Origin of the sequence: Pseudoalteromonas simplex (genome assembly GCF_015278155.1) — a bacterium.
GTDB classification, from domain to species: Bacteria; Pseudomonadota; Gammaproteobacteria; order Enterobacterales; family Alteromonadaceae; genus Pseudoalteromonas; species Pseudoalteromonas simplex.
The window spans coordinates 230686-288356 of the sequence record NZ_JADILN010000002.1; the positions used below are offsets into that span (position 1 = coordinate 230686).

Below are 57671 nucleotides of genomic sequence, written 5' to 3' on the forward strand. Positions count from 1 at the left end.
GTGTTATAGATATCTGTTTCACCTTCACCAACAATAATACCGTTATCATTAATATCGTTTGCAACTGAGCTAGAGCTAGAGAAATAATCGGATGGGAAAACTACACTATCGCTTTTTTTATCATAATAAAAAAACTTAGTGCGTGTTGCTGTGTCAATTCTTTTAGCAGCATAACCAACAATAATATCATTATTATTTACAGCTAAAGCTTGTCCCGAAGTCCAATCATCGTCTTGGTCTATAAACTGTTTTACTTCACCATTTTCAAAGATAACTGGCATTGTAATTCTAGTATCGGTGTCTTTGTAACGAACATCTGATGTACCCACAATTAAACCTGAGTCGTTCAGAGTTATTGCGTTGCTACGAAAAGCGAAATCTTCATCATCTTCTGGTGTTAAACCTAAACCATACAATTCTGTATTAGTGATGTTTAAAGAGCTATCTAACGTCCACTTAACAGCACGCTTGTTAAAAATACCCGCCGTATAGCTTCGATTGTATGTTTCGACACAGTCTGAGACTGGTTCATCTTCACCATCACAGTTATCAGTAATATCATCGAGAGGATCAACTGCGATATCAATTGAAACACTACCTACAACCTCATAGCCGTTAGTTGTTTTGATAATATCATTTGCTGTACTAATACCGCCGTACTCGTCGAACTCTGGTGCAAGTTCAACTTTTACACCGTCTTCTGTAATTACAATAGCACGACTAATAAAATCTCTTAAGAAATGTGTTTCCTCTTCATCTTCATCAGTTTGTGTAAACGATGTTTTTTCATATGGGGCACTCCCCCAACCAACCATAACACCATCATCACTAACTGCATTTAGGATGTTCGTAGTTGAACGCGTTAAGCCATCATAATCTAGTGATTGCTCATCGAATAATACCTGTTCAGAAACACCCTCGGAGCCGTATATCGTCGCAGCTACACTTGATAGTTTCTGATACTCTGAATTAGTTAAACGGTTAGATTGCGTGTCTGTAATAAAATCAATCATAAACTGATGGGCATCAGCATTGGTATTCACTGCATCATTATTTTCAATATCATCTAATGTAAAAGTAATCTCTTTGTCTATTGATTCAAAATATGATTCACGAGCATCATAGGCATTTTTGATAGCAGAGTCTGTAAAATCAATATATGAGATATCAATTGGTAACCTATAAAGAGAATTGGCTATACCTATAATATGACCATTCTCACTGACATCTGTTACGTAATTATGTTTTGCTCCGTCTAGCCCACCTAATTCTTCTAATTTATAGGTTGCGCTCATCGCTGAGGTACTTAGGGTGGCTAAAATACTGGCAGCGAGTAATTTGTATTTCATTTTAATCCTTACTACTGATTCTTTAAATCTTCGAGTTCTTCCCAGCGCTCAAAAGCGACTTCAAGCTCAGACTCTAACTCGGCTAAATGGTTCAATGCTTCTGTTGTAATTGCAGCATCTTGCTTAAAAAAGTCAGGGTCATTAACCACAACTTGCTGAGCGTCTAACGCTTTTTCAAGTTGTTCCACTTTACTGGGTAATTCTTCTAATTCAAGTTTTAATTTGTAAGAGAGTTTATTACTTTTCTTTGGTGTTTTATCTTGGCTAACAACGGCCGGCTTTTCTTGCTTAATTTGTTGCTGTTGTTGTTTTTCTTGCTCAGCTAAATGAGCGGCATACGCTTCATAGTCGCTATAACCACCAACAATGTCGGTTATCTTGCCGTTACCTTCAAATGCCCATACAGAATTACAGGTATTATCAATAAATTCACGGTCATGGCTTACAATCAGCACGGTGCCCTGATATTGGTTGATGATCTCTTCTAAGAGCTCTAAAGTTTCAATATCAAGATCATTGGTTGGCTCATCGAGAACAATAATGTTAGATGGCTTTAAAAATAACTTTGCTAATAATAAGCGGTTTTTCTCACCACCTGATAGCGCTTTTACTGGCGTACGCGCTCTTGCCGGTGGAAATAAGAAGTCTTGTAAGTAACCAAGCACATGACGTGAGCGCCCGCCCATCATCACTTCTTGCTTACCTTCAGCTACGTTATCTTGTACTGTGGCTTCTTCATCAAGCTTTTGACGATACTGATCAAAATAAGCAAACTCTAAATTAACACCTTGCTTAACACTGCCGCTATCTGGTGTTAAGTCACCAAATAAAATTTTAAGCAGTGTTGTTTTGCCAATACCATTGGGTCCGACAAGGCCAACACGATCGCCACGCATAACAAGGGTCGAGAAATCCTTCGCGATCACTTTATCTTTAAATGCATGACAGATGTTTTTCGCTTCGAATACTAATTTACCTGAACGATCCGCTGTTTCAATATTGAAATCGGTTTTACCGACCTGATCAACACGCTGCTTACGCTCTTTACGTAACTCTTTTAAAGCGCGCACACGGCCTTCATTACGCGTTCTACGTGCTTTAATACCTTGGCGGATCCACGCTTCTTCTTCTGCTAAGCGTTTATCAAATAGTGCGTTTTGTGTTTCTTCTACTTTTAAATCATGCGCTTTTTGCTCAAGGTACGTCGCGTAATCGCCAGGGTACGAAACCAGCTTACCACGGTCTAAGTCAAGAATACGGGTTGCAACTGCTCGAATGAATGCACGGTCGTGAGAAATAAAAACGATACCGCCTTTAAACTCTTTTAAAAACTGCTCAAGCCAAATAACACTACTCATATCTAAGTGGTTGGTAGGCTCATCAAGTAGCAGTAAATCGGGTTCACTAACCAAGGCTCGTGCAAGGGCAACTTTACGTAGCCAACCACCTGATAATGATTCAAGCTTGGCTTCTGGATCTAGCTCTAAGCGAGATAAAACGAGCTGAATACGGGTATCAAAACGCCAGCCATCAACAGATTCTAATTGATTAGATAAACGCTCTAATTTGTTAAGCAATTTATCGTTATAGTCAGTTTGCATTTGATTACTAACTTGGTGATATTCTATTAGTAAGTTAGCGATGTCAGGCATACCCTGCGCTACATAATCAAATACTGAGCCTGCCGCCCCTTTTGGTGGATCTTGCTCTAAACGTGAAATGCGAATACCGCCTAATTGGTTGATTTCGCCATCATCCAATGTCACTTGGCCATCAAGCACTTTTAGTAGTGTTGATTTACCTGCACCGTTTCGACCAACGATACAAACACGCTCACCTGACTCAATAACGGCATCAGCATCATCTAGTAGCGGATGCGTACCATAAGCGAGTTGAGCTTTGGCTATTCTGATTAAATCCATCGTGATTACTACTCTTATTCTTTATTATCAGCAATAAATTGCGCTAATTGCTCAGCATCAAAAGGCCAAAATAATTTCTCGCCTTGATGAGATTCCACAACCGGAATACTGGTTTGGTAAAGTTCAATCAGCTGTTCACTGTCCATAATGTCTTTTGCTACAAACGAAGCGTTTGCAGCAATTAATAATTCATCGGCCATTTCACACAGATGACAGCCATCAGTGTGGTACAGGGTAAAATTAGCCATGAGTAATAAGCCAGCTATTATGAATTTGCTTATTACGTTTAAAATCTGGTGATAAAGTCTTGTCAGAAATGTTTTCTGCTTTTAAACCCAGACCCATTAGCCCTACTTCATCCATGTTAAAGCCACGCTTATTGTTTGAGAATATAAGCGTACCGTTCGGGCTTAAAATCTTCTTAACCCAGGTAAGAAGTTTGATGTGGTCGCGCTGAACATCAAACGCATCTTTCATACGTTTTGAGTTTGAGAACGTCGGTGGATCTAAGAAAATTAAATCATATTGGCCTTGTGCATACTCAAGCCACTTCAAGCAATCTGCTTGCTCAAAACGATAGCGTGTATTACTGATATCATTCAGGGCAAAGTTTTCTTGCGCCCACTTTAAGTAGGTTTTTGACATATCAACGGTGGTAATGGCTTTAGCACCACCCACAGCAGCATGCACAGATGCACTGCCCGTATAAGCAAACAAGTTTAAGAAACGTTTACCTTGTGCGTTTTGTTGGATATAACGACGAGCTAAACGGTGATCTAAGAACAAACCAGTGTCTAGATAATCAAATAGATTTACTTTGAATTTAGCGCCAAACTCTTCAACGACTTGCGTACGATTTTGTTTTGCTACCTTGGTATATTGTTCTTCACCTTTTTGTTTTTTACGAACTTTAACTGCGATATTTTCTGGTGCGATATTTAACTGCTCTGCAGTCAGGCTGATCACATCTTGCAAACGTTTTTGAGCCGTATTATCGTCGATTTCTTTCGGTGCAGCATATTCAAAAATAACCGCTGAATCATCGTATACATCAACAGCTACGTTATATTCTGGAATATCCGCATCATAAACACGGTAGCAGCTCACTTCATTTTGCTTTAACCAGTTCTTTAAATTTTGCTTATTTTTCTTTAAACGGTTTGCAAAGGCGGTTGAACCTTCAAAGTTAAGAGCTGGCTTATCTTCTTTGCTAAGTTCTACTTGTTTATCGTCTAGTTGGTAAAGATTTAATACAACATCTAACGGGCCATTTTTAAACTTATAGCGTTTTAACTTAACTAACTTTAATAACTTAAATAAGCTTTCGTCAGTGCCAAGTAAAGCAAGTTTCCAATGATTAAAGTGCTTTTTGAAGCCAACACCTAAGCTACGGTGTAAGTTAACCAGCTCAGCCATTGAGCCTAAACGTTCACCATAAGGTAAGTTTGAAATCACCACACCAGGTAGTTTCGCAACGGAGGTTAACTTAGTGGCATCGCTTTGTTTAAACTTAATCACATTAGCAAGGTCTGCACGCTCTGCGTTTTCTTGCGCTTTTGCAATCACACTTCCGTCAATATCATGGCCAATAAGCCAAAGTTTAGGATCTGTAATTTGTGCAGTTAGTTCTGCTTTTAATTCTTTGTACTTTTGAATACGGAAACTAGGCAGGCGCTCAAAGGCAAAACCTTCACGGAATAAGCCCGGTGCTTCATTGCGAGCCATGCTTGCGGCTTCAATTAAAATGGTACCCGAACCACAACATGGATCGAATAAAGGTTGTTGCACGTTTTCAAGCCAACCACTTCTTTTTACAAGAGCAGCAGCTAAATGCTCCTTAATCGGCGCTTTACCTTGATCTTGACGATAACCACGCTCAGATAAACGCGGGCCAGAATAATCGATATAAAGCGCAACACCTTGACGGTTCAATCTTGCTACAACTCGAACGTTGGCATTGTATTTATCAACATCTGGACGTTGTTCGAACAAATCAGCGAAGTAATCAACAATCGCATCTTTTACAACTAGACCTGAAAATTGCGTATTTTTTAAGTCGTTATTTGTACCACTAAAATCAACAGCAAAGGTTTGTTTAGGGCCAAACCACTCCTGCCAAGGCTGCAAGCGTGCGAATTGATAAAGGCTGTCTTTGTCTTTTACGCCTTCTTTTTCTTCTATCAGCATCATGATACGAGTCGCAAAACGGCTCGATAAACAAATCTTTTGTGCTAACAAGCTATCTGCTTCAAAACGTACAGAGCCCACGGTTTGTTTTGAGACTTCGGCACCGAGTGCTGTAAGCTCATCAACAAGTAAATTTTCTATTCCGATAGAAGTAAGTGCGATAAATTGCAAAGTAAAAACCCTTAAATGCTAATTGCGCAGGATTATAGCATAGCTTGGCGAACAAAAACGCCAACATTTGCAGGGATATTAGCTGGATTTTTACTTAGCCCACTAGGTTACAAATCTCGCGCCGCGATTAAATCGCCCCTAGAGTGAACAAATTTTAATTCACAAAGGTCAACACGCCCTAGGCTGATTTGAACTGTTTTTGTTGAATATAAACAGGATGGATACGGTTATTTAAAACCTTAATAGCTTCAAACTGTTCAAGAGAAAGGTTTTCGTCTAATTGAAAGTGTTGGCTTAGGTTAATACACACTGAGGCTTCGCTCGAGTGGTCAACAATTAAAAACTCACCTTCTTGTGCCTGCGAGCACAATTTAACCACTGCTTCAACACTTGGCTGGCTGCCATGATACTCATGAAAGAACCAACTTTTTGCAAGTACAGGCTTTAAATGAAATTTGACCGCAGTGGCATTTAGCGCGATTTGGCAAAGCTGTGCAGGGTTCCACAGTGAGAATGTTTCGAGGTATTGATAAACTTGCTGATAAAATGCAGCATCTTCAAGGCTAAAGTTTGGCTCTTGTAAAACAGCATCAGTAAGTTGGCGAAGTTTGTAAGGCGTGCACAGTTGCATATCTTGGTCAAGGTCAACCAAAAGACGATTATTTTTCGCACAAGCAAGCCATTTCCATTGCTTAGATGCTTGTAACATGTCTCCTCCCTAACGAATAAATACTGTGCGCTTAATCATAAATTATAACTAAAGCAGACCATTAATAAAATGATTTCTTAGAACATTTTATTAATGATCAATTGCTTAGATAACTGATCCTTATAAGCTATTTAGGATCGTTTTTACCAATTCTGGGCCTTTATAAATGAATCCAGTGTAAACTTGTACAAGGTCTGCACCAGCTGCAAATTTCTCTTTTGCAGAATCTGCATCATCAATACCACCCACACCAATGATAGGTAGTTTACCTTCGGTTAAACGCTTAAGCTCACTAACCACGTGGGTTGAACGCTGACGAACTGGTTGGCCAGATAAACCGCCCGCTTCGTTTGCGTATTGTTGACCTTGTACCATCGCGCGCTCAAGCGTGGTATTTGTAGCAATAACACCATCGATCTTATTGTTGATCAATGACTCACTAACTTGGCCAATTTGAACTTCATCAAGATCAGGGGCGATCTTAACTAGCATAGGCACTTGTTTGTTATGTTTAGCAGCTAGATCAAGTTGTTCATTCTTTAAGCTTCGCAATAAGTCATCAAGCGCTTCACCATATTGTAAGTCACGAAGACCTGGGGTATTCGGTGAAGAAATATTTACTGTGATATACGATGCATGCTCAAATACTTTACGCATACAGTGAATGTAATCATCTTTACCCTGCTCGTTTGGTGTATCTTTATTTTTACCAATATTAATACCTAGAATACCGTCATATTTCGCCGCTTTAACATTGTTAACTAGGTTATCAACGCCCTTATTGTTAAAGCCCATGCGGTTAATAATCGCATTTGATTCAGGCAAACGGAAAATTCGCGGTTTATCGTTACCCGCTTGCGGACGTGGTGTAACAGTACCTACTTCTACAAAACCAAAACCCATTTGCGAAAAAGCATCAATACACTCAGCATTTTTATCTAAGCCTGCCGCTAAACCGACTGGGTTTTTAAACTCTAAACCTAGAAAATTAACGGGTTTATTAGGGACAGATTGAGACCACGCAGCACTCAATGGCGTATGAGCAAATCGGCGTAAATTATTAAGTGCAAATTCATGAGCCCACTCCGCATCACGGGTAAACATAAAACGGCGAGCTAGATCATAAAACATGGTTTGTTCCTTAGGTAAAAATAAACAAGGTAGCCGTTTATAAACGGACCATTGCAAATTAAGGGCAAAAAAATACCCCAGCGAGCTGGGGTATGTATTTTAACGACTTTTCACTTATTTGGAAGTGTCACAGTTGTGGCTTAACAACATTAGTTCACGAAGTGCCACTGAGAATTTCGCAAAATCATGGCTTTGCGATGTTTTGAACTCAGATAGCATCTGCTTCCAACGTTGTAATAGTAGATCTTGGTTATCCATCCACTCATCAATTTGTGCATCAATGTCTTTGCTGTCTGCAGCAAAGCTATTAAGTACCACAGCTGATAATGTGCGTTGTTGCCAATCCAACTCTTCACGGTATGAAGCACGAGCAAGTGCTTGCCAGTGGTTTGCAACTGGTTGGTTGGTGATTTGGTCAAGGAACCAATGTAAGCCCATGCGCGCACCAAGCTTAAAGTAGGTATTAGAAACCATATCAATGCTACGCTCTGAATTATCTGCGATTTCAGCTAAGTCCATTACAGAGAATAGGCTTGATAGTGACACAATACGTGTTGCAAGTGCTTTTGGTACATTGCTGTCAATTAGCTTCTCAGCCGCTTTAACTAGGCGATCGCTTTCTTTTTCAACCATGTAGCTGTTTAAGTTTTCACTTAAATCAGCAAATGTTGGTGCAAAGAATTCAATTGCTTGCTCAATCGTTTGAGCTTTATTGCGATGACGTAAGAACCAACGTGTTGCACGACGAACCGTACGACGTAATTGATATAGCATTTCTGTTTGTACAGCTGCTGGGATCTTATTATCAAGTGCAACAATTGATGACCATGTTTCTGGCATCTGGAACACTTCTTTTGCAATTGAGTAGCAAAGTGCGATTTCAGCTTCGTTAGCACCTGTTTCTTCGTGCATACGAATCATGAAGTTAAGACCCATATCGTTAACGATGTTATTTGCAAGTTTCGTTGCGATAATCTCTTTACGAAGTGGGTGGTTATCCATTGCATCGTTGAACTTCTCACGAAGTGGCACTGGGAACGACTTAACTAATAACTGACGGTAGTAAGGGTTTTCAGTGATTTCATCAACCACTAGAGACTCTTTTAATACCATCTTCGCGTAAGAAACAAGTACAGAAAGCTCTGGACGAGTTAAATCTTTACCCGCTGCTGCGCGCTCTGCAAGTTCTTCATCCGTTGGGATGAACTCGATTGCACGGTTAAGCTTGCCATCTTTTTCAAGGGCATGGATGAAACGTACTTTTTCTTTAAGCGTTGACGTACCTTTTGATTGAGTAATCGATAAGGTATGCGTTTGACGATAACAGTCTTTTAATACTAACTCAGACACTTCATCAGTCATTGAATAAAGTAACTCATCACGCTGTTTACGTGTTAAGTCACCTTCAGCAACTAGGCCATTAAGTAAGATTTTGATGTTTACTTCGTTATCTGAACACGCAACACCACCAACGTTATCGATGAAGTCAGTGTTAACACGACCGCCTTTAGCAGCAAATTCGATACGACCTAATTGAGTCGCACCTAAGTTACCGCCCTCACCTAAGATCTTCGCACCAAGCTCAGAACCGTTAATACGTAGTGCATCATTCGCGCGGTCACCCACATCAGCATCAGTCTCTTTAGAGTTCTTGATGTAAGTACCGATACCACCATTCCAAAGTAAATCAAACTCCATCATTAGAGCCGCTTTGATTAACTCGTTAGGTGTCATGCTCGCTTTCTTAGTGCCAAGCATTTTCTTCATTTCTGGGCTTAAGCTAATTGATTTAGCCGCACGAGAGAAAATGCCACCACCTTGTGAAATAAGGTCTTTGTTGTAATCTTCCCAAGAAGAACGCGGTAAATTAAATAAACGCTCACGCTCTGGGTAAGATGTCGCTGCATCTGGGTTTGGATCAACAAAGATATGCATGTGGTTAAACGCTACTTGTAAGCGAATGTGCTTAGAAAGCAACATACCATTACCAAATACGTCACCCGCCATATCGCCGATTGCTACAACAGTGAAATCAGTTGTTTGACAGTCAATATCCATTTCACGGAAATGACGTTTAACAGATTCCCACGCACCTTTAGCAGTGATACCCATTTTCTTGTGGTCGTAACCTACTGAGCCACCTGATGCGAATGCATCACCTAGCCAGAAGTTATATTCATTTGCGATGCCGTTTGCGATATCAGAGAAAGTCGCAGTACCCTTATCGGCAGCAACAACTAAGTACGGGTCATCTTCATCATGACGAACAACATCAACTGGTGGCACAATCTCACCACGTTCAATGTTATCTGTGATATCTAATAAACCACGGATGAAAATCTTGTAGCACTCTTGGCCTTCTTTGAAGAATGCTTCACGGTCTGTCGGTAGCTGTTTACATACGAAGCCACCTTTCGAGCCAACTGGCACGATAACCGTATTTTTAACTTGTTGCGCTTTAACAAGACCCAGTACTTCAGTACGGAAGTCTTCACGACGATCTGACCAACGTAAACCACCACGAGCAACTTTACCACCACGTAAATGCACACCTTCAACGCGCGGCGAGTATACAAAGATCTCAAACGCAGGCAGTGGTAATGGCATTTCAGGGATCATAGAAGGCTGAACCTTGAACGATACGTATGACTTAAATTGGCCATCCGCTTCTTTTTGGAAGAAGTTCGTTCTAAGAGTTGCATTGATCATATCAACGTATAAACGAATGATACGGTCATCATCTAGGTTTGCTACGTTTTCAAGCTCAAGATTAACTTGTGCAACTAGCTTCTCAAGTGTCTTTTCACTACCTGGGTTCTTAACTGAGAACTTTTTAGTGAATAAGTTAACAATTTGCGATGCAATATGTGGGTAATTTGCAAATGTGCTTTCGATGTAAGTTTGTGAGAAAGTTACACCAATTTGACGCATGTATTTAGCGTAGGCACGAAGAATAGACGCTTCACGACCTGTTAAGCCACCCATTAATACTAAACGGTTGAAACCATCATTTTCTAAACGGTTATTCCACACGTTCGTTAACGCTGCACGGAAACGCGCTGACACTTTATCAAAATCAGCAATGCCCTTGTTGTCAATTAGCATGGTGAAATCCATGATCCAATTAACTTTACCGTCAGTCGTTTTCACTGAGTAAGGTGTTTCACCAACTACGCGTAAACCAAAGTTTTCTAACATTGGCATAACGTCAGACAGGTGGATTGGCTCATCTTTATGGAATAAGCTTAAACGAACAACATTAGTGTTTGCTTCTTCTTGTGGACGGTAGAACAACATTTCTAGTTTGTTCTCGTCATTCAGAAGTTCTAGCTTTTCAATATCAACAACCGCTGCACTTGGTAAAACCTGATCTTTATACGCACTTGCAAACGCTTGTGCATATTTACGGTTTAGTTCTTTACCACGTGCTTCACCTGCGCTTTCAAGTAATGCAGATTGTAGTCTATCTTCCCAAGTACGGGCAGCTTCAATTAGGTTGTTTTCGATGTCTTTCACGTTATATTCAATATTATTGTCAGTCACACGCACCGTGTAATGTGTACGGGCTAATGTTGACTCAGAGAAGAAAGTAGTAAATTCGACTTTATCGTCAGAATTAAATGCATTGGCTAAGATACGTTGCGTTTCACGACGTAGTGCTGTGTTATAGCGCTCACGCGGTACATAAACCATGCAAGAGAAGAAACGGCCATATGCGTCTTTACGCACAAAAATACGGCACATATCACGCTCTTGTACTTGTAATACACCCATGGCAACTTCAAGTAGTTCAGCTTCACGTGCTTGCACAAGTTCATCACGTGGATACGTTTCTAAAATATTTAATACCGCTTTGTATGCATGGGTGCCTTTTGCAAAGTCACACATTTCCATAATGCGGTTAATCTTACTTTTCAGTACAGGTACATCAGCGGCGCTGTTGTTGTAAAAGCTTGATGAGAATAAACCAAGGAAGCGGTCTTCACCAATTACATTGCCCTCATCATCAAAACGCTTAATACCTACATAATCGATATACGCTGGACGATGTACACGAGACACTGAATTTGTTTTCGTTAAAATTAATAAGTTACTGCTACGCGCTTCTTGGCGCGCTACTTCAGGTAACTCAGAAAGTAAACGGCTATGCTCTTCGTCTGTGTTTTTCATCAGACCAAGGCTAGTACCTTTTTTACCTTTTAACTGGTAATCACCCTGCACTGGCGAAAGTTCATACTCACGGTAACCCATTAGCGTAAAGTTATCTTTAGCTAACCAATCTAAAAACTCTACCGTTTCTGCAACTTCGCTTTCGTTATTGTTATGGTGGCGTTTTGGTAAGTCTTTCGTTACCGCAATAAGCTTTTCACGAATTGGCTGCCAATCTTCTACAGCGATAGATACGTCAACTAACACAGACTCAAGTTCTTTTTTGAAAGACTCAATTACTTTTGCATCTGTTTGACGATCAATCTCGATAAAGAACACAGTTTTTGTCGACGTTGATTCTTGCTCTGCTTTTAAGCTTGAAATACCGGTGATTTTAGCATTTTTATCACGTTGGATTTTCAGCGGAGAGTGAAGTAATAAGTGAGAAGCGATGTTTGCGCGGGTCATGGCCATACGCACAGAATCAACGAGGAAAGGCATATCTTTCGCGATGATTTCAACAATGGTGTGCGATGACTGCCAGCCATCTTTTGCTACTTCAGGATTGAAAACACGGACAACCGCGTCATCAGAATTATTTTTTTCTAGCGAGTTCCATAGGCTTAGTGCAGCGCCATATAAGTCACTATCGTTGCGATGAGCCAAATCCTCTTTAGACATATTGCTGTACAAGGCTTTGGCGAATTTCTCAACGAGTAACACATTATCAGCGTGAACTTTTTTCTGGATCAGCTTACAGACATTATCTAAGATAACCGAGGCTTGCCCTTCATTTCGTGTCATTGTATGTTCCTTAATCTATACTACTTATCGATTAGTAGAATATTTGTACAGCCATTTATTAGCGTGGAGTCAGGTAAATTCTAACTCTTTTACAGCTAATAAACAGCCTTTTCGATGAAATCATTTTAAGCTTTTCAGCTATTTGGTCATCTATTCACAAAATATAGATATAAATGGCCATTACTGGCCATATCGGAGCACAATTATTCACATTATTTTTTCTGGTCAGTCCAGAGGAAGCTACCAATTGCAGGTAAAAGTAGTACTGCACCCAACATGTTAACCAAAAACATGAAGGTTAAAAGAATACCCATATCCACTTGGAACTTCAGATCAGAGAAAATCCATGTGCTAACACCAATGGCTAAGGTAATACCTGTGAACAGCACTGCACTACCTCGCTCTGCTAATGCATTACGATAAGCCACTTCCAGTGCCACACCTTGTTTTAGCTGCCCCACCATTGATGAAAGTATGTAAATCCCGTAATCGACACCAATACCAACACCTAAAGCGATAACTGGTAATGTCGACACTGTTAAACCTATTTCAAGTTGTACCATCAACGCTTGCGCTAAGGTTGATACGATGTACAGAGGTAATACAACCGCGACCGTTGCCTTCACACTTCTAAAGCTAATTAAGCATAGCAGGATTACGGCGCCGTAAACGTAAAGCATCATAGGTAGCTGTGCAGCTGATACCGATTCGTTCGTTGCGGCCATAACACCGACAGGGCCTGACGCTAGCTTAAACTTTAATTCATCGGTTTCTTCTGCCTTAGCAAACTCTTTAACTTTCGCTACCACATGATCAATCGTTTCTGCTTTGTGGTCATTTAAGAAAATAATCACTGGCATTACTGAGCAGTTACCATCGAGTAAACCTGAGCTTGTTTCAACCCGTGAAGTAGCTTGCACTAAACTTGCCGTATTGCGCGGCAGGCTTTGCCATTTTAAGTTCCCTTCGTTAAAGCCGGCATTAACTGACTGTGCAACTGAGCTTAAGCTCACAGCCGATTGTACCCCGGCAACGTTTTCCATCTGCCATTGGAAACGAATAATACGCTCCATAACATCATGCTCCGTACACGCAGCAGGATACGCTTCTACAATCACTTTTAGGATATCTGAAGAAATAGTGTATTTATCAGAAATCAAAAAGGTGTCTTGGTTATAGCGGGCATCTTGGTGCAAAGATGGCGCACCAGCATGTAAGTCACCAATACGCATTTTGTCAGCTTGCCAGTATCCCACTGCAAATAACACAGCCGTAAAGACGATAATAAAACCTGCCGGTTTACGATCTGTGGCTTTTACTAATAGCTCACGTAACTTGTCTAGTAGATTTGGTTTGTCTGTGTGAGTACCTGCTTGAATATGCACAGAGCCTTCAAAGCGCATGTACGATGCCCAAACAGGTAATAAAATTAAATTAGTGAAAATAATTACCGCTACACCCAAACTTGCTGTGATAGCAAGTTCACGAATAATACCAATATCAATGGTGAGTAAGGTTAAAAAACCAATTGTGTCTGATAGCAGCGCGATACCACCTGGGATCAGAAGTGCTCTAAAGCTTGCCTGACAGCAAACCCGAGTTGAACTACCCGTAGACACTTTTTTGCCGATGTCATTGATCATTTGCACGCCATGGCTTACACCAATCGCAAACACTAAAAACGGCACTAAAATTGACATAGGATCTAAACCGAAGCCTAAGCTTGAAAGCAAGCCTAACTGCCAAACAACGGCAATGATTGAACAGGCAATCGGTAAAATTGTCAGTTTTAAAGAGTGGCAGAACAGCCAAACCATCACAAATGTGAAAGCAATGGCAATAGCAAAGAATAGCAGTACGCCCTTAGCGCCCTCTGCGACATCCCCTGCCATTTTGGCAAAACCGATAATATGAATACTAACCTTGTCAGTACTGAGCGGTTCACGAACTTGCGTTTCTAGCTTTTCTGCAAATGCTAAAGTGTCGAGTTTTTCTTGCGTTTGTGGATCAGTCTCGAGTAGCTGAGCGGTTACCATTGCACACGAATAGTCACTGGCAATCATGCGACCAACGACTTTTGCTTTTTCGATGTTTTCTTTTACAACCGCAAGACCACGTTTATCAGCAGTGAAGTTTGCCGGAATAATTGGACCGCCAGCAAAACCATCTTCAACTACTTCAACAAAACGCGCACTCGGTGCGAAGATTGAATTAACTAACGGGCGATTTACACCTGGAATAAAGTAAAGCTGATCATGAACTGCTTTAAGTTGGGTGAAAAATTCCTCATTAAAAATATCACCATCTGCATCACAGACTGAAATTAAAATGCTGTTAGCTCCGCCAAACTGTTTTTCATGTTTGGTGTAAACTTTCATGTAGTCATGATTAAGCGGAATATTTTTATTAAACGACGCGTCTAATTGAATTTGTGTTGCTTTGAATAATAAGAAACAAGTGATCAAAGCAAAGGAAATAATTGCGAATAAGCGATGACGAAACACCGCTCTTTCTAAAATATCTAAAAAACCACGCATTACGGATTCAACTCCTTCACTTTAATGCCATTTTCTGAAGCCATAATTAGTTTGTCTTGAAACACAACACCATCAAGTAACGATTTACCATCGGCCATTTGTTGTTCTGATAATTGGCCATCCTCAATTTGGAATATCACCCCGCTATTGGCAAATAATAACCACTGGTTGTTGTATTTAATCGCGCTATTTACGGTTGCATAATTGTCGTGTGGTATTTGTTGCCACTGTTCGCTGCCTGCTTGGCGAGTGAAAATGTTGCCTCGAAGGCCTGCAACTAGGTCTTCCCCACCTTGATCCGCAGTTGACGCAAACGTAAAGAAAGAGCCCATATATATCTCCTCAAGACGCTGCCAGGTTTGACCATTGTCGACACTTTGTGCCATTAAACCCATTTCACCGGCTAGAAATAGACTCTCATCGGTTTTAACGATGCGATTAAAGTGCGGCAGTATTGAAGCAGTTTCAATTTCATAGCCTTCTGGGTCACTGTCTTTTAAATCATTGAGGTATTCACGGTCTTCTTCAAATAACAGGCTATCTAAAAAACGTTTCTGCCAAGTTTGGCCACCATCGTTAGTTTCATAAAACATTCCATATGCACCGACTGCATACCCTTGTTTGTCTGTAGTAAATAAAATGTCTAAACATGGCTTATCCATGTTTGGTAATGATTGCTGTAATTGCCACGTTTTACCTGCATCTACGGTATTGATGATGGTAGCATCATGGCCGCATGCCCAACCTAAATCGCTATTATAAAAATCAACGGCTGTTAGCAGCACTTGAGTAGGCACACTGGCTTGTTGCCAGGTTTGAGCGTCTGTACTTGTGATAACCACACCGTGTTTGCCAACTGCAATGAGATTTGGGCCAGCTAGTTCAATGTCGGTGAGAAGAGTTCTGTTTGCGTTAACAGCGCTAATGGCTTGTTGTGGCATAGGCATGTCTTGAGCAAAACATGAAGCACTATAAGCAAGACAGGCATAAAGCAAATACTTCATAAAGATAAATCGCCTTCGAAAAAATAAAAAGAGAAGTCAAAAAAGTCACTGGGAAACCTAATGCGTGTACTGATGACTTACGCGAATTGCAAAAGGCACCTGGAGTCAGGTGCCTTAAATGGATTAACGACCTTCGCGGCGTAATGCGCTTGAAGTAAACTCGTTATCGTTGAATGATTGTGAGAAATCATACATTTTTTCTTGGTTGTCTAAACCAATTGCTAAATAACGACGAGAGTTAAGGTCATGATAAACTTCTAACGTACTCCAATGAGTTGGTACTTCATAGTAGTTAAGACCATGCGCCATCGCTACACGATACATTTGATCACGGTTATCATAGATATCCGCTACATGTACTTGCCAGCTATCCTCGTCAATATAAAAGACACGTTTCTTATAAATATGACGCGTGCCCTCTTTTAGGTTCGCTTCAACCACCCAAACACGGTGTTTTTCATAACGAACATGCTCAGGGTTGATATGACCTGCTTGTAGAATATCATCGTAGCTTAGTTTGTCGCTGTGAAGCTTGTAGCTGTTATAAGGAATATAAAGCTCTTGCTTACCTTTTAATGTCCAGTTGTAACGATTCGGAGAACCATTGAACATATCAAAGTCATCAGTCGTACGTAAGCTATCAGCGGCTGTTCCCGGTGCATCGTAGGCAACATTTGGAGCACGACGAACACGACGCTGGCCTGAATTGTATGTCCATGCTTGGCGTGGTGTTAAAATTTGGTCCATCGTTTCATGTACTAATAACGCAGTACCGGCAAGACGAGCAGGCTCAGTTACCTTTTGCTTAAACTTAAACAAGATATTAGATTCTTGAAGCTTCTCAGGTGTTGCTTCAGGTGATGAGTACTCAACTAAAAGTTGCTCATCAAAACCTACATAGTTATATGAACCAGAGGCTGTCGGTGCAGCTTGACCACCAGAACGTTCAATTGATAGGCCACGGAATCGCAACAAGTGGTTCCAAATAGCTTCTAAACCATCTTTAGGAATTGGGAAAGGTACACCCACAGCGGTATTTTTAATACCGTTACCACCTTCAACTAATTCAGCTGTCGTCGCATATTTTTTAGTTGCATCATATACAAACTGTGGATATGACGCACTACGACGGGTTGGGTAAATGTTCATTTTGAACGTATCAGGATAGGTATTGAATAATTCAATTTGACCTGGGCTCAAGTAGTCTTTGTACTGGGCAACGTTCGATTTATCAATCGTGAATAAAATTTTATCATCAGCATATGGATCTGGATGGTGCATACCCGGTTTGTAACTTGCTGGCGGTGTTGTGATACCACCGTCCCAAGCTGGAATAGAACCGTCTTTATTCGCTGCTTTTTCAGCGCCAATTGGAGTTAAATCACTGCCTAAACGTGCCGCTTCATCAGCGGTAATTTTTGCAAGTACACTTGAGCTTGCGAAAACGCCGCAAAACGCTGCAGCAATGAGGGTAGGTTTTCTAATAATCATAATTTACCCTTAGATTGAATATTTAATATTAAATGAAACATAATCGCGATCAGAGAAAGTATTCGTCGCGCCACCACCCCAGAATGAGTTGTAGCTAAAGTCGAATGACCACGCATTTTGATAATTGAAGTTCATAGTAACACCGAGTGATTTACGGTCTTCAATAAATAAATACATTGGATCTGGTGTAATACCATTCACATCGTGTGAGAAAACAAAACGAGGTGAGAAGTTTACGCCACTAAAAATATTGTAGTAATCACCCTTAGCGATAAGGCGATAGCCCCATGCAGACGCTGTTGGGAATGGGTTTGTTTCAGGACCATTAGACAGACCTAGGTGAAGTGTTGAATAATCATCACTTAATGGGCCTTGCATAATGCCGCTTCGACCAGTACCGGAAACGTTTAAACGGAGCTCGTCATAATCCGGCATATCGTTAATTCTAACGCCACCAACTTCACCAACTACCGCCCAGCTATCAGCACCTAATGATGGACCAAATAAGTGTGTTGCAGTAAATTGTAATTGAGCAGTGTTACGAAGAATAAATCCTTGTGCTACTTCACCAGGACCTACAACGCTAGTTGCATCACCCGGACTCATTTGCGAAATACCTGCAAAATCAGGGCGAATACCTGCAACAGCCAATTGCTCTGGCATACCCGCGTAAAGTAACTCTACGTCATCAATTTGCAGAGGCTCATCTTGACGGAAAGCAAATTCACCAGAAAAAGCCGTTTCACCAATTGATGTATTGAAGCTCAAGCCATAAAGCTTAATGTCTTCTGGGTATTCTAGCTGGCCTTTGGTAAATGCTTGTAAACTAGTTACATTATCTTCAGTGATATCTGTTGTTAATAACATACCGATATCAGCAGCGATTGCCGCATCAGTGAAGTTTGATACCTGGCCTGAAATCACAGGACGACGGCTATGGTAGTTAATGTGGTATAACGCTACTTCAGTATCGTTTAACTCAGGTAAAAACATACCCAAGCGTAAACCGTATTGACCACCATCATCAGGTTCATTTTTACCTGCACCGCCCTTACCTTTCAACGCAACTTTGGTTGGGTAAGCGAGATACATTTGCGACATCATCGCTATGCCTTGTGCTGATGTAGGGTCAACACCTTGCGAGCGAACAATATCATCTAAATTATTTAAGCTTTCTGTTAAGAATGCTAAATCGATATCTGGGTTAGACGTGAAGCCTAATTGAATATTCTGCTGATAGCCATTTTCCGACGCGAAATCGTTCGTCGAAAAGTAAGTACCAGCCGCTGGAAGGCGTGTTTCATGCCATTCATATTGGTAGAAACCTTCTAGCGTTAAGTTATCTGTGATGCCTAGTGATGCCCAAAGCATACCAACAGGTATGAAAGCTTCTTTTAACTCTGCACCTGGCGCTTTTAAACGATCGATATCAACAGGGTTAACGTTAATACCATGAGAAATCAAAGTACTCTCACCCCAGTTCACAACTTGTTGGCCTAAACGAATAGACAGCGGGTTACGGCCTTCATTTAAATCAAAATTTGCCCAAACATAAGCGTCAAGTAAACGTAAATCAGCACATACTTGTTCTTTAGTGTCGTCATCATCACAAGGGTCAACTTTTTTACCCGACGTTGGATTGGTATAAGCAAAGTCACCATCCATTAAGGCAAAATCATAAAAATACATAAAGCGAGTGAAGAAACCAAAGTTATCTTTACTGATAGAAAGCTCATGAGTGCCTTTTAATAACTTTGAAAATGAATCTCCACTATCAAAGTTTAAGTTTCCGGCATCACCATTATTTGAGTAAGCACCTGGTTGGTTCCAAACATCAGCTGAAGAATAAATAGGGTTTAGAGCTGAGTGATAACCCGTCCAATCAAATGATGGATTATTACTTTTACCTATGTGTTGAAAGTCTCGGTCTTCAACACGAATGCTTTGACCATAAGAGAAGTTAGAGTCAAAACGTATGTCAAAGTCACCTAACTCGAAATTAGCCGCGTGCAAAGATGTGCTTGAGAGACCTAGAGTTGCTGCTGCAAGCCCCAAAGCTATTTTGTTTTTAACAAAAAGCGATCGTTTTATCATTGTGTTCATCCCCCTGTAACGGGTTGTTTTGTGATCAAATTGTTGTTTTTAGTATCTTTCTAACGATAGAAGCGAAACAGTAAAATTACAATATAGAACGCGTCTAATCGGTTAATATTTATTTAAAAATGTGACGTTTACGTATTGGTAAGACGTCATACCAGATAATTTATACACGTAAATTAACAATAGAACAAATCGAATTAACAAAAATATAATAAATTTAGCGAATTGGGGATAGATAAAATTAGTGTTTTTTATGAAAAATCATCAAAAAAAGCAGCCGTAGCTGCTTTTTTAACTAATTTTCTCGAGTTTTAAAAACTGATTTTCAGACGTTAATGTCAGCCTAAAGCGCCCTCTTATTCCTAGCGAAGAAATAAAAGGACGCAAATGGTGAGCATCAAAGCGAACTGTCTTGCCACCATCCTCTGTAACTTGCACTGATTTATATTTACCATGGTAATAATCAAGACATTCCGAGTAACTCAGATACAAGGCAAAATAATATTCTGTCATTAACTTTCGAGTGCTTTCTCTACTTTTTCAAACAGATCATCACTAAGGCCATCTAAATCAGCTAAACGTTGCAATTGTGCTTTCATTGCCGCTGAACGATTTTCATCATAGCGTTTCCATGACATAAAAGGTGTCAGCATGCGCGATGCATTTTGCGGGTTAATATCATTTAGTTTCACTAATAAGTCACCTAATAGCTGGTAACCTTCACCATCAGCTCGGTGGAACTGAGTGATATTAAAGTGGCTAAAGCTACCAACCAAAGCACGCACACGGTTAGGATTACCAAAGTCAAAACTTGGGTGATCATAGAGCGCTTTAATATCGCTGATACTCGTTGCTGAATCTTTCATCGCTTGCAGTGCAAACCATTTATCCATAACGAGCACATCATGACGCCATTTTGCATCAAACTCTGTTAAAAGCGTATCACATAGTGAGTGATTTGCTTTTACAACAGCACTTAATGCAGCAAGTGCATTGGTCATATTATTACTGTGGGCAGACTCTTCGATAAGGCCATTAACGTCGCTGTGATTTGTTTTCGCTAAATAGTGTAAACAAAGTTGCTTAAGAGCACGCACTGCAACGGCTGTAGCAGATGTTGAACCATCATCTTCAAGTGAGTTATAACAATTAACCAATGATTCTGTTAGGAAGTTGGCAATTTGCGATTCAAATGCATTTTGAACAGCAATAATGTCATCAACAGGGATGACGGCATATTCTGCTGCAAGAGTATCGTAGCTAGGCAGTTTTAACAGCTCCGCAATCAGCGCAAGGTCACCTTCACGATTATCAACTAGTAGCTTTAATGCCGACAAGATATCATCCGATAAGCAAGCTTCACCACTGGCAATCGCCGCTTTCATTTCATTAGTAAATAAGCGCTGCTGAGCATCCCAACGTGAAAAGTCACTGCGAGCAAAACGCATAATATGTAACAGATCCGCTGCAGATGTATTTTGATTAACGATGCATGGCGCAGAGAAATCTTCTAGTAGCACTGCGACTGGGCGCTGTTTAATGCCCTCGAAAACAAACTGCTGTGTTTTTTCTGTGACATTCAATACCGAATCTTGTGGCTGATTATCAATCACAAGTGGTAGCGATTGCCCTTCACTATCTAAAAGTTCAATAGCAAAAGGAATATGCAGTAAGGCATTGTTAGGCTGATTATCAGGTGCAAACTGCTCAATGCTTAATGTGAAAGTTTGGTTTTGTTCATCATGCGCTTGCTCTACATTGAGCTTAGGTGTACCCGCTTGACTATACCAGCGCTTAAATTGCGTTAAATCAATGCCAGACGCATCACTCATGGCAGCGACAAAATCATCACAAGTAACTGCTTGTCCGTCATGGCGATCGAAATACAATGCCATACCTTGTTGGAACTTTTCTTCTCCAAGTAAGGTGTGCATCATGCGAATAACTTCAGCCCCTTTGTCATACACAGTCACTGTATAAAAGTTATTCATTTCAATGACTTTTTCTGGGCGAATTGGGTGCGCCATCGGCCCTGCATCTTCACTAAACTGGTGAGTACGCATGACTTTAACGGCATCAATACGATTAAGCGCACGTGAACCTAAGTCGCTACTAAACTCTTGGTCACGGAAAACCGTTAAGCCTTCTTTTAACGACAGTTGGAACCAGTCACGGCAAGTCACACGGTTGCCGGTCCAGTTATGGAAGTACTCGTGCCCTACAATAGATTCAATCGTATGGTAATCTTTGTCTGTGGCTGTTTCTTGATTTGCAAGAACACATTTAGAGTTAAAGATATTCAGGCCTTTATTTTCCATTGCGCCCATGTTGAAGAAATCAACGGCAACAATCATGTAAATATCTAAATCGTATTCAAGGTTAAAGCGCTCTTCATCCCATTGCATTGATTTCTTTAAAGAAGTCATGGCATGAGGCGTTTTTGATAAATTACCTTTATCAACAAACAAGGCTAATTCAACTTTTCGTCCAGACTGCGTCGTGTAATGGTCACGTAATACGTCAAAATCACCGGCGACTAATGCAAATAAGTAGCTAGGCTTTTTAAATGGGTCTTGCCATTTTACAAAATGACGACCGTCATCTAAGTTACCTGATTCAATTTGATTACCATTAGACAGCAAGTGAGTGTACTTTTTGTCGGCAATAATGGTTACATCAAAGCTAGCAAGCACGTCTGGGCGGTCAAGGTAATAAGTAATCTTTCTAAAACCTTCTGCCTCACATTGCGTACAGTAAGCACCACCCGACAAGTACAAACCTTCTAACGAGGTATTCGTTTGCGGGTCAATATGGTTTTCAATTTTCAGAATAAAGCTTTCAGGTAAGTTATGAATGATCAGCTTTTCATCTTCAAGCGTGTAATCATCATACGCTTTGTCATCAACCATCAATGAAATTAGCGTTAAATCAACACCATCAAGCAAAAGATCAGCATTGCTTTCATCGGTACGATTGATTGTCATTGTTGACTGCACTGATGTTTTTAAAGGGGCTAATTCGAAGCGTAAATCGATGTGTTGAATTGAGAATTGTGGGGCTTGGTAATCTTTTAAATATTGAGCTTGAGGTTTACTCGTAGCAGACATTACTGACTCCAAATGGCCCTGCTTAGCAGGGCCTAAATAGTTTATTCGGCGTTAGCTTCTTGTTTAAGATGTTTTGGGGTAATACGTAAAATTTTAATACCAAAATAGGCATAAACAACCGCTAAGAATGGATTAATTAAATTAAAGAACGCGTACATTGCATAGTCAAATGGATTGATTAGTAAAACACTTTGCATGTAAGCACCACAGGTATTCCAAGGAATAAGTGGGCTAGTAATTGTGCCACCATCTTCTAATGTGCGAGATAAATTTACAGGCTTTAAACCGCGTTTTTCATATTCGTCTTTAAACATACGTCCAGGAACGACAATCGCGATATATTGGTCAGCTGCAACCGCATTGGTACCAATACACGTTGCAATCGTTGCTGTGATAAGAGAGCCCGTGCTTTTAGCAATTTTTAAGATGCTCTTAACGAACATATCAAGTAAGCCAGTTTTTTCCATGATAGCGCCAAACATCAAGGCCGTCATAATCAGCCAAGTTGTTGTTAACATGCCAGCCATACCACCACCGCTCAATAATGAATCCATTTTTTCATCGCCAGTGTCGATGCTGAAACCATCAAAGAACGTTGTCCAAACTAATTTGAAGTAACCAATTGCTTGGCCTTGTGATGCATCAATTTGGCTATTGATTAAATCAGATTGAAATAACATAGCCCAAATTGCACCTAACACCGCACCAATTGAAATAGCTGGGAAAGCTGGCATCTTACGAATTGCTAAAAACAACAACACCACCAGTGGCACTAGCATTTCAAAACCAATATTAAAGTTTTGCTCTAATAAATTAACGATTTCATCAATACGGCCCGCTTCTGTTGAACCACCGGCATTAAAGCCCATAAAGATAAAAATAAATAACGCAATAATGAAGCTTGGCACCGTAGTCCAAAGCATGTGATGAATATGCTCAAATAAATCAGCCCCAGCCACTGCTGGCGCTAAGTTTGTTGTTTCAGAAAGCGGGCTTAATTTATCACCAAAGTAGGCACCAGAAATGACCGCGCCTGCTGTAACAACTTGTTCAAGACCAAGACCAGTTGCAACACCTAATAACGCCACACCGATAGTCGCAGCTGTGGTCCAAGAGCTACCAATACTCATAGCCACAATGCCACAAATCAAGCAGCTAGCGGCATAGAACCAGCTAGGATTGATAATTTGTAAGCCATAGTAAATTAGAGTGGGTACAGTTCCTGATAACAGCCAAGTACCGATTAAGGCACCCACCATTAACAGTATAATGATTGCTCCAAGGGATAAGGTGATCCCCTCAATCATGGCTTGTTCTAGTTTCTTCCAGGTGTAACCATTTTTTAAGCCAATTAATGCCGCGGTAAATGTAGCGAATAATAAAGCGATTTGGTTAGGACCAGATGATGAGTTATCACCGAATAAATAAACAGCAGCGCCTAGTAGGCACACGAGCACAGTAATTGGGATTAAGGCATCTAAAAAACTGGCCTGTTTAATTGGCTTCTCTTCAATTGAATTCAAAAGATAGTCTCCTACACGTCTTATGTGGCGTGTTTAATTATTATTGTAAGCTTTGAAGCAAAACTTCAGTGGCCTTATGCAGCCAGATTTTGTGATTATACCAATCTAACCTGTTTTAGGTAGCAAAAAAGGCGCTTAAGCGCCTTTTTATTAATCAATATTGCTAATTAATTGCTAATTATTTCTTAGCGATACGACCATATTTTATATAATCTTGGGTGATTAATGCCGCTTCTTCTAAGAAAGGGTCTAGCTCGTCAAGGCTATCAGGTAAATCGTCAAGCTTCTCAACTGGCTTTTCACCAAGGCGAACAAGTCGTTCATTAGCACGTTCTAACGCGCGTTCTTCACCTTCGTCTTTCTCTTTTAGACGCGTCGCTTCAACCAATGAGATAGTCTTACGGTCTTTCTCTTCTTGATAGCGTTTAATGTCAGCAAATACATAGCCAAACTCAGGCTCGTCTGCAATACGGGCATCATGAAGCTTATTAACGTAAGCAATCGCTGGTTTGAGGTTATCAACAGAGTTGTACTTAGCACGTATGATGCTATCCCAAGGTAGCGCGTTGTCTTGTTGACTCTCACCCCACTCTGATGGCTCAATTGCCGATGGGAATGACACATCTGGGATCACGCCTTTGTGCTGTGTGCTTCCGCCGTTAATTCGGTAGAATTTTGCAATGGTATACTGCACGCTACCTAATGGGTGGTCGTATAGGTCATAAGCACGGCCAAGTGGTTTATGCTGCTGTACAGTTCCCTTACCAAAGGTTTGCTCACCAATCACAATTGCACGGCCATAATCTTGCATTGCTGCTGCAAAAATTTCTGAGGCAGACGCACTGTAGCGATCAACTAACACTGTCAGTGGGCCATCGTAAAAAGTGACACCATCACGGTCTTTTTGCTCTTCAATACGATTATTTAGCGTATGAATTTGTACTACAGGACCTTGATCGATAAATAAGCCAGAAAGTTGCGTCGCTTCGTAAAGTGAGCCACCGCCGTTTTGACGTAAATCAATGATGATACCGTCAACTTTGGCTTCTTTTAATTTTGCAATTTCAACTTTAACGTCTTGTGATAGGTTGTTATAGAAACCTGGGATTTCAATCACACCAATTTTGCTGGTTAAGTCTGAATATTTTGCTTCAAATACTTCAGATTTTGCAGCGCGGTCTTCTAAGCGAATTTTATCACGTGTGATTTCAACCACTTTTGGTGTGCCGTGAGCATCTGCCCCTTTTAGATATTGCAGGCGAACTTTTGTCCCTTTAGGGCCTTTGATCAGATCAACTACGTCATCTAAACGCCAGCCAATCACATCAACAAATTCTTCACCTTCTTGGGCAACACCAATGATACGGTCATCTGCTTTAATTTGTTCAGACTTATCAGCCGGGCCGCCAGGTACTAAGCTACGGATTACCGTGTAATCTTCGTCATAACTAAGTACCGCACCAATACCTTCTAATTCAAGATCCATGTCCATCTTGAATTGCTCAGCGCGACGAGGTGATAAATAAGAGGTATGCGCTTCAATGCTTCGTGCGAATGAATTCATCACGATTTGAAAAGCATCTTCACTGTTCGTTTGTACTAAACGCTTTTGTGCATTGTGGTAACGTTTGGTCAAGACTTCTTTAATGCCTTGCCAATCTTTACCAGTCATTTTTAATCGTAAAGCATCGTATTTGACACGCTGACGCCAAAGTTCATCAAGCTCAGCTTGGCTTGTTGCCCAGTTTGCGTCTTCGCGGTCAAACAGATACTCATCTTCTTTATCGAACTTCATTTCGTTTTCAAGTAACGATAAAGAATAGTCATAGCGTTCAAAACGACGTTTTAAACTTAAGTTAAAAATATCAAAGGCAAATCCCAATTTACCTGTCGACAATGCATTATCAAATTGGTCTTTATATTGCTCAAACGAGGCAATGTCAGACGCTAAAAACACATTTTTATTGTAGTCGAGAGATTCAATATAACGATCAAAAACCTTCTCAGATAATTCATCGTTAAATTTAATTGGTTTGTAGTGTGCACGAGTAAATAAGTTTGTCACCCGTTTGCTTGCCGTACTATGTTGGCTTTCTTGCTTGAGTACTGGCAGGTCTTTTTCAGTCAGATTATCTGATGATGCCAGTAATGAACCTGAAAACAGGGCAGCGACTAACGGAATGAGCGTAAACTTTTTACTCATACACAACTCCTTTATTTTTTACAGCTATTAAATGATATACAGGCTGTCTGCTTTGGTCTTAACTTGCATCCCTGTTACTAACTCAACGTGAACTTCATCTTTATTCACTTCAGTAATAACCGCGTTTACAAGTGCTTGGCCAAGTTTAACTTTAACTTTGCTATTAACCTTGACCTCTGAGGCAGGTAAAGGTTCAACTTTTCCTGAACGTTTTGCAGGAGCAGCTTTAGCAGGCTTATTATTTACTTTAGCGCCTTTTTCGCCAGATTTAGCGTGGTGGCCACTATTCTTTTTGTAAGATTTTGTGTCACCGTCTTTACGTGGACGTTGTGGCTTCTTACGCTTTGCCATTTTAGCGCGGCTTTCTTCTAACGCTTTTTGTGCGTGCTCAATGTGCTCTTGTTCTACTTTTTCATCTTGATTACCATCAAGATCGATACGGAACTCAGACTTAGTCACAGCTTCTAAATAGCGCCAGTTTGAGGTGTACTTTCTTAGTGCTTGACGAACCTGAGTTTTACTTACTTTCTCAGAACCTTCAATACGCTCAGCGATATCTTTAAAGATACCTACTTTAAGCGGCTGAATACCGTCTTTTTGTTTAAAACATTGTGGAAATTCTTGGTATAAGAAATCCAATACTTCATTAATATCTTTTAGCTTGTTTGTGGTTTCCATGTTAGAACCTTTTATTACATCTTTTCATCTAATGATGAATCGACATAGTGTGTTACCCAGTCGGTCAACTCTTCGAAGTCCGCTTCAATAAGCGCTAAATCACCACGAAGGTGTTCCCAAATACCATTTATAATTTCATCAATTGATTCACAGTCAAGGTCATCCGGTAGACGATCCCAAGCCATGTGAATCAAGTCGTTGAGCCTTTCGGCAACAACTTCTTCTTCCCCTTCCCAATCACCAACATCAGCAATTGCAAAGAGGTAATCTTGCACATTTAGCAGATCTTTCATTTTAGATTTGCCTCAAAGCATTTTACCAATGCTTCTAAACCAGCTTGATCATCAGCGTCGAATCGCGCAATGCTTGGGCTGTCGATATCAAGTACAGCAAATACTTTACCGTCTTTGAAAATCGGCACAACGACTTCAGAATTCGATGCAGCATCACAGGCAATGTGCCCAGCAAATGCATGAACGTCTTCAACGAGTTGTGTTTGTTGTGTTTGCGCGGCAGTTCCACATACCCCTTTACCTACTGGAATACGGATACATGCAGGATTACCTTGAAACGGCCCTAGCACTAATTCTTCAGGTGAATCCATTAAATAAAAGCCCGCCCAATTGATATCCTCTAAAGAGGTAAATAACAGCGCACTAATATTTGCCATGTTGGCAATAACATTTGATTCACCAGTGATTAGCGACTCAGTTTGTTTAACTAATGACTGGTAAAAATCTTGCTTTTGCATACCAAACTACTTCTTATTAAACATACAGTAGCTAAAGGTACTCTTTGTAGACGACAAATGAAACCTTTTAAGGGCAAAAAAAAACATTTTGCCCTCAATTTCAGTCAGCTTGATTAAATATTCTGCTATTGATGAGAAGATTGTGTTGTAAGGCCCTGTCTTAAACCAAATAAAAACAGTCCTGCAGCCAGAGCAGACATCACAGCATTGACTACAAAAGCCATACCTGTTGTAGCGCTAAGTAAGTAGCTGAAAATAGCGCCACCTAGTAAGCCAAGTGTCAGAACACCTGAATAATTAACCTTTGCATACTTATACATAAGTAAATAACCAGGTACCACAAACGCTGCCATAGTAAGACCTACAATGTGGGCATTGGCGATTGCGCTAACGAATAAGTTAAAGAAAATGTTTAAACCATTTCCTTCAAGTGTAAACGCATAATAAAGGCCTAAGATACAACCGATGATCACAGGCGATAATAAAGAAAGTCCTACACTCTTTGCTAAACGATGTTTCATAAATTCCCTAATGTCACAAAGATAATACGAGAAGTGTTAAGCATGGACTAACTAGTTAAAATGCGAAATATCGACAATAGTCGTAATTTGCAGAACAAATGGAAAAGCACAAGAAAGAAAAAAGCCGCTGAATAAATTCAGCGGCTTCAATGATGGTGGAGAGATAGGGATTTGAACCCTAGAGGGGCTACAAACCCCTGCCGGTTTTCAAGACCGGTGCATTCGACCACTCTGCCATCTCTCCGAATGCGAAAACCTACCCGCTTACGCCAGTAGTAAAAATAATGGTGGAGAGATAGGGATTTGAACCCTAGAGGGGCTACAAACCCCTGCCGGTTTTCAAGACCGGTGCATTCGACCACTCTGCCATCTCTCCGACGGCGTGCATAATAGATAAAGCGGCCGTGCTTGTGAAGCTTTTTTTTCAAAAAACTGTTTAAGTGATTAAAAAACAATTAATTTGCTCAGCATTAGTACAACAGCGTTTAGATTGTGCGCAACATTGAACTTTTCGATTATTTATCTTGTCTATTGATCCACAATAGTTTGCCCAAATATATAACTCTTGATAGGCTTAGTTCAATTTAATAATTGGAACTAACGAACGTATAAGTTCATTTAAAGGAGCTCTAACAATGGCGTTTAATCAATCGTACAATACTGCAAGACCAGTAATGTCGACTATTGAAACCAATAAAGTTTTAAAGAATACCTATTTCTTACTGGCAATGACACTGGCATTTAGCGCAGTGACAGCAGGTATATCAATGGCAATGAATCTACCTTATTTTATGGGGTTAGTATTTAGTTTGATTGCATTCGGTGTACTTTTTGTTGTTAACAAAAAGGCCGACAGTGCATCAGGTGTTGCTTGGGTATTTGTTTTCACAGGTTTAATGGGCGCAGGACTTGGTCCAATGCTTAACTACTACGCTGCAATGCCAAATGGCCCTATGCTGATTATGCAAGCGTTAGGCTCTACTGCTTTAATCTTCTTTGGTTTGTCGGCTTATGCGCTTACCACTAAAAAAGACTTCTCATTTATGGGTGGCTTTTTAACTGTGGGTTTAATCGTGGTTATTATTGCAAGCCTAGTTAACTTATTTATTGGCAGCTCTATTACCTTTATGGTTATTAATGCTGCAGTTGTGCTAATTATGTCTGGTTTAATCTTATTTGACACTAGCCGCATTATTAATGGCGGCGAGACTAATTACATCCGCGCAACAGTTGCTTTATACCTGAACGTATATAATTTATTTACGTCTCTTCTTCACCTACTTGGTGCAAGTGATGACTAATTAAATAGTTCTGCTAAAATAGCCCCTTTCTAGGGGCTTTTTTATTGGATGCGTTTTGGCACAATTTGTACTTTCTCTTCATACCGCGCCGACCGATCACGACACAACTCAACGGCTAATTAAATTTGCACAGGCCTGTCTTGACTCTGGTCACTCAATTGCAGCTATCTTTCTTTATCAAGCTGGTGTTTACCACGCAAGTAACCATTTAGAACTTGCCAGCGACGAGCTTCCAATTAACCGTTTGTGGCAGTCGTTAAGTGAGCAAGAGATCCCTCTACTGCTATGTGTCACTGCTGCTGAAAAGCGTGGCTTAGATATCGATAACACAGGCGTGTTTACCGTCGCTGGGCTTGCAGAATTTGCGATGCTTGTCAGTGAAGCGGATAAATGGGTGCAATTTAAATGAAAAACATTTTAGTAATAAGCCAACATGGCCCATTTGACGATCAACATATTCGTGAATCACTCGACACCACACTAATTTTTGCCGCTATTGAACAAAACATTAGTTGGCTTCTAAGTGGTGAGGCTGTTTTAGCTTTGAAAAAAAATCAACAGCCAGAGCAACTTGGCATAAAAAACTATTTTAAAACCATTAAAACCCTAGAGTTATACGATGTTGAAAACATATATGTATGTGAAAAGTCGTTAATGGATTTTAACCTTTCAGAAGATAGTCTGATTATCGATGTTAAAGTAGCTAACTTTGAGCAACAGCGAGACTTAATTAGCCAACAGCATCAAGTGGTGACCTTATGAGTACCTTGCATATTTTTTCAAAACCCTTAGCTCACTATTGCAATAATATGTTGGCAAATTTAATTTCTTCAGAAGATACAGTGCTACTTGTTAGTGACGCTTGCTATAACAACATGCAGTTTAAGCAGTTCTCTGCAGCAATTCATTTACTTGAAGAAGACGCTGCAGCCCGTGATATTTCATTTAATCAAGGCGATATCGCAATAAACTACGCGCAGTTTGTAGAAATGACTTTAAACGCAAAAAACACGATTACTTGGTAAACCATGCTTGAATTTAATGACAAACAGATAGAAACAGACAAACAAGGGTATTTACTTGATTCAAACGATTGGTGTGAAGAGCTTGCACCTATTATTGCTGAGCAAGAGAACATTACCTTAAGTGAGCAGCACTGGGAAGTTGTGCATTTTGTGCGTGATTTTTACGTAGAGTACAACACCAGCCCGGCAATACGCATGCTGGTCAAAGCAATGGCCCAAAAGCTAGGTGAAGAAAAAGGTAATAGCATGTATTTGTATAAGCTATTCCCTAAAGGCCCAGCAAAGCAAGCGACTAAAATTGCAGGTTTACCTAAGCCGGCTAGGTGTATTTAATGGTTAATAAAGCCAATAGCAAATCACGTCGCAGCAGCGGTCGAACTTATTCAAGGCCGACTCAAAAACGCCAAGTTAAAAAAGCAATTAGCCCTGAGCAGCGCAAAGTGGTGCTATTTAACAAACCATTTGATGTGCTTTGCCAATTTACCGATGACCAAAACCGCAAAACCCTTGCCGACTTTATTACTATTAAAGACGTGTATGCAGCAGGACGCTTAGATAGAGATAGCGAAGGACTGTTGCTACTTACCAACTGCGGTAAATTACAACACACACTCACTGAACCCAATAAAAAAACAGCTAAAACTTATTGGGTGCAAGTAGAAGGTGATGTTACTGATGAGGCTATCTTTGCACTTAACAAAGGTGTAGAGCTTAAAGATGGCATGACCAAGCCTGCCAAAGTGAGACGTATTGATGAGCCGTCAATTTGGCCACGTACCCCGCCCGTTCGCGAGCGTAAAAACATACCAACCAGTTGGTTAGAAATCTCTATCACTGAGGGCCGTAATCGCCAAGTTCGCCGTATGACAGCGCATGTTGGCTTCCCTACTTTGCGATTAATTCGTTACAGCATTGGTAACTATACCCTTGATGGATTAGATAATGGCCAGTCTAAAGTAGTGAACAACCCTGATGCATAAACCCAATGTCACAGTAGCCGCCATCGTCACATGCCAAGACAAATTTTTACTTGTTAAAGAGCGCGATAAACACACAGGTGATATTTGCTATAACCAGCCTGCGGGTCATCTAGAAGCCAATGAAACCTTAGCAGAAGCAGCTCATCGCGAACTTATTGAAGAAACAGGCATTAGCCTTAATGCCAGTCACCTTGTTGGTATCTATAATTTACATGCCGCAAATGGCGTTCACTATATGCGTTTTAGCTTTGCTTTTAATAGCCCAGAGCTATTTGAACCATCTCCCCAAGATGATGACATTCTTAGCGCAGATTGGTTTAGCCTTGAGCAAATTAAAAGCCTGCCGCTTAGAAGCCCTCTGGTTTTAAAATGCATTGAAGATTATTTAGCTGGTAAAGCCTACCCACTTAGTTTGATTTACCAATAACCACTGTGATTTTGGCTGGTTTGGGTGTCTAAAAGTTTGCTATGCCCAAACCACTATTACTTGCAATCAATGCCTTGCCTAAATTGCTTTTAATTCCAACTGAAACTCGCATCTTGAGGTGGTTTGGGTATATAATATCGGCCTTTCCATAGCAGTTAAAAAATGACAGCGAATATTATGAGCGAAAATAGTCACATTAAAGTCATCGTGGGTATGTCCGGCGGTGTTGATTCTTCTGTATCAGCGTATTTATTAAAGCAACAAGGCTATCAAGTTGAAGGCCTGTTCATGAAAAACTGGGAAGAAGACGATAATGATGAATATTGCGCTGCAGCTGAAGACCTACAAGACGCACAAGCTGTGTGCGATAAGCTAGGTATTGAGCTTCACACTGTAAATTTTGCAGCCGAATACTGGGACAACGTGTTTGAATACTTTTTAGCAGAGTACAAGGCAGGTCGTACACCAAACCCAGACATCATGTGTAATAAAGAAATCAAATTCAAAGCATTTTTAGAATTTGCAGCACAAGCACTTGGTGCTGATTACATCGCTACTGGCCACTATGTTCGCCGTGAAAAACGCGGTGATAAATTTGTAATGTGTCGTGGCCTTGATGACAACAAAGATCAAAGCTATTTCTTATACACTCTAAGCCATGAGCATATTGCACAAACACTTTTCCCTGTTGGCGATATTGCTAAGCCTGAAGTACGCCGCATCGCTGAAGAGCAAGACTTAATCACTCACGATAAAAAAGACAGTACCGGTATCTGTTTTATTGGTGAGCGTAAATTTAAAGACTTCTTACAAAAATTCTTACCAGCACAGCCAGGTAAAATTGAAGATACCGATGGCAACGAAGTGGGTGAGCACGAAGGCTTGATGTACCACACACTTGGTCAACGTAAAGGTCTATTAATTGGCGGCATGAAAGAAGGTTCGGGTGAACCTTGGTATGTAGTTGATAAAGACGTTGAGCGTAACGTATTAGTGGTTGGTCAAGGTAAAGACCACCCTCGCCTATACAGCAATGGTTTAAATGCAAACCAGCTGCACTGGGTTGACCGCGAAGGTCCGAAAGGGACCACACGCTGTACTGTTAAAACCCGCTATCGCCAAGAAGATATCAGCTGTACTTTACTTGTTGGTGAAGATGGTATGGCACGCGTACTATTTGATGAGCCACAAAAGGCAGTGACACCGGGCCAATCAGCCGTATTTTACGCTGACGAAGTCTGTTTAGGTGGCGGCATTATTGATTCGGTGATCAAATAATGACAGAGCACCAAGTCATGGCTTTAGCTGCCATGTGTCAAGTTGCTAAACAAGTACAAAAAGTTGCGCAATATGGCCAAGGCAGTGTTCACGAATTAGAAAAATTACTAAACTGTATTGTTGAAACATCACCAAATAGCCCTGAAGACGTGTATCAGGGTAAGCATAATTTACGTGAAGGCTATCGCATTTTGATTGCACAGCTTTCGGCTGGCGCCGACAAAGACGTCGAAATCGTAAAATATGTGGGTGGTTTAATGCAATTAGAACGTGCATTAAGTTCAAAACAAAACAGCTTAAATGAATTAGGTCGTCGCATTGATGATGTTAAACGTCGCCTCGACCATTTTGCTATCACAGATGATACTGTAGTAGCAGCGCTTGCTGATATTTACTCATCGGTGCTAAGCCCCCTTGGGCATCGTATTCAAGTGTATGGCAAGCCAGAGTTATTAAAACAGCAGCTCACGCAAAACAAAATTCGTGCCCTATTATTGGCCGGAATTCGTAGTGCCGTGTTATGGCGACAAATGGGCGGTAAACGCCGTCACTTTTTCTTTGCAAAAAGAAAAATCCTCGCTATTGCTAAACAATCAATTTAATTATCGTTCAAACTAGACAATTTAGGAGTCATTATGGAGCTTTCAGCGTTAACCGCTATCTCTCCGGTAGATGGTCGCTATGGCAGCAAGACCACGGAACTACGCAGCATTTTCAGCGAATTTGGTTTAATCAAATACCGTGTAACTGTTGAAGTTCGTTGGTTACAAGCTTTATCTGCAGCTAGCGCAATCAAAGAAGTACCGGCTTTTAGCGACGAGGCTAATGCTTTACTTAATGCCATTGTTGATAACTTTAGCGAAGCGGATGCAGCACGCGTTAAAGAGATCGAGCGCACAACTAACCATGACGTAAAAGCAGTTGAATACCTACTTAAAGAAAAAGTAGCTGATAACGCAGAGCTCAACGCAGTTAACGAATTCATTCACTTTGCATGTACTTCAGAAGACATCAATAACCTGTCTCACGGTTTAATGCTGACTGAAGCGCGTGACAAAGTATTACTTCCATACTGTGACCAACTTCTAAATGCATTAAAAGAAAAAGCAGTTGAGTACAAGTCAGTTGCGATGATGACACGTACCCACGGTCAACCAGCTACCCCTTCGACAATGGGTAAAGAGTTTGCAAACGTCTACATGCGCTTAAAGCGTCAACGTGACCAAATTGCTAACGTAGAAATGTTAGGTAAAATCAACGGTGCTGTAGGTAACTACAACGCTCACCTGAGTGCATACCCAGATTACGATTGGCACAACCACGCTGAGCAGTTCGTAACGAGCCTAGGTCTCACGTTCAACCCGTTTACAACACAAATCGAGCCACACGATTACATTGCTGAGTTATTCGATGCAGTTGCACGTTTCAACACTGTATTACTTGATTTTGACCGTGACGTTTGGGGCTACATTGCACTTAACCACTTTAAACAAAAAACAATCGCAGGTGAGATTGGTTCATCAACTATGCCTCACAAAGTAAACCCGATTGATTTTGAAAACTCTGAAGGTAACTTAGGTATTGCTAACGCTATCTTTACTCACCTTGCGCAAAAACTACCTGTTTCTCGCTGGCAACGTGACTTAACTGACTCAACAGTGTTACGTAACCTAGGTGTTGGTATGGGCTACACACTTATCGCTTACCAAGCGACATTAAAAGGTGTTAGCAAGCTTGAAGTAAACGAAGAGCGTTTATTAGCAGAACTAGACCAAAACTGGGAATTACTAGCAGAGCCAATCCAAACGGTTATGCGTAAATATGGTATCGAAAAGCCATATGAAAAACTTAAAGACCTTACTCGTGGTAAGCGCGTAAACCAAGAAATCATGGCTGATTTCATCGATGGTCTTGAGTTACCTGAAGAAGCAAAAGTAGAAATGAAAAAATTAACTCCGGCTAATTACATTGGTCGTGCTGTTGAGTTCATCGACAACTTAGCTTAAATTCAAATTAAGACTTAAAAAAGCGAAAGGCCTTCCTTTCGCTTTTTTTATATCAATTCGCTTAGGTCATGTTATGTATCAATTAACCATCAATTCATTAACCCAAGAGCAATTTTTAGCTGAGTATTGGCAGAAAAAACCATTACTTATAAAGCAAGGCTTCAAGGATTTTGCTGATCCGATTGAGCCCGAAGAATTGGCCGGTCTTGCCATGGAAGAAAGCATTGAATCACGTATTGTGACCAATCACTCAGATGATTGGCAAGCATACCATGGTCCTTTTGAAGACTTTAGCTTGCTAACTGAAAAGCACTCAACATTACTGGTGCAAGCAGTTGACCATTGGTATAGCGATGCAGCGCAACTACTTGAGCCATTTCGATTTATTCCCAACTGGCGTATCGATGACTTGATGATCAGCTACTCTACCCCGGGTGGTGGCGTGGGCCCGCATTTGGATCAATACGACGTGTTTATTATTCAAGGTGAAGGTAAACGCCACTGGCGAGTTGGTTTACCTGATGCGAACTTAAAGCAATTTGCACAAAATAAGAGCCTGTTACAAGTTGAGCAATTTCCTGCCGTGATCGACTGTGTGTTAGAGCCGGGAGATATTCTCTATATTCCACCAGGTTGCCCACATGAAGGTTACGCAGTTGAAAATGCACTTAATTACTCTGTAGGTTTTAGAGCGCCAAATCAACGCGATTTATTATCACAATTTGCCGATCACCTTATCGATACTGAGCTTGGTAATCAACGATACGGTGATGCAGAGCTTAAGTTGCGCTCATCTAAAGGTGAGCTTAACCAAACTGAAGCAGAAAAAGTAAAGCAACTTATGATTGCTGCAATTAATGATGACGCAGTATTCAAGACTTGGCTTGGTAACAGTATGAGTCAGCCAAAGCATGACATGGATTTAGCGCCTTTAGAAGAACCATATACTTTAGATGACGTAAATGACTTACTCAATGATGAAGACGTTGTTTTTGAGCGTTTAGGTGGTACCCGCGCTATCTATCAAGTAATTGACGATAAAATACTTTTAAGTATTAATGGTGTTAATTACATGCATGATTTAACTGACCTTGAATTAATAACAAAGCTCACCGATCAGACATGGGTGACCGCTGCTGACATAAATAGTTCAAAAAATAATCATATTTTCTTGAAAACCTTTACTACACTTTTAAATGAGGGTATTTGGTTTTGTTAGGAGTGTGTGTTTATGGGCTATCAAATAGATGAAGTTGAATGGAGTATCGACAAGGAACTCTTACAACAAATCCGAGAGCGGGTATTTGTATATGAACTACATATCCCAAGACACATTGAGTTTGACCATCTAGATAAAATAGCACATCACGTGCTCGTTACAGATGAAGGTAAACGCCCAGTTGCTACTGGGCGTTTATGTAATGATGGCCTTATCGGCCGTATTGCAGTTTTACCAGAACACCGTAATCGTTCAGTTTATAAATCATTATTGAATTACTTAGTTAATTTGGCTGAAAAGCAAGGCTGTGATTGTGTCAGCATAAATTGCATATTGAATGAAGTAGATAGATTCAAACAAAATGGTTTTTCGGCTGATGGTTTAGTGTTTATGGAAGCTGGTATTCCAAGGCAACGAATGCTCTGCCCGATTAAGCAATTTGATACGCGGCCATTCACTTTGGTGCATTAAGGTACATGTAAAACAAAAAAGCTAAATAACATTATTCAGCTTTTTTGTTAGAAGGTATGTAGAGTTAGTTATGCTGGCTCATTTTGCCACATTTCTTCTTTTTCAAATAACTCATATAAGCCATGGGCACGGTTGATTAACAGATTAGCAAAATCAGCTTTGGTTTTATCTACCGCACCTGATTGCATTAGCTGATCAGCCTTCATTTGCCACTGCATTGAGAAATAACGTAATACTTCACGTGCATTGTTTGCTGCGCTTGCTTCAGCGTGATCGGTTGGTAAACGACCTGTGATCACCCAATAGCTCTTACCGTTTTGTGCTTTAAATTTCCAAATAGCTACTAATGGCGCAATAAAACGGCTTTCTTTTTCTACAACAGTTTGCGGAATAACGCCTTTTTCAGCTAAATGCTTTTGTGCATTTTCGAAACATTCTCTTTGCCAAATAACACTTTGTTTTTGCGCTTCAGCTTGTTCTTCTGGTGTTAATGGTCTTGCTTGTTTTTGTTCCATGGTGGTTACTCTTTTACAACATTTCTGACACTTTAAGGTTTAAAATGGCGCTGTGCAAGTGTTTACAGGCAATCAAAGAGCATTTAAATTTACTTGCGTACTATTCAATCAACCTAGAAAGAAGAGTTAGGCTCAGTTAAAAATTGCAGTTCTTCAGGAGTTGATTCGCGACCTAAAATCCTATTGCGATGTGGGTAGCGACCAAACCTATCAATAATCACTTTGTGCTTTAGTTCAAATTCATAATTACTCATGCCTTTAAACAATTGCTCAGCCTGCTGGTGAATGATTTTAGATTCACTGTGCATAAACGGCATGTAAATAAACGCAGCTTGAGAGCTAGGTAATTTTTTATCAAAGCCAAGTTCAACTGCTCTTTGCGCTAAGCTTAGTGCTTGTGGATCTTGGCTAAACGCTTTCACCGTATTACGATAAATATTGCGCGAAAACTGATCTAACACGATAATTTCAGCTAAAGAACCTAGAGCATCAACTCGCCAATCAGCATGCTCGCCAGCGATAACCTTTAAAAGGCATTCTGAAAACTCACGTGTAATTAAGGCATCCACTTCATCTGATTGCTGATACCAAGCTTCTGGGCCTAATTCATCAAACCAAAAATCGATAATCCTTTGCTTATCCATAAACACTCCTTAATTACCAAGAACTTTTGCAGGGTCAACTCGGGTTGCTTGCCACGCAGGATATAAGGTTGCCAAAATAGCGAGAACAAAAGTAACAATCACCGTTATAACAATATCTTGCCAAACTAATTTACTGGGTAAAAACTCAATAAAATAAACCCCTTGTAATGGGTTATCGCCAAATAAGTTACTTGCCCAAGTGAACAGTTCACTGATGTTTAACGCAAGCATCACACCGATAACTGTGCCTAAGATCACACCGATTAAAGCTTGTGTAAAGCCTTGCATTACGAAGGTTGCTAAAATGGTGCTATCTTGTGCGCCCATGGTTTTTAAAATTGCGATGTTTGCCTGTTTTTCACGTACTTCCATCACTAAAGACGAAACAATATTAAAACTCGCTACAGCAATTATTAAAAACACCACGATATACACAATCGTGCGAACCATTTGAATATCTTGATATAAGCTACCCTGGGTTCTAAACCAACTCGAGACATAGACATAATCAGGAATAACTTGCCCCACACGCATCGCCGTTTGATGGGCTGCGAACACATCAGCTACTTGTAGACGTAAACCGGTTACTTGGTTTTGCTCAAAACTCAACACACTTTGCGCTTTATCAAGGCGAATGAAAGCCGCCGTTTCATCAATTGGGCCACCCATTTTTATAATACCCGCAAGATTCAAGCTCACACGTTTTGGCGCCAATAAAGTGTTACTTTGCTGGTTTATCTGTGGGATTAATAAGGTAACTGGGTCGCCAATTTTAAGACCTAATCGGTTGACTATTTGCTGCCCTAACAGTACATCTTCTTGTTGTAACTGACTAACTAAGCGCCCTTCTGTAAATTGGTTTAACGCCGACACTTGGTTTTCAAATTCAGGGCTAACACCACGCACTTCAACTGCTTTTAACTCACTTTTATATTGCGCCATACCGTTGACACTAATAAACGGCGCAGCACCTGTTACACCGGCTTGAGAGCGTAGTAGAGCAACTTTTGACTGCCAGTTATTGATTGGTTTGTTAGGGGCAACATATTCAACCTGCGGAACTACCGATAAAAGTCGATGTACTAATTGCTGCTCAAAGCCATTAATCACTGACAAAGCAACAATTAACACGGCGACTCCTAAAAGTATGCCGATTGTCGATGCTTTAGCGATAAAGCTAACAAAACCGTTTTGTCCGTCTTTTTGGCCACTATGGGCACGAAAGCGTTTTGAAATAAAGGCACTAAGCAACATGCTGAGACTCTTTAATTGCAAGCTTACCATCATCTAAATAGGCAATTTTGCCTAGTTTATCTGCAAGTTCTAAATCATGGGTTACCACAACAAAACTGGTTTTTAAGCTAGTATTTAATTCTTTAATTAAATCGTAAATCTTAATTGCGTTTTGTTTATCTAGGTTACCCGTAGGTTCATCGGCTAGCACTAAAGCAGGCTCAGTAACTAATGCACGTGCGATTGCAACCCGCTGCCTCTCACCACCTGATAACGCCGATGGTTTATGTTCGCTACGATGAGATAACCCTACTTTATCTAGCATGTTACGGGCTTTTTCGGTTGCCGCTTTTGCGCTTAAGCCTTTAATTAATAATGGCATTGCAACATTTTCGATGGCAGTAAATTCCATTAATAGATGATGGAATTGATAAATGAAACCTAAATTTTCATTTCTGAAACTGGCTTGTTGTTTACGGTTTAATTTAGAAACTTGCTGGCCTTTAATTTCAACCTTGCCTGAGCTTTCGTTATCTAAGGTACCCAATATATGCAGTAAAGTACTTTTTCCTGAGCCTGAGCTCCCTACAATGGCTAACATTTCGCCTTGTTTAAGAGCTAAATCAACCCCTTTTAATACCGCAACCTCGTTATCGCCATCTTGATAGACTTTATTTAGCTGCTGACAATTGATAACTAAATCATTCATAACGTAATACCTCTGCTGGATTCACTTTTGCAGCTTTTCTGGCAGGATACAAGGTAGCTAAAAAGCTCATCGCAATACTCCCTGCGGCAATAAAACTCAAACTCATCACATCAAATTTAACGGGTAAACTCACGCCCGCTAGTAAATTGATGCCTAACATATTCAATAATTCATTAATGTTGCTACTCAATAGCACACCAAGTAACGCACCAATACTGGTACCGATAAGGCCATTATATAAGCCTTGGATCATAAACACGTGCTGCACTTGTAACGGAGTTAAACCCAGTGTTTGTAAAATAGCGACTTCACTTTGTTTTTCGCTCACCATCATGGTTAATGCCGACACGATATTAAACACTGCCACGAGCACGATTAAGCCAAGTAACATCGACATAATACGCTTTTCCATTGCCACAGCGGCAAATAGTGTCCCTTGGCTAGCTCGCCAATCAGTCACTTTGTAATCGTTTAAAATAGCTAACTGAGATTGTAATACTTGCTCAACAGCAAATGGTTCATACAGCGATACACTCAAGTTAGGTGCTGCTGATTTAGCTAGTTTCAAAACTCTGCCTAACGAATAGCCACTGGTAAATGCCAATGACATATCAATTTCTGACTGTGTTTCATAAAGTGCAGCAACGGTAAACAAGCGCTGACTAGGTACTCGACCAAGGGGAGTATATGAACTGGCATTAGGCATGATCACCCGTACTTTATCCCCAAGCGAAATACCCAATTTTCGACTCAAGTAGCGGCTAATCGCAATATGGTAGTTGCTGTCCATGACTTGTGACCAATTGCCGGCAACAATTTTATCTTTTACGTTATAGATGGAGCTTCCTTCATCATAAAGGCCTTGTAACAATACGCCGTGCAAATCTTGGTTAGTTTGTAAAATGGCTTCGCCATGGCGGTATAGGTTAACTTGTTTAACATCTTGAGAATTTGCTAGTTGCTGCTTTAACTGCAGCATGGTTTCTTTCGAATTATCTTCGGCTGATACTTCAATATGAGGAATTAAACCTAGCATGTTGGTTTTAAGGTTATTTTCAAAGCCATTCATTACTGAACTAACTGTAAACAAGGCCATTAAACCAATAGCAATGCCCGCGATAGAGAAAAATGAAATAAATGAGATAAAGGCATTGCCCTTTGAGGAGCGACTATATCTCAGCCCTATAAAAAGGCTAACAGGTTGAAACATAATAAATTATGGGTATTCCAAGGGCTAAATATGCGCTCATGTTAGCATAGATTTAGCTAGCATGGGATGCGCGAAATTGTAAAAAATAATTATAAATCTGATACTTGAACAGTAGCAACCAAATGGTCAAGTAATGCTTTTACATTGGTTGCAATAAACTGCCTTGGTGGATACACCCCCCACACCCCTTCAGGTTCAGGTGCAACATTCGAAAGAACAGCAGTCAACCTGCCATCGGCTAAGTGTTCATTGACATAGTAATCTGGTAATTGCACGATGCCTAACCCTTTGATAGCAGCGTCAACCAATGCCCAACCACTGTTACAGGCTAAACGCCCAGCCACTTTGATGTGCTTATCTTGGCCCTGCTCTTTTACCCGCCAGTAACTGTTATTACCGATAAGGCAATTGTGCTGATGTAATTCACTGACACTGTGTGGTTGGCCGAATTTATTGATATATTCAGGGCTACAACAAATAACAAGCCTGCGCTGACTGATGCGCCGTGCTTTTAAAGATGAATCTTTTAAATGACCAAGGCGAATAGCCAGATCATACCCATCTTCTAATAGATTAACTTGCTCATTACTTAAATGGCTGATCACTTCAATATCTGGGTGCTTTTGCATAAACGAATGTACCGCAGGCATGATAAAACTTTCACCGTACATCACAGGAGCTGTTAGTTTTATACTGCCTTTAGGTGTCAATTGCTGCTCTGCAAGTAATGCCGTAGCATCATCCATGGCATGTTGTAATTGTTTTGTTTGATGCGCAAATACCTGCCCCTCTTGCGTTAGCACCACTTTACGAGTGGTTCGGGTTAGCAATTGGGTGTTCAATCGCTCTTCTAATTGGCTCACATAGCGGCTTACATGAGCCACTGACATACCCAATAGCTTACTTGCTTTTGTAAAACTGCCTGTTTCTGCTACCGCTAAAAACTCATCAATTCCGTGCCAACGATTCATTATTACCATACTGTAAAAGTGTTTTAATAAAACGAAGATTATCATTCATTGAGAAACAAATAAAATGGACTAAGTTTAATACTTACTTCCAACAACTATAAGGGAACGTTATGACTGATTTTATCAAATCAAAAGCGGCTATCGCTTGGGGTCCAAATCAACCACTATCAATTGAAGAAGTGGATGTAATGATGCCTAAAAAAGGCGAAGTGCTTGTAAAGATTGTTGCTACAGGTGTTTGTCATACCGATGCATTTACTTTATCTGGTGAAGACCCTGAAGGTATTTTCCCAGCAATCCTTGGCCATGAAGGTGGCGGTATCGTTGAAGCCATCGGTGAAGGCGTAACACATGTTGAAGTAGGCGATCATGTTATTCCACTTTACACTGCTGAATGTGGCGAGTGTAAAATGTGTAAATCGGGCAAAACAAACTTATGCTCCGCGGTACGTGAAACGCAAGGTAAAGGGTTAATGCCTGACGGAACAACGCGTTTCTATAAAGATGGTCAACCAATTTATCACTACATGGGTTGCTCTACCTTCTCTGAGTACACTGTATTACCTGAAATTTCACTTGCTAAGGTAAGCAAAGAAGCGCCGCTTGAAGAAATTTGTTTACTTGGTTGTGGTGTAACAACCGGTATGGGTGCTGTTACTAAAACAGCAAAAGTTCAAAAAGGCGATACCGTCGCTATTTTTGGTCTAGGCGGTATCGGTTTATCGGCGATTATCGGTGCGAAAATGGCGGGCGCAAGCCGTATTATTGGTGTTGATATCAATACCAGTAAGTTCGATCTTGCTACTAAACTAGGTGCAACTGATTTAGTCAATCCAAATGACTTCGACAAACCAATCCAAGAAGTTATCGTTGAAATGACTGACGGCGGTGTTGATTTCTCATTTGAATGTATCGGTAATGTTAATGTAATGCGCTCTGCTCTTGAGTGTTGTCACAAAGGTTGGGGTGAATCGGTAATCATTGGTGTTGCAGGTGCAGGCCAAGAGATCTCAACACGTCCATTCCAACTAGTAACAGGCCGTGTATGGCGCGGTAGTGCATTTGGTGGCGTTAAAGGTCGCTCAGAACTACCTGAGATTGTTGAGCGTTATATGAACGGTGAGTTTGCTTTAAATGATTTCATTACACACACCATGAAACTTGAAGATATCAATGAAGCTTTCGACTTAATGCACGAAGGTAAGAGCATCCGCTCAGTTATTCATTATTAATCTTTTATTTGGCGCTAGGTTGATACCTAGCGCTTTTGTTTCAAGGATATGGTTATGCTAGAAAACATAAGCTCAACAAAAGTCAGCGGTGGCTGGCATAAACAATATACCCACCAAGCTAGTAGCACACATTGTGCTATGCGCTTTGCGATTTTTTTACCGCCGGGTGCCAGCGAAACCAATAAAGTACCCGTCATGTATTGGTTGTCAGGTTTAACCTGCACTGATGAAAATTTTATGCAAAAAGCCGGAGCATTTAAAAAAGCGGCTGAACTAGGTATTGCGATTGTCGCTCCAGATACTAGCCCGCGCGGTGAAAATGTGCCTGACGATGACAATTACGATTTTGGTCAAGGTGCTGGTTTTTATGTCAATGCGACTCAAGCGCCTTACAATGTGCACTACAACATGTACGACTATGTTGTTTCTGAGTTACCTGCACTTATCGAAGCGCACTTCCCTGTGACGACTAAAAAAGCCATCGCCGGTCATTCTATGGGTGGTCACGGCGCATTGATGATTGCACTTAAAAATCCTAAACAATACGTCAGCGCCAGTGCTTTTAGCCCGATTGTGAACCCGATTAATTGCCCTTGGGGTGAAAAAGCGTTCAGTAATTACCTAGGTAGTGATAAAGCAAGTTGGCTTGAATACGACAGCTGTGAATTAATGAAAAATGCCGTCACTGATGATTATTTACCCATGCGTATTGATCAAGGTGAGGCCGATAACTTCTTAACTGAGCAACTCAAAACGGAGAACTTATTTGCTGTCGTGAACGAAAAAGATTACCCAGCCGAAATTAACATGCACGCGGGTTATGATCATAGTTACTTCTTCATCAGTAGCTTCATTGATGAACACCTAATGTTTCATCAAAAGTATCTGTGATTAATACTTAATTTTTAGTGTGGGGGCTTAACTTCCTCACACTCTTTAATACTGCGTGTGATTTGCCTGCAAACTAATTGCGGTTGTTCTTCATTTGGTTTGAGTAAACCAATAACAGCGCGATCAATTTCGAAGCCTAACTTTGCGAATGAAAAGCCGTCGGCATCGGTTACAGTACTGTTAGTTTGATTTGCATTTGTAGTTGCAAGATTTGTTGGTTGTGAGTTTTTTGCATAGCCATCGACTATTGACCCCGCCACTGTACACCCCACTAATTGGTAGCTAATTAAGCAAATAACAAGTTTTGAAAAGTTAATCTTCATTAAAACTATCCATTAATGTAGGTCTTTTTTTTGGCTCAGCTTTGACCTCAACACATTCCTTAACTGTGCGACTTATTTGGCGGCATTTAAGCTCAACGTCTTTGTCTTTACTACCGCTCTCCAAGCCTTCAATAATCGCTTTGTCGATTTCATAACCTAGCATCGTCATGGTCATACCATAGTTCACTCGGTCATTATCTTTTTTATCTGCATAGGCACTGGCAGGCTGTGCTTGGCTAGCACGCCCACCAATACCATCAGCAACTAGGCCAATTGCAGTACAGCCACTGAGCAAACTAACAGATAGTAATAGATACAGAGATTTAAGCATTGGTCCTCCAATACACTTAAGCTTATTTTATAAGCATAATAACAAACGCGTAGTTTAACTGTAAAAAACTGTAGATTAATCACAAATATCACGAATAAACTCTTTTAAAAACCCAACCAACTGCAATAGAAATATTAATAAGAAAGGTAAAGCGCCTAAAATTGCAACGCTACGATTTAACGGCTCATCTTGTAACATTAATAATGCAAAGCTGCATAGGAATAATGCTAAACACCATGCATAGAGGGTTACGCGGTTATTTTGCTCAGAGCTAACCAGTTCTCTTATGACTAATATTGCAGAGTCAGCGGATGTGGCAACAAATATCAACAGTAATAATAAGCTGGCCCAAATAAACACGGTTCCTTGCCAGTCTAGTTGATTAAAAAATACAAATAAGCCTTGGCTGTAATCTTGTTTTATTGCGACTAAAATGCCCGCTTGGTTAAGTCTATCCCATTCAATTGCTGCCCCCGAAAAGGTCGCAAACCAAATTATAGTGACTAAAGTTGGAATACACACAACCGCCAAAATAAATTGCCAAACCTTGCGCCCCTGACTAATTTTGGCTAGGAACACACCAACAAATGGCCCCCACGCTAACCACCAAAAGTAATAATTATATGTCCAATGAGTGGCCCAGTCAGGCGTTTTTAACTGGCTATCAAATTGCCAAGTGCCGGTTGCAAGCAACTGTAAATAGTAGCCAGTTCCATCAAATGCAATCTTTATAATAGGCTCAATTGGCACCACTAGTAGCAACCAAACAAGCAGACTAAATGCTAGGAGTACGTTAAATATACTCAGTGACTGTACCCCGCGTCGTAATCCAAATTTAACCGACAGCGAATAAATAACTGCTAACAAACAAACGATTAATGAACCTACTAATAAAGTTGAAGTAACCCCCAACTCAATTTCTACGCCTTTACTTATCAATAAAGTTGAATTAGCTATGGTGCCGACGACCCCAAAAAAAATAGCGATTACCGCAATTAACTTAACAATAAACGACACAGTAAATTTTGCAGACTTATCAAAGCGATTACCAAGCGCCGTTAAAACAGGGGCACAAATATCTCCTGATTTACCACTGTATTGCGTTAATCCCCCAAGCACGAGCGCAAATACTGCATAAAGTGCCCAAGCATGGGCGCCCCAATTAACCAAGGTTAAAGCGAGGCTACTAGCTAGTCTATCTGGGTATAAGCTTTGTTTAAGTGGAGGGTCGAGAGAATGTAATGCAGGCTCTGCTACGCCCCAAAAAACCAAACCAGATCCCATTCCTGCTGCAAACAACATGGCAAACCAACCAAAGTTTGAATACTCAACAACAGCGTGTTCGCCACCTACTTTACGGCTACCGAGTGGGCTAATGGCTAAAATAATGATGGCAAACAATAAAAAATTCACCAATAAGAAAAAGCTACTACCAATCCATTTTAAAATCATTTGTACAAACGGCTGAACTTGCTCAGTGATAACATCAGGCAAAATCACAGCAATCAGTGCACCAAACATACACAGTGCAAGCGCGGTTTTTTCAAGAGAGGAGATGGAATGTTTCAATGTGAAGCCTATTTTGTCAGCGTGTTTAGCATACTGTTAGCATGACTTAAATTCAAACAGCCAAAAGGCTGAAAAAATGACATAGCACTGCGTAAAAATCGCAAATTATAGCAAGGCATGCTTTTAAAAACCCGGCTACATGTCCCTAGTTTCATCATTTTATGTGATTTGTTGATCGGGTATTGAAATTGCAAAGCTATCATAATCTTTATAGCAAGGAACAAAGCATGGACTTTAATATTGATTGGTATGAAATTCTCGATAATTTAATTCACCTAGGCATTGCCTACTTACTTGCCCTTCCTATGGCATTTGACCGAGAAAAAACCAGTAATGGTGCAGGTCTTAGAACATTTCCATTAGTCGCTGTTGCATCTTGTGGTTATGCATTAGTGGGTATGTCTGTTTTAACAAGTTCAGAGGCAGAATCAAAAGTACTCGAAGGGATCATCACGGGTATTGGTTTTATTGGCGGTGGTGCCATTTTGAAGAATAAGAATTCAACGTATGGAACAGCCACAGCAGCCAGTATTTGGAACATGGGACTCATCGGCATTGCTGTGGCATTTAGTCGCTACGAAATCGCTTTTTTAATGGCGTTGATTAATTTCGTAACGCTAAGGTATGTTAAGCGCTTAAAGTAAACGATTAGCTAGCGTCATATTTTGAGTTAACGATGGCATAGCCAGTTTGTTTCACTTTAATCTCAGCAGGGTTTGCAGATTTAACTAATAAACCGCACCGTCTGCTTTGCTCATCAATAACGTATTTAACCGATTCACTCGCTTCAAGGTCAACGACTTGATCAGCACAGCGGATCTGTAATTTAGTGACATCGCTCGCGCCTTCAATTTTGATTGAACCGCGAGATAAAGATAAATATGACAGCTTATCTTTTGAAACATTGATTTGTGAATTAATCTGCGGTGTGCGCGCCAATAAGTCATCAATTTGCTTGATGGTGGCAAGTTTGTTTTCTTCTGAAAACTGTTTACCCTCGATATTATCTAACGCATAAATAGCATTGTAAGCAAGATTAAAATCGCCCTTAAAGCTGTACCATTGTAGCGCACTTTTAGCGACTAAATATTGTATATCCGTTGGCAACTTAGCTCGCAGTAAATAGGCTACAGACAACTGCTCATCAAAGCCAAACCATTGTTGTTGATGATAATAATATTGGCTTTTCAACCAAGCAAACAATGCCTGCTCAGAGGTGTTTTTAGTATGGTCTTTGTATAACTCAGCCAATGCTTGCTCAGCTTTATTAAACTCTTTTGCTTGTAGCATTTTATTGATTTCATCGTATTCATTAATGAAACCACGGCTCGCTTTATCATTTGAGTAACCATTAAAATACTTACCTACTTCAAATGAAAATAGGTAACCCCCTTCTACGGTTTTACCTTCTTTTGTAGCGGGTGCAAACTCTAAGTTGGTTAAGTATTTCTCTGCGTTTTCTTCGCTGCCGCGAGTATCAGATGCCATGATCACTTCAATATCTTTTGCCTTACCATGTGTATCAACCACATAAGACATTAATGCCCAACCTTCAAGGCGAGAGCCGTTATAACTACCTGGGTAACGTTTGTTTGAATTTTTAACAATGTAAGCTGATGTGGCGGCCTGTAAATCAACACCTAAGTCGTTGACATCTCGTGCTAAAGCCTGTGTTGGTAATGCGATAAGTGAACAAAGTGCTGCGAGTTTAGTGAATTTAATCATGATAATGGCTCCAATTCCCTTTGATAGGAACATTTATAGCACTAAAAAAGGCGCTTTAAAAGCGCCTTGCTGTCAAGAATGTGCTTAAACATGCCTTGATCTTAAAACATATCCTGGTAAGGGTTTGGTTTTGATAATAAAACTTTTTTATCAAAACCAGGGATTGTCATTGAATCTTCACTAATCTCAATGTCACTTTCATCAATTAAGCCATCACCAAAACGATAAATTAGCTCATATTGACCTAAATCTGCCTGTTGCTGATAGTCAGCTTGGGCTTTGGCTACCTGAGTATGACGGTCTTGATATTGCGCCATAACCTCATCACCATGACGCTTTGCAAGCATCTTTAATGTAATTGCAGGTGATAACACAGTCGCTGTAGCATTGTTACCGCCAAACCCTTTTGAATTTATAAAGGCAATATCCATGGCATCACATTGATAATGTTCAGTGCGAATATCTAAATGCTCGCTATAAACATCATCTGCCACTTTATCAATTGTGGTTATACCCGGCATAATATTGTGACTAAACACACCTAATGCCATAGCTAATTGGTCACCACTGGCAGGAGCTATAGTATGGCCAACATACGCTTTAGGTGCAGCAACCTTCCAATTATCAATTGCAAAAGTCTCTGCCACTTTATGATAGATCAGTGATTCTGTTACGCGGTTTTGTGGTGTACTTGAGCCGTGAGCTAAAATGAAACTACGCTTTTGTACTGCTTCTTGGCCAACAATACTGCTCGCTAGTGCAACAGATTTGGCCATCGTAATGTAGTTACCAGGGCCCGGTGCTGTTATTGATTTTTTAATGCCATCGGCATTTACAAACACATCTGCAACACTGCCTAACACATCTGCACCTAACTCTAATGCCAATGCATCATCCATTAAAATAGCAACTTGTGCACCTTCACCAATTGTAAAACCACAGTTTTCACCAAATGGACGACTGGTACGACGGTGATCAACCACATCTGTATTATCAAGACGCTTAAGGCCCTCTTCGTTAGCAAGTGCGCTCATATTGCCAAAACCTTCAACGATTTCAGGTGTAATAGCACACTCAACAGACGCCACAATAGCTACACGCGTACGTCCTGCTTGAATATCGTTTACTGCTGCACGTAGGTTATATAAAAACGTGGCACATGCCCCTGATGTAGTAAAGGTTGTTCCCACATTGCCTGTTACATAAGCATTGATAAAGTCAGTCGACATGGTGTTTAAGCCAAGTGCAAGCTGTTTTGTACTCACACGGTCGCCCTGCTGACGCGCACGAATAAGTCCACCAAATCCTTCATCATCAACTTGACCAGCCACAGAAGCTGAGTAAGTGCCAATTTGATCAGGCTCAACGCTATTCATTACCTGCTGCCACGCCAGACCTGTCGAACGAATCGCATCAGTTGCGGCAAAGATAGTCGCTTGCAAGCCTCTTGGTTGATAACGGCTGTTATACATAGCCGAAGGTTCAAAACCTGTTGGTAATTGACCGGCCGCTTTAATTGGATTATCGCGCGTACTGTCATGTTTAATAGCAAGATCAGCACTAATTGTAACTTTCACTTTTTTATCAGTTAATTCTTCAACCTGCCAAGCACTTGGTACTGGAGTTGGTAAATCACGGCGGCGCGTTTCAAAAACAATCTGCTGTTCATCAGACGCTGTTAACGTCATTTTTTGCTGCCATGGCGTTGCATCAACATCGAAGTGATTTTTTTCAATTTTACGAATAAGTGTACCAGCTAAAATTTGTTCACCGAACTTAGCTTCGATGTCTGATTCGGCAATGGTATTGCCGTCAGCATCTTTTAGTAAACCTTCAGTAAGGGTGACTAAGTTCATTAATGTCGCTAAGCCTAAGAATGTCTCCTGACGGGCTTTAGCGTCCAAGCTGTCTAACACGATACGACGATAACCTTGATGAAAAGAAGTGCGGCCAGCGGCATTAATACCACCCATACCGACAATAACGGGTAATGCTGTCATAAAAAACCTTGAGAAAACGTGTTATGAGAATTAAGCCAAGTTTAAATGGATTAATTAACACGCTTTATGCTTAAATAGCCAAATAACCTGCATAACAGGCCAAAAATAACTGGTCGGAGCAATTAGAGTGACGAAACTTCAACAAGTAAAAGCTATTGAAATTAGTATTTTGGTTTATCCCCATTTATTAATAACCAGTTTAACCCTGCCTATCGAAATGCTCAGAGCTGGCGAGGCCTTTGCTAAAAGCCATCGTCAGCAAAACGAATTTAAACCCTTAAACATCAATTTAGTTGCAAGTAGTCTAAAAGCGATCCCCAATCGTACTGGGCTTTCGATTATGCCCGATTGTGAAACCGTCACAGCGCCTGTAAGTGACTTAATTATCGTTCCCGGGATTTGGCGAAACCCGCGTCCAGTAGTAAGTAAACAAAAGAGTTTGGTGAACTGGCTTGGTGATTCTTGGCAGCAAGGCAGCCATATCATTGGTGTTGGCACAGGTAATTGTTTAGTTGCCGAAGCGGGATTACTAGATGGCCACCCTGCTACCACTCACTGGCACTACGCAGAACAATTTAAACGTGACTACCCTAAAGTACAGCTTAAGCCTGACTTTTTCATCACACAATCTGAGCGCATGTACACCGTTGCGAGTTTAAATGCCCTTGCCGATGTTATTGTGCATATTATTAGTCAATATTACGGCCGAGAAGCGGCGCAACATGTTGAGCGTAATTTCTCCCATGAAATTCGTAAACCTTACGAAGATCAGCGCTACCTTGAAGGTGCCGTTGATAAACACCCAGATGAGCTCATTGCACAAATTCAATTTTGGCTGAAAAACAATTTAACCTCAGAATTAACCCTGCAAGAAATTGCAGCGCAATTTAGTTTAAGCTACCGCACCTTTACGCGCCGATTTCGTCAAGCCACCAGCCAAACTCCTGTTGAGTATTGGCAACAGCTTAGAGTACAAACTGCAAAAGAGTTATTAGCGTCTTCAAATTTATCTATTCAAGAAGTTGCCCTGGAAGTAGGTTATAACGACCAAGGTCACTTAACACGAGTTTTTAAGAAAGTGCTTTCGCAAACACCCAGTGAATATCGCACAGTTGTTAGACGAAAACTATTTGGCTAAAACTAAAGTATCTAAATATATTTCAGGCTAAGTCAGATTAATCATATTTAAGTTGCTGAATTCAAGATTATTACTATCCTTTGACTTGTTGTATTAGTAATTGAGTAAATTTGATAAATGTATCAGCCAAATTATGATGAGTTAGTACAAAGTTGGAATAAAACGCTCGCTGTTTTAGCCCTGATTGCTGAAGTGCCCGTCGCATTAGTAATGAAAATAGAAAACAATATTATTAGTGTGTTTTCAAAAAACGATAACCAAGCAAATCCTTATGAAATTGGTGACAGCGAAGAGTTAGAAGATTCAGGCCTCTATTGCGAGCATGTCATAAAAACGCAGAACTTACTGAATATTCCAAACGCACTTATTGATGATGATTGGAAAGAAAACCCTGATATCAAGTTGAATATGATTTCTTATTTGGGTTTACCAATCTGTGCTGGAGATACTACCCCATTTGGTACTATTTGTATCCTTGATAGTAAACCCCATGAATATAATGAGCCAATAATAAAGCTACTCGAAACCATTAAACAAAGCTTCGAGACGCAACTAAAATTGTTACATCAGCAAAAACAAGCGTTTGAGCAGCAACAGTTTACTGAACTCGCGACCTTAATTCGAGGCATTGCTCATGAGATTAATACTCCTTTAGGTAACTGTATTACAACCGTTGATGTAACCAAACTTGCCTTAAATGACACTAAATCCCTACTAATAAAAAAACAATTAAGCCAACAAGCACTACAAAACACATTAGATACATTAGAGAACACTAATGAACTGCTAGATAGAAATTTAACCGCATGTGCACATAAAATACGAATTTTACAAGATTTGCTGTATACCAAATCACAATCTAGTAAAACTGTCATTACCTTAGCTCAGCTTTCAGAATCACTTCAAGAACACTTAAAAGAGCAAATAAAATATCGTGCAATTAAATTAGACATTAATTATCAAAACCCACATAGCCAATTTGAAGTTGAAATAGAGCTACTCAAGCAAGTACTCATTATTTTGCTACAAAACTCAATGGAGCATGCGTTCAACAATATTGCAGACCCTGCTATAGAAATTAATATTTTTAATTTTGATGAGGTGTTAAAAATTCACTATAAAGATAACGGCAACGGTATCAGCAGCAATGAACTAAGCTCAATTTTCACCCCTTTTTTTAAAGGTAGCAGCAATCAATCAGGTTTAGGGCTAGGCCTGAGTATTGCGAAGAAAATAGTTAGCCAACAACTGCAAGGCGATATTTGTGTACAAGAAAGTGATGCAGGCGCCCATTTTTTAATTAGTTTGCCTAAGTAAGTTGATAAGTTTAAATGTCTTTCGTAAATAAAATCTTACTAGTTTGTAGGCTGCCTCTGTCTTCATAACCTACAATTGAATAGCCATTTTTGATAAGCAGACTCAGCATTGCAGGAAAACGGTTCATCGACTTAACCTTTATAGTTAGGTAATTGTTGGCTTTAACCCATGCTTCTTGCGCGTTTAATAGAGCCTGTGCAATGCCCTGCCCTCTACATTTTGGTGCAACCGCACCAAGCCAGCTATAGAAAGTGTTTGAATCTAACGCATAACCCAGTTTGTAGGCCACAGGCTCATTATCGATATAAGCAACTAAAGCTAGGTGGTCAACATCTGCACACTGTGCCTGTAATTTACTGAGGGTATTTCGGCCATCAAACTCTGGTATTTGACTATCTATAAACAACAAATCTTCTAATCTAGCTGGCTTTATTACGTAAAGAGGCTCCATGAATAACTCTTATCTGATATCTTATGTCACTTTTCTTTTCGATAATACAACTTTGAGTAGCGTTTTACACGGGCATGCACACCACGACCTAGGCTCTTAAATTTAGCTTCAAGAACATCTACGCCATATAAAATCCCCACCACTAGCACTGATAGCTTTATCGCAGCGAGTAAGTTGTCAGTGGCAATGACAACACCAATTGATGCTAATACCCAAATCGTTGCAGCGGATGTTACACCAACAACCGCACCATCTTTTGCAAGCATCACCCCGGCACCCAAAAAGCCGATACCAGTAATGATCTGGCCAACGACACGTGAATGATCAATATCTTCCCCATGCAACATAAACGCTGTTGATAGAAACAAATAAGTACCCAACACAATGAGCGCTGAAGTACGAATACCCACAGGTTTACCGCGTAATTGACGCTCCATACCAATAATTGCGCCGCAAAAAGCGGCGCTACCAATTGCTGACCAAGAATAAGGGGCAATATCAAATAAACTACTCAGTGTCACTGCACTTCCAAATCAAAATTATAAATAAAAGGCCATCGCAGTACTGAGACGCGATGAACCAAAACTCGCCATTTTTGTAAAATCGGCTTTGGCTATAGGCACGTGCTGACAATCAATCGCCAATTGCTTTTCGTTCTCACAAAACGGGTCATGCACGTACAAGCAATGCTCATCAATATGGGTTACACACACCCAATGCGGTGACTTTTTACCATCAAATCGATAAGTGCTGATCAATAACACCACCGCTTTACCCTCAGCAAGCCAATCTTCAATGGAGGCCAAGGTTAACTCTTGATACCTCACTGGCAGCTTTGCAGCTATTGCTTCGGCTACAAATTGATTGTGTACGGTATGCAAAATGGCTTTTTTCTTTTCGCTTCTGACACCATCAATAAACAAGGTATCACGGGTATTTAAAACTACATCAGCTTTAAAACCACGTTTCATTGCAGCAAGTGCTAACCCTAGAGGATGACAACCGCCATGCCCTGAAGTCATGAAGATAGTCGTGGCTTCACGCCAGATATCCAGCTCTTTGAGTTGGCTCATTGCGGTATCATTCAATGATGACATTGCCATTAATAACGCCGCTGGACCACAGGTAAACTCGGTAGTTTGCTGGTACCAAGGTGTGTGTTTATCGGCATTAAATTCGATATTACGACGAATGTTTTTTTGCATTCGATGGGCGTCACTGTGGTCATCATAGTAATCACTGTAATGACCAAAAACTTGGTAGCCCAGTTTTTCATATAAACGAATTGCTGATTGGTTGTTTACCGCAACTTCTAAGCGCATGTATAAACGGCCCCGTTTAGCCGTTTCACTTTCAAGCGCAAGCAGTAACTGCGCAGCAATACCTTTACCTTGCTGAGATTGCAAAACCGCCAGTGAATATAACCGAGCAAGGCGTGTCCCTTTGTGACACCACACTAAGCCATATCCAACTAGTTGATTATCTACCTCGGCCACCATCAGTAAGCCGTGAGTTGCGCTGATCCAGCGTTTTAAACTACGGCTACTTAATCTATCTTGGCTAAAGCTTTGCTCTTCAATGGCAACAAGAGCCATCAAATCCGTGGCCTGTGCAAAGCGGATTTGACAAACAGATGCGTTCATTAACCGCGGCCTCTTGCTTCTAGGCGTTGTTTAAACTCATCCATAATGATCATATAAAGCTCATCACCTAAATAGGCATCTTCGACTTTATGGTCGATACTTGGGTTGTCATTCACTTCTAACACGTATGCTTTACCTTGATGCTCTTTAACATCAACACCATACAAACCTTTACCCACCGTTTTACAGGCTTTTAATGCTGCATCGAGGACCACTTTAGGTAGCTCAAAGGTAGGCAAGGTTTCAAAACCACCTGAGAAGAAGCGTTTTGCATCATGGTTGTAAATTTGCCAGTGATTACGCGCCATTAAATAACGACATGCATAAATTGCACGACCATTTAACACCCCGACACGCCAGTCGTATTCGGTATACATGTACTCTTGCGCAAGCACAAGTGCACTGAACTCAAACAGCTCTGTTAACTTAGCAACTAACTCATCACGATTAGCGACTTTAAATACGCCTTTCGAAAAAGAGCCTTCTGGCATTTTTAATACCAGCGGATAGCTAAAGTTTGCTTCTAAATTGTCAATTGTCTCTTCACTTGTATCAGCAACAACATGCGTTTTTAAACTCGGCACTTTTTGATAATTAAAGGCATCGTGCAAATACACTTTATTACAACAGCGTAGTATTGACTCAGCATCATCAATGACCACTAACCCTAAGCTTTGTGCTTTACTTGCTAAGCGATAAGTTGGATGGTCGATAGCCGTTGTTTGACGAATAAATAACGCATCAAATTGTGCAATATTAGTTATTTCATCAAATGTCAGTGCTTGAGCATAAATACCATGTTTAGCGGCTGCTTTGATGAATTTAGCAATGGCATCTTTATCACTTGGTGGCACTTTTTCTTGGTGATCAACCAAAATAGCCATATCCCAACGATAACGACGTTTTTTATCGTGAATACGCCATACTGACTCTGTAAAACTACTGAGCTGTTTTACAAATTCTGTAAAGGCTGTGTCATCTAATGATGCAATCGTGCCTTGCTTAACAACTCCTTGCTCATCACACACTAAAATAGGTGCGGGATATTGTGAGAATAGTGCTTTGGTTGCTTTACTATGCTGCTCTTGATCTGTATGGCCAAAAAATACAGTGCCACCAGCAAGTTCTTTATGACGCGAGCTGTGCTCATCGCTACGTAGTGCATTAATTGTTTTTACACTCGGTAATACCTGATGCTTTCTCGCTTCAGCAAGCAAAGAACAATAATAACCTTTACTTAAATACTGCCCTGTATCACACAAGTTTAAAATGCGCGTTTTTGGCTCATTATGTTTTGGATAATCACGTAAGTAGGTGTCAAAGGTAATGACATTTTCGAAATTTTGAGCAATACGTTGCTCATTGTTATCAACCACTATCAAGGTTTTAAACACGACTTTTCCTAAATTAAGTCTTATGAGAAAAATGAAAACACCCAACCAATTAAGTGAACGCATGAGGCTAAACTTCACTTAACTAGATGGGTGCTTGAAATACCAAAACACAATAATTGGTAATTAAGCGTATTGGTATAAGCCTTAAGCTTGATGTGATTTATAGAGGTTTTTTTGCTTTGTGACCAACGAGATATTTTTTACTTGAAGATGAAATTTACTGATTAAAAATACCAATAATTAAATTAACTGATCTATGCTGTACAGTTGTTTATTGCCAGCTATTGAGAGTTCAACTTCATCATCAAGGCTCTTTCCAATCAATTGCTTACCTAACGGCGCTTCTCGGGTTACAACATAAATAGGCTGCTCTTTTACGGTAACCACTAAGCCACCTGCACTTGGGCCCATAAAAAACCACTTTGCGTTATCTTGCTCATCGATAAGACACACTAATGCACCTTCACGAACCTTATTAAACTCGCTTTCTTTAAACACCGCATTGAATGCCTGAATATCACGGTAGCATTCATTAACTCGCTCAGCTTGCCCTTGGGCTAAATAAGCGGCTTCTAAACCCAAGGTATCGTATTGAGTTTCAGCAACACTTTCTTCGTGAGTTGCTGCATCATGGGCCGCTTTTGCCGCTGCTTTGGCGTTTTGCAGTTGTGCCTCTAGCGCAAAGCGTAAATGTTCAATTACGTGTGTTTTATTCATATCAAAGTAGCTAAAACAGAAAAGCCGCTATTCTATGGAAAAATAGCGGCTGATGAAAGTAAGTTATAAAACTGGCTTACGGCAACTCCATATAGGCTTTAGTTTTATCATCCAGTGTTTGGGTGTAATTTTCTGAACTTAACCCCAATAACTGCGGCAAGGTCGCGGCGATACAAATCGATGAGAAGGTCCCTACAACAATACCCACAAATAACGCGATAGCAAAACCCGTTAATGCAGCCCCTGCAAGCAGCCAAATACAAGCAATGGTCGCAAGTGTTGTGCCTGAGGTGATCAATGTACGTGTTAAGGTAGAACCAATTGCATCGTTAATCACAACATGGGTATTTATGCGTTGATTGTCTGGCTGAATACGTAAAAGCTCTCTAACTCTGTCGCCAACAATAATTGAGTCATTCAATGAATAACCAATAATAGCCAGTAAACTCGCCAGCACGGTTAAATTAAACTCAAGCCCAAGTAAGGAAAATAAACCAAGCACTAAGATTAAATCATGTAACAGTGCAACCACTGAACCTACCGCGAGTCGCCATTCAAAGCGCACAGCAAGATAAACCATAATTGCAATCAGCGCTGCAAATAAAGCTAAACAA

At 40.5% G+C, this 57671-nt stretch carries 53 protein-coding genes and 2 tRNA genes (2 of these 55 only partly in view); 17 read left to right on the plus strand and 38 right to left on the minus strand.

Features of this window, described 5'->3' with window-relative positions:
- The 21 genes from IRQ78_RS04970 to IRQ78_RS05070 form a co-directional block, all read right to left on the minus strand.
- Positions 1-1349, minus strand: partial view of a DUF3466 family protein gene (locus tag IRQ78_RS04970; protein WP_194441518.1) — the 5' portion only. The gene continues 397 nt to the left of window position 1, outside the view; the window shows 1349 of its 1746 coding nt (coding positions 1-1349); it begins with the start codon at positions 1347-1349; its stop codon lies beyond the left edge, outside the window.
- Positions 1350-1360: 11 nt separating this feature from the next.
- On the minus strand, positions 1361-3271 hold the full coding sequence (gene uup, locus IRQ78_RS04975; protein WP_194441519.1) for an ATP-binding cassette ATPase Uup: 1911 nt from the start codon (positions 3269-3271) through the stop codon (positions 1361-1363).
- Positions 3272-3285: 14 nt separating this feature from the next.
- Entirely contained in the window at positions 3286-3519 is a 234-nt protein-coding gene (locus tag IRQ78_RS04980; RefSeq protein WP_054551385.1) for a glutaredoxin family protein, read from the minus strand.
- Positions 3512-5629: a bifunctional 23S rRNA (guanine(2069)-N(7))-methyltransferase RlmK/23S rRNA (guanine(2445)-N(2))-methyltransferase RlmL gene (gene rlmKL, locus IRQ78_RS04985; protein WP_166340263.1), complete on the minus strand. Its 2118-nt coding sequence runs from the start codon at positions 5627-5629 to the stop codon at positions 3512-3514. The genes IRQ78_RS04980 and rlmKL overlap by 8 nt, the downstream gene beginning before the upstream one ends.
- 178 nt (positions 5630-5807) lie before the next feature.
- Positions 5808-6338: a cell division protein ZapC domain-containing protein gene (locus IRQ78_RS04990; RefSeq protein WP_138600650.1), complete on the minus strand. Its 531-nt coding sequence runs from the start codon at positions 6336-6338 to the stop codon at positions 5808-5810.
- A 120-nt stretch (positions 6339-6458) separates the two neighbouring features.
- Positions 6459-7469 carry a quinone-dependent dihydroorotate dehydrogenase gene (pyrD, locus tag IRQ78_RS04995; RefSeq protein WP_194441520.1) on the minus strand — a complete coding sequence of 337 codons (1011 nt, stop codon included), beginning with the start codon at positions 7467-7469 and terminating at the stop codon, positions 6459-6461.
- Between the two features lie 114 nt (positions 7470-7583).
- A complete protein-coding gene (locus IRQ78_RS05000) occupies positions 7584-12422 on the minus strand; it encodes an NAD-glutamate dehydrogenase (RefSeq protein WP_187489256.1) in 4839 nt (1612 codons plus the stop codon).
- A gap of 212 nt (positions 12423-12634) precedes the next feature.
- The gene (locus IRQ78_RS05005; RefSeq protein WP_194441521.1) at positions 12635-14959 is read right to left on the minus strand and encodes an efflux RND transporter permease subunit; all 2325 of its coding nucleotides are present in this window, start codon (positions 14957-14959) and stop codon (positions 12635-12637) included.
- Positions 14959-15963 (minus strand): WD40/YVTN/BNR-like repeat-containing protein, encoded by a 1005-nt coding sequence (locus IRQ78_RS05010; RefSeq protein WP_194441522.1) that lies wholly within the window; start codon positions 15961-15963, stop codon positions 14959-14961. Before IRQ78_RS05010 ends, IRQ78_RS05005 begins: the two co-directional genes overlap by 1 nt.
- A gap of 123 nt (positions 15964-16086) precedes the next feature.
- Positions 16087-17451, minus strand: coding sequence for a DUF1329 domain-containing protein (locus IRQ78_RS05015; RefSeq protein WP_194441726.1), 1365 nt, complete (start codon positions 17449-17451; stop codon positions 16087-16089).
- Positions 17452-17463: 12 nt separating this feature from the next.
- Positions 17464-19548 (minus strand): DUF1302 domain-containing protein, encoded by a 2085-nt coding sequence (locus IRQ78_RS05020; protein WP_054551392.1) that lies wholly within the window; start codon positions 19546-19548, stop codon positions 17464-17466.
- 297 nt (positions 19549-19845) lie between these two features.
- The gene (locus tag IRQ78_RS05025; protein ID WP_082389168.1) at positions 19846-20067 is read right to left on the minus strand and encodes a DUF2835 domain-containing protein; all 222 of its coding nucleotides are present in this window, start codon (positions 20065-20067) and stop codon (positions 19846-19848) included.
- Positions 20067-22661, minus strand: a complete 2595-nt coding sequence (gene pepN / locus IRQ78_RS05030; protein ID WP_194441523.1) for an aminopeptidase N — start codon at positions 22659-22661, stop codon at positions 20067-20069. The genes IRQ78_RS05025 and pepN overlap by 1 nt, the downstream gene beginning before the upstream one ends.
- Before the next feature lie 41 nt (positions 22662-22702).
- Positions 22703-24184, minus strand: a complete 1482-nt coding sequence (gene nhaC, locus IRQ78_RS05035; protein ID WP_194441524.1) for a Na+/H+ antiporter NhaC — start codon at positions 24182-24184, stop codon at positions 22703-22705.
- A gap of 178 nt (positions 24185-24362) precedes the next feature.
- Positions 24363-26387 carry a carboxy terminal-processing peptidase gene (gene prc / locus IRQ78_RS05040; RefSeq protein WP_054561591.1) on the minus strand — a complete coding sequence of 675 codons (2025 nt, stop codon included), beginning with the start codon at positions 26385-26387 and terminating at the stop codon, positions 24363-24365.
- 27 nt (positions 26388-26414) lie between these two features.
- Positions 26415-27065 carry an RNA chaperone ProQ gene (proQ, locus tag IRQ78_RS05045; RefSeq protein WP_054551396.1) on the minus strand — a complete coding sequence of 217 codons (651 nt, stop codon included), beginning with the start codon at positions 27063-27065 and terminating at the stop codon, positions 26415-26417.
- A 14-nt stretch (positions 27066-27079) separates the two neighbouring features.
- A complete protein-coding gene (locus IRQ78_RS05050; protein ID WP_063705577.1) occupies positions 27080-27358 on the minus strand; it encodes a hypothetical protein in 279 nt (92 codons plus the stop codon).
- Positions 27355-27816 (minus strand): GAF domain-containing protein, encoded by a 462-nt coding sequence (locus IRQ78_RS05055; RefSeq protein WP_063705580.1) that lies wholly within the window; start codon positions 27814-27816, stop codon positions 27355-27357. Before IRQ78_RS05055 ends, IRQ78_RS05050 begins: the two co-directional genes overlap by 4 nt.
- A gap of 125 nt (positions 27817-27941) precedes the next feature.
- Complete coding sequence (locus IRQ78_RS05060) at positions 27942-28337, minus strand: hypothetical protein (protein WP_194441525.1); 396 nt, start codon at positions 28335-28337, stop codon at positions 27942-27944.
- A gap of 153 nt (positions 28338-28490) precedes the next feature.
- Positions 28491-28581: transfer RNA gene (locus IRQ78_RS05065), tRNA-Ser, on the minus strand.
- Positions 28582-28622: 41 nt separating this feature from the next.
- Positions 28623-28713 (minus strand) — tRNA-Ser (locus tag IRQ78_RS05070).
- 259 nt (positions 28714-28972) lie between these two features.
- Between IRQ78_RS05070 and IRQ78_RS05075 the strand changes: the two genes are divergently transcribed.
- The 12 genes from IRQ78_RS05075 to IRQ78_RS05130 all read left to right on the plus strand — a co-directional run bounded on the left by IRQ78_RS05075 (position 28973) and on the right by IRQ78_RS05130 (position 37044).
- Positions 28973-29638 (plus strand): Bax inhibitor-1/YccA family protein, encoded by a 666-nt coding sequence (locus IRQ78_RS05075; RefSeq protein ID WP_062564480.1) that lies wholly within the window; start codon positions 28973-28975, stop codon positions 29636-29638.
- A 55-nt stretch (positions 29639-29693) separates the two neighbouring features.
- Complete coding sequence (gene tusD, locus IRQ78_RS05080; RefSeq protein ID WP_054551401.1) at positions 29694-30047, plus strand: sulfurtransferase complex subunit TusD; 354 nt, start codon at positions 29694-29696, stop codon at positions 30045-30047.
- Positions 30044-30400 carry a sulfurtransferase complex subunit TusC gene (gene tusC, locus IRQ78_RS05085; RefSeq protein WP_194441526.1) on the plus strand — a complete coding sequence of 119 codons (357 nt, stop codon included), beginning with the start codon at positions 30044-30046 and terminating at the stop codon, positions 30398-30400. The genes tusD and tusC overlap by 4 nt, the downstream gene beginning before the upstream one ends.
- 47 nt (positions 30401-30447) lie before the next feature.
- Complete coding sequence (locus IRQ78_RS05090) at positions 30448-30663, plus strand: DsrH/TusB family sulfur relay protein (protein ID WP_228482524.1); 216 nt, start codon at positions 30448-30450, stop codon at positions 30661-30663.
- A 3-nt stretch (positions 30664-30666) separates the two neighbouring features.
- The gene (locus tag IRQ78_RS05095) at positions 30667-30996 is read left to right on the plus strand and encodes a TusE/DsrC/DsvC family sulfur relay protein (protein ID WP_054551404.1); all 330 of its coding nucleotides are present in this window, start codon (positions 30667-30669) and stop codon (positions 30994-30996) included.
- Positions 30996-31643, plus strand: a complete 648-nt coding sequence (locus IRQ78_RS05100; protein ID WP_194441528.1) for an rRNA large subunit pseudouridine synthase E — start codon at positions 30996-30998, stop codon at positions 31641-31643. The genes IRQ78_RS05095 and IRQ78_RS05100 overlap by 1 nt, the downstream gene beginning before the upstream one ends.
- The gene (locus IRQ78_RS05105; RefSeq protein ID WP_194441529.1) at positions 31636-32070 is read left to right on the plus strand and encodes an NUDIX hydrolase; all 435 of its coding nucleotides are present in this window, start codon (positions 31636-31638) and stop codon (positions 32068-32070) included. The genes IRQ78_RS05100 and IRQ78_RS05105 overlap by 8 nt, the downstream gene beginning before the upstream one ends.
- A gap of 177 nt (positions 32071-32247) precedes the next feature.
- Positions 32248-33348, plus strand: a complete 1101-nt coding sequence (gene mnmA, locus IRQ78_RS05110) for a tRNA 2-thiouridine(34) synthase MnmA (RefSeq protein WP_138557614.1) — start codon at positions 32248-32250, stop codon at positions 33346-33348.
- Positions 33348-33950 carry a high frequency lysogenization protein HflD gene (hflD, locus tag IRQ78_RS05115; RefSeq protein WP_194441530.1) on the plus strand — a complete coding sequence of 201 codons (603 nt, stop codon included), beginning with the start codon at positions 33348-33350 and terminating at the stop codon, positions 33948-33950. The genes mnmA and hflD overlap by 1 nt, the downstream gene beginning before the upstream one ends.
- Before the next feature lie 33 nt (positions 33951-33983).
- Positions 33984-35354, plus strand: a complete 1371-nt coding sequence (purB, locus tag IRQ78_RS05120; RefSeq protein WP_166340281.1) for an adenylosuccinate lyase — start codon at positions 33984-33986, stop codon at positions 35352-35354.
- 73 nt (positions 35355-35427) lie between these two features.
- Positions 35428-36573, plus strand: coding sequence for a cupin domain-containing protein (locus tag IRQ78_RS05125; protein WP_194441531.1), 1146 nt, complete (start codon positions 35428-35430; stop codon positions 36571-36573).
- Positions 36574-36585: 12 nt separating this feature from the next.
- Positions 36586-37044 carry a GNAT family N-acetyltransferase gene (locus tag IRQ78_RS05130; protein WP_138615853.1) on the plus strand — a complete coding sequence of 153 codons (459 nt, stop codon included), beginning with the start codon at positions 36586-36588 and terminating at the stop codon, positions 37042-37044.
- Positions 37045-37112: 68 nt separating this feature from the next.
- Here the strand turns inward: IRQ78_RS05130 and IRQ78_RS05135 are convergent, their stop codons facing one another.
- From IRQ78_RS05135 to IRQ78_RS05160, 6 genes are all read right to left on the minus strand, one after another.
- Entirely contained in the window at positions 37113-37559 is a 447-nt protein-coding gene (locus tag IRQ78_RS05135; RefSeq protein ID WP_054551411.1) for a DUF4826 family protein, read from the minus strand.
- Positions 37560-37672: 113 nt separating this feature from the next.
- Positions 37673-38203: a DUF924 family protein gene (locus tag IRQ78_RS05140; protein WP_194441532.1), complete on the minus strand. Its 531-nt coding sequence runs from the start codon at positions 38201-38203 to the stop codon at positions 37673-37675.
- Between the two features lie 9 nt (positions 38204-38212).
- Positions 38213-39457 carry a lipoprotein-releasing ABC transporter permease subunit gene (locus IRQ78_RS05145; protein ID WP_054561608.1) on the minus strand — a complete coding sequence of 415 codons (1245 nt, stop codon included), beginning with the start codon at positions 39455-39457 and terminating at the stop codon, positions 38213-38215.
- Positions 39447-40145, minus strand: a complete 699-nt coding sequence (lolD, locus tag IRQ78_RS05150) for a lipoprotein-releasing ABC transporter ATP-binding protein LolD (RefSeq protein ID WP_194441533.1) — start codon at positions 40143-40145, stop codon at positions 39447-39449. Before lolD ends, IRQ78_RS05145 begins: the two co-directional genes overlap by 11 nt.
- Positions 40138-41355, minus strand: a complete 1218-nt coding sequence (locus tag IRQ78_RS05155; RefSeq protein ID WP_138600616.1) for a lipoprotein-releasing ABC transporter permease subunit — start codon at positions 41353-41355, stop codon at positions 40138-40140. Before IRQ78_RS05155 ends, lolD begins: the two co-directional genes overlap by 8 nt.
- Positions 41356-41444: 89 nt before the next feature.
- Entirely contained in the window at positions 41445-42326 is an 882-nt protein-coding gene (locus IRQ78_RS05160) for a LysR family transcriptional regulator (protein WP_082389169.1), read from the minus strand.
- A gap of 110 nt (positions 42327-42436) precedes the next feature.
- Here IRQ78_RS05160 and IRQ78_RS05165 point away from each other — a divergent pair, with 110 nt between their 5' ends.
- Both IRQ78_RS05165 and fghA read left to right on the plus strand, forming a co-directional pair.
- Positions 42437-43558 carry an S-(hydroxymethyl)glutathione dehydrogenase/class III alcohol dehydrogenase gene (locus IRQ78_RS05165; protein WP_054551417.1) on the plus strand — a complete coding sequence of 374 codons (1122 nt, stop codon included), beginning with the start codon at positions 42437-42439 and terminating at the stop codon, positions 43556-43558.
- Positions 43559-43612: 54 nt separating this feature from the next.
- On the plus strand, positions 43613-44449 hold the full coding sequence (gene fghA / locus IRQ78_RS05170; protein ID WP_194441534.1) for an S-formylglutathione hydrolase: 837 nt from the start codon (positions 43613-43615) through the stop codon (positions 44447-44449).
- Positions 44450-44463: 14 nt separating this feature from the next.
- Here fghA and IRQ78_RS05175 read toward each other — a convergent pair whose 3' ends face one another.
- From IRQ78_RS05175 to IRQ78_RS05185, 3 genes are all read right to left on the minus strand, one after another.
- Entirely contained in the window at positions 44464-44772 is a 309-nt protein-coding gene (locus tag IRQ78_RS05175) for a hypothetical protein (protein ID WP_194441535.1), read from the minus strand.
- On the minus strand, positions 44762-45103 hold the full coding sequence (locus tag IRQ78_RS05180; protein ID WP_166340299.1) for a hypothetical protein: 342 nt from the start codon (positions 45101-45103) through the stop codon (positions 44762-44764). Before IRQ78_RS05180 ends, IRQ78_RS05175 begins: the two co-directional genes overlap by 11 nt.
- A gap of 75 nt (positions 45104-45178) precedes the next feature.
- A complete protein-coding gene (locus tag IRQ78_RS05185; protein WP_228482525.1) occupies positions 45179-46672 on the minus strand; it encodes a BCCT family transporter in 1494 nt (497 codons plus the stop codon).
- Positions 46673-46899: 227 nt separating this feature from the next.
- Here IRQ78_RS05185 and IRQ78_RS05190 point away from each other — a divergent pair, with 227 nt between their 5' ends.
- Positions 46900-47316: an MgtC/SapB family protein gene (locus IRQ78_RS05190; RefSeq protein WP_054561617.1), complete on the plus strand. Its 417-nt coding sequence runs from the start codon at positions 46900-46902 to the stop codon at positions 47314-47316.
- A 4-nt stretch (positions 47317-47320) separates the two neighbouring features.
- Here IRQ78_RS05190 and IRQ78_RS05195 read toward each other — a convergent pair whose 3' ends face one another.
- Both IRQ78_RS05195 and IRQ78_RS05200 read right to left on the minus strand, forming a co-directional pair.
- Positions 47321-48397: an energy transducer TonB gene (locus IRQ78_RS05195; protein ID WP_166340301.1), complete on the minus strand. Its 1077-nt coding sequence runs from the start codon at positions 48395-48397 to the stop codon at positions 47321-47323.
- A 101-nt stretch (positions 48398-48498) separates the two neighbouring features.
- Positions 48499-50397: a beta-ketoacyl synthase gene (locus IRQ78_RS05200; RefSeq protein ID WP_194441536.1), complete on the minus strand. Its 1899-nt coding sequence runs from the start codon at positions 50395-50397 to the stop codon at positions 48499-48501.
- Between the two features lie 127 nt (positions 50398-50524).
- Between IRQ78_RS05200 and IRQ78_RS05205 the strand changes: the two genes are divergently transcribed.
- A complete protein-coding gene (locus tag IRQ78_RS05205; RefSeq protein WP_166340305.1) occupies positions 50525-51535 on the plus strand; it encodes a GlxA family transcriptional regulator in 1011 nt (336 codons plus the stop codon).
- A 117-nt stretch (positions 51536-51652) separates the two neighbouring features.
- Entirely contained in the window at positions 51653-52852 is a 1200-nt protein-coding gene (locus IRQ78_RS05210; protein WP_194441537.1) for a GAF domain-containing sensor histidine kinase, read from the plus strand.
- A gap of 10 nt (positions 52853-52862) precedes the next feature.
- Here IRQ78_RS05210 and IRQ78_RS05215 read toward each other — a convergent pair whose 3' ends face one another.
- The 6 genes from IRQ78_RS05215 to secF form a co-directional block, all read right to left on the minus strand.
- Complete coding sequence (locus IRQ78_RS05215) at positions 52863-53303, minus strand: GNAT family N-acetyltransferase (protein WP_138600714.1); 441 nt, start codon at positions 53301-53303, stop codon at positions 52863-52865.
- A 26-nt stretch (positions 53304-53329) separates the two neighbouring features.
- Positions 53330-53824 carry an MgtC/SapB family protein gene (locus IRQ78_RS05220; protein WP_054551426.1) on the minus strand — a complete coding sequence of 165 codons (495 nt, stop codon included), beginning with the start codon at positions 53822-53824 and terminating at the stop codon, positions 53330-53332.
- Between the two features lie 18 nt (positions 53825-53842).
- Positions 53843-54946, minus strand: a complete 1104-nt coding sequence (locus IRQ78_RS05225; protein ID WP_194441538.1) for a GNAT family N-acetyltransferase/peptidase C39 family protein — start codon at positions 54944-54946, stop codon at positions 53843-53845.
- Entirely contained in the window at positions 54946-56340 is a 1395-nt protein-coding gene (locus tag IRQ78_RS05230; RefSeq protein ID WP_194441539.1) for a RimK family protein, read from the minus strand. The genes IRQ78_RS05225 and IRQ78_RS05230 overlap by 1 nt, the downstream gene beginning before the upstream one ends.
- Positions 56341-56580: 240 nt before the next feature.
- Positions 56581-57057 (minus strand): transcription elongation factor GreAB, encoded by a 477-nt coding sequence (locus IRQ78_RS05235; protein WP_054551429.1) that lies wholly within the window; start codon positions 57055-57057, stop codon positions 56581-56583.
- A gap of 76 nt (positions 57058-57133) precedes the next feature.
- A protein-coding gene (secF, locus tag IRQ78_RS05240) for a protein translocase subunit SecF (protein ID WP_138615873.1) crosses the window boundary here: on the minus strand, positions 57134-57671 show its 3' portion. 383 nt of this gene lie beyond the right edge of the window; only the last 538 of its 921 coding nucleotides appear in the window; its start codon lies beyond the right edge, outside the window — the gene reads right to left on this strand; its stop codon occupies positions 57134-57136.

What these genes read in the sequence shown, in the direction of transcription:
- tusC (WP_194441526.1), top strand. Translation starts at nt 30,044, where the DNA reads ATGAAAAACATTTTAGTAATAAGCCAACATGGCCCATTTGACGATCAA.
- IRQ78_RS05060 (WP_194441525.1), bottom strand. Translation starts at nt 28,337, where the DNA reads ATGAAACATCGTTTAGCAAAGAGTGTAGGACTTTCTTTATTATCGCCT.
- fghA (WP_194441534.1), top strand. Translation starts at nt 43,613, where the DNA reads ATGCTAGAAAACATAAGCTCAACAAAAGTCAGCGGTGGCTGGCATAAA.
- IRQ78_RS05225 (WP_194441538.1), bottom strand. Translation starts at nt 54,946, where the DNA reads ATGAACGCATCTGTTTGTCAAATCCGCTTTGCACAGGCCACGGATTTG.
- purB (WP_166340281.1), top strand. Translation starts at nt 33,984, where the DNA reads ATGGAGCTTTCAGCGTTAACCGCTATCTCTCCGGTAGATGGTCGCTAT.
- IRQ78_RS05190 (WP_054561617.1), top strand. Translation starts at nt 46,900, where the DNA reads ATGGACTTTAATATTGATTGGTATGAAATTCTCGATAATTTAATTCAC.
- IRQ78_RS05010 (WP_194441522.1), bottom strand. Translation starts at nt 15,963, where the DNA reads ATGAAGTATTTGCTTTATGCCTGTCTTGCTTATAGTGCTTCATGTTTT.
- IRQ78_RS05075 (WP_062564480.1), top strand. Translation starts at nt 28,973, where the DNA reads ATGGCGTTTAATCAATCGTACAATACTGCAAGACCAGTAATGTCGACT.
- IRQ78_RS04980 (WP_054551385.1), bottom strand. Translation starts at nt 3,519, where the DNA reads ATGGCTAATTTTACCCTGTACCACACTGATGGCTGTCATCTGTGTGAA.
- uup (WP_194441519.1), bottom strand. Translation starts at nt 3,271, where the DNA reads ATGGATTTAATCAGAATAGCCAAAGCTCAACTCGCTTATGGTACGCAT.
- IRQ78_RS05000 (WP_187489256.1), bottom strand. Translation starts at nt 12,422, where the DNA reads ATGACACGAAATGAAGGGCAAGCCTCGGTTATCTTAGATAATGTCTGT.
- IRQ78_RS05175 (WP_194441535.1), bottom strand. Translation starts at nt 44,772, where the DNA reads ATGAAGATTAACTTTTCAAAACTTGTTATTTGCTTAATTAGCTACCAA.
- IRQ78_RS05135 (WP_054551411.1), bottom strand. Translation starts at nt 37,559, where the DNA reads ATGGAACAAAAACAAGCAAGACCATTAACACCAGAAGAACAAGCTGAA.
- pepN (WP_194441523.1), bottom strand. Translation starts at nt 22,661, where the DNA reads ATGTCTGCTACGAGTAAACCTCAAGCTCAATATTTAAAAGATTACCAA.
- IRQ78_RS05055 (WP_063705580.1), bottom strand. Translation starts at nt 27,816, where the DNA reads ATGCAAAAGCAAGATTTTTACCAGTCATTAGTTAAACAAACTGAGTCG.
- IRQ78_RS05020 (WP_054551392.1), bottom strand. Translation starts at nt 19,548, where the DNA reads ATGATAAAACGATCGCTTTTTGTTAAAAACAAAATAGCTTTGGGGCTT.
- proQ (WP_054551396.1), bottom strand. Translation starts at nt 27,065, where the DNA reads ATGGAAACCACAAACAAGCTAAAAGATATTAATGAAGTATTGGATTTC.
- IRQ78_RS05180 (WP_166340299.1), bottom strand. Translation starts at nt 45,103, where the DNA reads ATGCTTAAATCTCTGTATCTATTACTATCTGTTAGTTTGCTCAGTGGC.
- lolD (WP_194441533.1), bottom strand. Translation starts at nt 40,145, where the DNA reads ATGAATGATTTAGTTATCAATTGTCAGCAGCTAAATAAAGTCTATCAA.
- IRQ78_RS05140 (WP_194441532.1), bottom strand. Translation starts at nt 38,203, where the DNA reads ATGGATAAGCAAAGGATTATCGATTTTTGGTTTGATGAATTAGGCCCA.
- IRQ78_RS05235 (WP_054551429.1), bottom strand. Translation starts at nt 57,057, where the DNA reads ATGAATAAAACACACGTAATTGAACATTTACGCTTTGCGCTAGAGGCA.
- IRQ78_RS05005 (WP_194441521.1), bottom strand. Translation starts at nt 14,959, where the DNA reads ATGCGTGGTTTTTTAGATATTTTAGAAAGAGCGGTGTTTCGTCATCGC.
- IRQ78_RS05215 (WP_138600714.1), bottom strand. Translation starts at nt 53,303, where the DNA reads ATGGAGCCTCTTTACGTAATAAAGCCAGCTAGATTAGAAGATTTGTTG.
- IRQ78_RS05050 (WP_063705577.1), bottom strand. Translation starts at nt 27,358, where the DNA reads ATGAAAGATCTGCTAAATGTGCAAGATTACCTCTTTGCAATTGCTGAT.
- IRQ78_RS05145 (WP_054561608.1), bottom strand. Translation starts at nt 39,457, where the DNA reads ATGTTGCTTAGTGCCTTTATTTCAAAACGCTTTCGTGCCCATAGTGGC.
- hflD (WP_194441530.1), top strand. Translation starts at nt 33,348, where the DNA reads ATGACAGAGCACCAAGTCATGGCTTTAGCTGCCATGTGTCAAGTTGCT.
- IRQ78_RS05160 (WP_082389169.1), bottom strand. Translation starts at nt 42,326, where the DNA reads ATGAATCGTTGGCACGGAATTGATGAGTTTTTAGCGGTAGCAGAAACA.
- IRQ78_RS05200 (WP_194441536.1), bottom strand. Translation starts at nt 50,397, where the DNA reads ATGACAGCATTACCCGTTATTGTCGGTATGGGTGGTATTAATGCCGCT.
- IRQ78_RS05090 (WP_228482524.1), top strand. Translation starts at nt 30,448, where the DNA reads ATGTTGGCAAATTTAATTTCTTCAGAAGATACAGTGCTACTTGTTAGT.
- IRQ78_RS05195 (WP_166340301.1), bottom strand. Translation starts at nt 48,397, where the DNA reads ATGATTAAATTCACTAAACTCGCAGCACTTTGTTCACTTATCGCATTA.
- mnmA (WP_138557614.1), top strand. Translation starts at nt 32,248, where the DNA reads ATGAGCGAAAATAGTCACATTAAAGTCATCGTGGGTATGTCCGGCGGT.
- IRQ78_RS05155 (WP_138600616.1), bottom strand. Translation starts at nt 41,355, where the DNA reads ATGTTTCAACCTGTTAGCCTTTTTATAGGGCTGAGATATAGTCGCTCC.
- IRQ78_RS04990 (WP_138600650.1), bottom strand. Translation starts at nt 6,338, where the DNA reads ATGTTACAAGCATCTAAGCAATGGAAATGGCTTGCTTGTGCGAAAAAT.
- IRQ78_RS05165 (WP_054551417.1), top strand. Translation starts at nt 42,437, where the DNA reads ATGACTGATTTTATCAAATCAAAAGCGGCTATCGCTTGGGGTCCAAAT.
- IRQ78_RS05210 (WP_194441537.1), top strand. Translation starts at nt 51,653, where the DNA reads ATGTATCAGCCAAATTATGATGAGTTAGTACAAAGTTGGAATAAAACG.
- pyrD (WP_194441520.1), bottom strand. Translation starts at nt 7,469, where the DNA reads ATGTTTTATGATCTAGCTCGCCGTTTTATGTTTACCCGTGATGCGGAG.
- prc (WP_054561591.1), bottom strand. Translation starts at nt 26,387, where the DNA reads ATGAGTAAAAAGTTTACGCTCATTCCGTTAGTCGCTGCCCTGTTTTCA.
- IRQ78_RS05095 (WP_054551404.1), top strand. Translation starts at nt 30,667, where the DNA reads ATGCTTGAATTTAATGACAAACAGATAGAAACAGACAAACAAGGGTAT.
- IRQ78_RS05025 (WP_082389168.1), bottom strand. Translation starts at nt 20,067, where the DNA reads ATGACAGAATATTATTTTGCCTTGTATCTGAGTTACTCGGAATGTCTT.
- IRQ78_RS05100 (WP_194441528.1), top strand. Translation starts at nt 30,996, where the DNA reads ATGGTTAATAAAGCCAATAGCAAATCACGTCGCAGCAGCGGTCGAACT.
- IRQ78_RS05125 (WP_194441531.1), top strand. Translation starts at nt 35,428, where the DNA reads ATGTATCAATTAACCATCAATTCATTAACCCAAGAGCAATTTTTAGCT.
- IRQ78_RS05130 (WP_138615853.1), top strand. Translation starts at nt 36,586, where the DNA reads ATGGGCTATCAAATAGATGAAGTTGAATGGAGTATCGACAAGGAACTC.
- IRQ78_RS05105 (WP_194441529.1), top strand. Translation starts at nt 31,636, where the DNA reads ATGCATAAACCCAATGTCACAGTAGCCGCCATCGTCACATGCCAAGAC.